This is a genomic window from Corynebacterium riegelii, from assembly GCF_001263755.1.
Classification (GTDB): Bacteria; Actinomycetota; Actinomycetes; order Mycobacteriales; family Mycobacteriaceae; genus Corynebacterium; species Corynebacterium riegelii.
Genome location: NZ_CP012342.1, coordinates 2,317,731 through 2,375,401 on the forward strand (window position 1 = coordinate 2,317,731; position 57,671 = coordinate 2,375,401).

General features: G+C 60.6%; 43 protein-coding genes (2 of these 43 cut by a window edge). 25 read left to right on the forward strand and 18 right to left on the reverse strand.

What is annotated here, in order from left to right; translation table 11 throughout:
- From AK829_RS12335 to AK829_RS11075, 9 genes are all read right to left on the reverse strand, one after another.
- Positions 1 to 530, reverse strand: partial view of a PIN domain-containing protein gene (locus AK829_RS12335; protein ID WP_083439847.1) — the 5' portion only. It extends 145 nt beyond the left edge of the window; only the first 530 of its 675 coding nucleotides appear in the window; it begins with the start codon at positions 528 to 530; its stop codon lies beyond the left edge, outside the window.
- Positions 436 to 663 carry a hypothetical protein gene (locus AK829_RS12720; protein ID WP_141738130.1) on the reverse strand — a complete coding sequence of 76 codons (228 nt, stop codon included), beginning with the start codon at positions 661 to 663 and terminating at the stop codon, positions 436 to 438. The genes AK829_RS12335 and AK829_RS12720 overlap by 95 nt, the downstream gene beginning before the upstream one ends.
- Before the next feature lie 143 nt (positions 664 to 806).
- Entirely contained in the window at positions 807 to 2,090 is a 1,284-nt protein-coding gene (locus AK829_RS11045; RefSeq protein WP_052205892.1) for a pyridoxal phosphate-dependent aminotransferase, read from the reverse strand.
- A 9-nt stretch (positions 2,091 to 2,099) separates the two neighbouring features.
- The gene (locus AK829_RS11050; RefSeq protein ID WP_052205895.1) at positions 2,100 to 2,753 is read right to left on the reverse strand and encodes a DUF1707 SHOCT-like domain-containing protein; all 654 of its coding nucleotides are present in this window, start codon (positions 2,751 to 2,753) and stop codon (positions 2,100 to 2,102) included.
- Positions 2,754 to 2,785: 32 nt separating this feature from the next.
- On the reverse strand, positions 2,786 to 3,712 hold the full coding sequence (locus AK829_RS11055) for a substrate-binding domain-containing protein (RefSeq protein ID WP_198147769.1): 927 nt from the start codon (positions 3,710 to 3,712) through the stop codon (positions 2,786 to 2,788).
- On the reverse strand, positions 3,705 to 4,019 hold the full coding sequence (locus AK829_RS12725; protein ID WP_052205901.1) for a hypothetical protein: 315 nt from the start codon (positions 4,017 to 4,019) through the stop codon (positions 3,705 to 3,707). Before AK829_RS12725 ends, AK829_RS11055 begins: the two co-directional genes overlap by 8 nt.
- Positions 4,020 to 4,053: 34 nt before the next feature.
- Positions 4,054 to 5,301: a Na/Pi symporter gene (locus tag AK829_RS11065; protein WP_083278938.1), complete on the reverse strand. Its 1,248-nt coding sequence runs from the start codon at positions 5,299 to 5,301 to the stop codon at positions 4,054 to 4,056.
- A 162-nt stretch (positions 5,302 to 5,463) separates the two neighbouring features.
- Positions 5,464 to 7,296 (reverse strand): ABC transporter ATP-binding protein, encoded by a 1,833-nt coding sequence (locus AK829_RS11070; RefSeq protein ID WP_052205904.1) that lies wholly within the window; start codon positions 7,294 to 7,296, stop codon positions 5,464 to 5,466.
- Positions 7,293 to 8,960, reverse strand: a complete 1,668-nt coding sequence (locus AK829_RS11075; protein ID WP_052205906.1) for an ABC transporter ATP-binding protein — start codon at positions 8,958 to 8,960, stop codon at positions 7,293 to 7,295. The genes AK829_RS11070 and AK829_RS11075 overlap by 4 nt, the downstream gene beginning before the upstream one ends.
- A 659-nt stretch (positions 8,961 to 9,619) precedes the next feature.
- On the opposite strand from AK829_RS11075, the gene AK829_RS11080 reads away from it, so the two are divergent.
- The gene (locus AK829_RS11080; protein WP_052205908.1) at positions 9,620 to 10,702 is read left to right on the forward strand and encodes a Fic family protein; all 1,083 of its coding nucleotides are present in this window, start codon (positions 9,620 to 9,622) and stop codon (positions 10,700 to 10,702) included.
- 59 nt (positions 10,703 to 10,761) lie between these two features.
- Here AK829_RS11080 and AK829_RS11085 read toward each other — a convergent pair whose 3' ends face one another.
- Positions 10,762 to 12,126 (reverse strand): FAD-dependent oxidoreductase, encoded by a 1,365-nt coding sequence (locus AK829_RS11085; protein WP_052205910.1) that lies wholly within the window; start codon positions 12,124 to 12,126, stop codon positions 10,762 to 10,764.
- Positions 12,127 to 12,385: 259 nt separating this feature from the next.
- Here AK829_RS11085 and AK829_RS11090 point away from each other — a divergent pair, with 259 nt between their 5' ends.
- From AK829_RS11090 to AK829_RS11165, 16 genes are all read left to right on the forward strand, one after another.
- Complete coding sequence (locus AK829_RS11090) at positions 12,386 to 14,062, forward strand: nitrite/sulfite reductase (protein ID WP_052205912.1); 1,677 nt, start codon at positions 12,386 to 12,388, stop codon at positions 14,060 to 14,062.
- Positions 14,062 to 14,343: a hypothetical protein gene (locus AK829_RS11095; protein ID WP_052205914.1), complete on the forward strand. Its 282-nt coding sequence runs from the start codon at positions 14,062 to 14,064 to the stop codon at positions 14,341 to 14,343. The genes AK829_RS11090 and AK829_RS11095 overlap by 1 nt, the downstream gene beginning before the upstream one ends.
- Complete coding sequence (locus tag AK829_RS11100; RefSeq protein WP_408606261.1) at positions 14,336 to 15,115, forward strand: phosphoadenylyl-sulfate reductase; 780 nt, start codon at positions 14,336 to 14,338, stop codon at positions 15,113 to 15,115. Before AK829_RS11095 ends, AK829_RS11100 begins: the two co-directional genes overlap by 8 nt.
- 15 nt (positions 15,116 to 15,130) lie before the next feature.
- The gene (gene cysD / locus AK829_RS11105) at positions 15,131 to 16,039 is read left to right on the forward strand and encodes a sulfate adenylyltransferase subunit CysD (protein WP_052205918.1); all 909 of its coding nucleotides are present in this window, start codon (positions 15,131 to 15,133) and stop codon (positions 16,037 to 16,039) included.
- On the forward strand, positions 16,039 to 17,322 hold the full coding sequence (locus AK829_RS11110) for a sulfate adenylyltransferase subunit 1 (protein ID WP_052205920.1): 1,284 nt from the start codon (positions 16,039 to 16,041) through the stop codon (positions 17,320 to 17,322). Before cysD ends, AK829_RS11110 begins: the two co-directional genes overlap by 1 nt.
- A 13-nt stretch (positions 17,323 to 17,335) precedes the next feature.
- Complete coding sequence (locus AK829_RS11115; protein WP_052205921.1) at positions 17,336 to 18,040, forward strand: sirohydrochlorin chelatase; 705 nt, start codon at positions 17,336 to 17,338, stop codon at positions 18,038 to 18,040.
- Positions 18,033 to 18,977 (forward strand): sulfite exporter TauE/SafE family protein, encoded by a 945-nt coding sequence (locus AK829_RS11120; RefSeq protein ID WP_052205923.1) that lies wholly within the window; start codon positions 18,033 to 18,035, stop codon positions 18,975 to 18,977. The genes AK829_RS11115 and AK829_RS11120 overlap by 8 nt, the downstream gene beginning before the upstream one ends.
- Before the next feature lie 320 nt (positions 18,978 to 19,297).
- On the forward strand, positions 19,298 to 19,909 hold the full coding sequence (locus AK829_RS11125) for a hypothetical protein (RefSeq protein WP_052205925.1): 612 nt from the start codon (positions 19,298 to 19,300) through the stop codon (positions 19,907 to 19,909).
- 3 nt (positions 19,910 to 19,912) lie between these two features.
- Positions 19,913 to 22,612 (forward strand): vWA domain-containing protein, encoded by a 2,700-nt coding sequence (locus tag AK829_RS11130; protein WP_052205927.1) that lies wholly within the window; start codon positions 19,913 to 19,915, stop codon positions 22,610 to 22,612.
- 42 nt (positions 22,613 to 22,654) lie between these two features.
- On the forward strand, positions 22,655 to 26,341 hold the full coding sequence (locus tag AK829_RS11135) for a tubulin-like doman-containing protein (RefSeq protein WP_052205929.1): 3,687 nt from the start codon (positions 22,655 to 22,657) through the stop codon (positions 26,339 to 26,341).
- A gap of 28 nt (positions 26,342 to 26,369) precedes the next feature.
- Positions 26,370 to 29,063 (forward strand): hypothetical protein, encoded by a 2,694-nt coding sequence (locus tag AK829_RS11140; protein WP_052205931.1) that lies wholly within the window; start codon positions 26,370 to 26,372, stop codon positions 29,061 to 29,063.
- A gap of 3 nt (positions 29,064 to 29,066) precedes the next feature.
- Complete coding sequence (locus tag AK829_RS11145) at positions 29,067 to 31,304, forward strand: hypothetical protein (protein WP_052205933.1); 2,238 nt, start codon at positions 29,067 to 29,069, stop codon at positions 31,302 to 31,304.
- A complete protein-coding gene (locus AK829_RS11150; protein WP_052205935.1) occupies positions 31,304 to 32,284 on the forward strand; it encodes a GAP1-N2 domain-containing protein in 981 nt (326 codons plus the stop codon). Before AK829_RS11145 ends, AK829_RS11150 begins: the two co-directional genes overlap by 1 nt.
- A gap of 15 nt (positions 32,285 to 32,299) precedes the next feature.
- Entirely contained in the window at positions 32,300 to 33,262 is a 963-nt protein-coding gene (locus AK829_RS11155; RefSeq protein ID WP_052205938.1) for a hypothetical protein, read from the forward strand.
- The gene (locus tag AK829_RS11160) at positions 33,259 to 34,359 is read left to right on the forward strand and encodes a TRAFAC clade GTPase domain-containing protein (RefSeq protein WP_052205940.1); all 1,101 of its coding nucleotides are present in this window, start codon (positions 33,259 to 33,261) and stop codon (positions 34,357 to 34,359) included. Before AK829_RS11155 ends, AK829_RS11160 begins: the two co-directional genes overlap by 4 nt.
- A gap of 18 nt (positions 34,360 to 34,377) precedes the next feature.
- The gene (locus tag AK829_RS11165; protein ID WP_052205942.1) at positions 34,378 to 34,692 is read left to right on the forward strand and encodes a hypothetical protein; all 315 of its coding nucleotides are present in this window, start codon (positions 34,378 to 34,380) and stop codon (positions 34,690 to 34,692) included.
- 15 nt (positions 34,693 to 34,707) lie between these two features.
- Here AK829_RS11165 and AK829_RS11170 read toward each other — a convergent pair whose 3' ends face one another.
- The 7 genes from AK829_RS11170 to AK829_RS11200 form a co-directional block, all read right to left on the reverse strand.
- The gene (locus AK829_RS11170) at positions 34,708 to 35,487 is read right to left on the reverse strand and encodes a hypothetical protein (RefSeq protein ID WP_052205945.1); all 780 of its coding nucleotides are present in this window, start codon (positions 35,485 to 35,487) and stop codon (positions 34,708 to 34,710) included.
- 16 nt (positions 35,488 to 35,503) lie between these two features.
- Positions 35,504 to 37,417 carry a hypothetical protein gene (locus AK829_RS11175; protein ID WP_052205947.1) on the reverse strand — a complete coding sequence of 638 codons (1,914 nt, stop codon included), beginning with the start codon at positions 37,415 to 37,417 and terminating at the stop codon, positions 35,504 to 35,506.
- 13 nt (positions 37,418 to 37,430) lie between these two features.
- Positions 37,431 to 39,032, reverse strand: coding sequence for an Hsp70 family protein (locus AK829_RS11180; protein ID WP_052205949.1), 1,602 nt, complete (start codon positions 39,030 to 39,032; stop codon positions 37,431 to 37,433).
- A gap of 13 nt (positions 39,033 to 39,045) precedes the next feature.
- Positions 39,046 to 39,732: a nucleotide exchange factor GrpE gene (gene grpE, locus AK829_RS11185; RefSeq protein ID WP_052205951.1), complete on the reverse strand. Its 687-nt coding sequence runs from the start codon at positions 39,730 to 39,732 to the stop codon at positions 39,046 to 39,048.
- Positions 39,729 to 41,735, reverse strand: coding sequence for a hypothetical protein (locus AK829_RS11190; RefSeq protein WP_052205953.1), 2,007 nt, complete (start codon positions 41,733 to 41,735; stop codon positions 39,729 to 39,731). The genes grpE (AK829_RS11185) and AK829_RS11190 overlap by 4 nt, the downstream gene beginning before the upstream one ends.
- Before the next feature lie 111 nt (positions 41,736 to 41,846).
- On the reverse strand, positions 41,847 to 42,383 hold the full coding sequence (locus AK829_RS11195; RefSeq protein WP_052205955.1) for a type 1 glutamine amidotransferase domain-containing protein: 537 nt from the start codon (positions 42,381 to 42,383) through the stop codon (positions 41,847 to 41,849).
- A 53-nt stretch (positions 42,384 to 42,436) separates the two neighbouring features.
- On the reverse strand, positions 42,437 to 43,801 hold the full coding sequence (locus AK829_RS11200) for an AI-2E family transporter (RefSeq protein ID WP_083439932.1): 1,365 nt from the start codon (positions 43,799 to 43,801) through the stop codon (positions 42,437 to 42,439).
- A 90-nt stretch (positions 43,802 to 43,891) separates the two neighbouring features.
- On the opposite strand from AK829_RS11200, the gene AK829_RS11205 reads away from it, so the two are divergent.
- Positions 43,892 to 45,229, forward strand: a complete 1,338-nt coding sequence (locus AK829_RS11205; RefSeq protein ID WP_052205958.1) for a thioredoxin domain-containing protein — start codon at positions 43,892 to 43,894, stop codon at positions 45,227 to 45,229.
- 330 nt (positions 45,230 to 45,559) lie between these two features.
- Here AK829_RS11205 and AK829_RS11210 read toward each other — a convergent pair whose 3' ends face one another.
- Positions 45,560 to 47,038, reverse strand: a complete 1,479-nt coding sequence (locus tag AK829_RS11210; protein ID WP_157045359.1) for an HNH endonuclease signature motif containing protein — start codon at positions 47,036 to 47,038, stop codon at positions 45,560 to 45,562.
- A 361-nt stretch (positions 47,039 to 47,399) separates the two neighbouring features.
- On the opposite strand from AK829_RS11210, the gene exaC reads away from it, so the two are divergent.
- The 7 genes from exaC to AK829_RS11245 form a co-directional block, all read left to right on the forward strand.
- Positions 47,400 to 48,920 carry an acetaldehyde dehydrogenase ExaC gene (exaC, locus tag AK829_RS11215; protein ID WP_052205963.1) on the forward strand — a complete coding sequence of 507 codons (1,521 nt, stop codon included), beginning with the start codon at positions 47,400 to 47,402 and terminating at the stop codon, positions 48,918 to 48,920.
- Positions 48,921 to 49,064: 144 nt separating this feature from the next.
- Entirely contained in the window at positions 49,065 to 49,862 is a 798-nt protein-coding gene (locus tag AK829_RS11220) for a hypothetical protein (RefSeq protein WP_052205965.1), read from the forward strand.
- Between the two features lie 201 nt (positions 49,863 to 50,063).
- Positions 50,064 to 51,911 carry a molecular chaperone DnaK gene (gene dnaK, locus AK829_RS11225; RefSeq protein ID WP_052205967.1) on the forward strand — a complete coding sequence of 616 codons (1,848 nt, stop codon included), beginning with the start codon at positions 50,064 to 50,066 and terminating at the stop codon, positions 51,909 to 51,911.
- 45 nt (positions 51,912 to 51,956) lie between these two features.
- Entirely contained in the window at positions 51,957 to 52,598 is a 642-nt protein-coding gene (grpE, locus tag AK829_RS11230; RefSeq protein WP_052205969.1) for a nucleotide exchange factor GrpE, read from the forward strand.
- Between the two features lie 106 nt (positions 52,599 to 52,704).
- A complete protein-coding gene (gene dnaJ / locus AK829_RS11235) occupies positions 52,705 to 53,904 on the forward strand; it encodes a molecular chaperone DnaJ (RefSeq protein WP_052205971.1) in 1,200 nt (399 codons plus the stop codon).
- A 31-nt stretch (positions 53,905 to 53,935) separates the two neighbouring features.
- Complete coding sequence (locus tag AK829_RS11240) at positions 53,936 to 54,301, forward strand: heat shock protein transcriptional repressor HspR (protein WP_052205973.1); 366 nt, start codon at positions 53,936 to 53,938, stop codon at positions 54,299 to 54,301.
- Positions 54,302 to 54,681: 380 nt separating this feature from the next.
- Positions 54,682 to 57,671, forward strand: the 5' portion of a protein-coding gene (locus AK829_RS11245) for a Rib/alpha-like domain-containing protein (RefSeq protein WP_052205975.1). 235 nt of this gene lie beyond the right edge of the window; the window shows 2,990 of its 3,225 coding nt (coding positions 1–2,990); its start codon is at positions 54,682 to 54,684; its stop codon lies beyond the right edge, outside the window.

Consider the following 57,671-nt stretch of genomic DNA (forward strand, 5'->3'; position numbering starts at 1 on the left):
AATTGCATAACGAGCATAGAGATGAGCGCGGCACTGTCTACAAGCAGGATTCCTTGCTTTCGCATCCAATCCGCAGGGAAGTCCTTTAGGTTGTCAGTGACAATTATGTTGGCGTTAACACACAGCGCAGCTTGCAAAACATGACGATCTTTTGGATGTACCGAGACTGTTTCAGGAAGCTTGATATCAAACCGCGCGTCTTGAACAAGAGCTTCAGGGAGGAAGTCATTCATCAGTGCTTCAAGCCGACGTGTATCTTGAGTAGTCGCATTAATACGCTTACGTAGATTGCGCGACATTTCATCCAAAACCATTTGGCTCCAGTGAACTTGAATCGCTCCGAAGTGGGCGCTATATAGCACGTAATCCCTAAGAACCCGTGAAAATAGAACGTTTGCATCGGCGAAAACGATCGCAAAAGAGGGCCAATCTCTCCTACTCGGTGAAGCCGATTTCATTAGAAAAGTTAGCCAATTTTCGGGCGGCAGAATCTCGACGATCAAACTCTCGATCGGCACTTTCCAAGACATTCAGGATGGTCGCGGCCTGATCTTGGGAAAGTATGACTGATGACGATGATGCCATTGCTGCCTCGTTCATTGCGCGGCGAAGAGCGTTCGCGTTTCTACGGAACGTCTCTCTGGGTACTGGCACCGAAATCATGAGTGCAGCATACACCGGCAGGGCGGAAGCGGGAAGGCCAAACCAGCCCGGCCAGATGCTTGAAGACCCCAATCAGGCTGGACCCCCGACTGGAAGGCCGCCTCGCCGGACACGTTCCGGCCGGTGTAGGGGCTGGTAGGCGCCTAGTGCTGGTGGTAGTCCGCCAAGAAGTTGCCCAGGCGCTCGATGGCGTTTTCCAGCTGGGATGCCCACGGCAGGGTGACCACGCGGAAGTGGTCCGGGGTGGGGTAGTTAAACCCGGTGCCCTGGACCATGAGGATCTTCTCGGACTTGAGCAGATCCAGCATGAAACGTTCATCGTCGTGGATGTTGTACATCTCCGCGTCGATCTTGGGGAAGCAGTACAGCGCACCTTTCGGCTCCACCACGGAGATGCCGGGGATTTCGCGCAGCTTCTTCACCGCAACGTCGCGCTGCTCGTGCAAACGCCCACCATCTGCAGTCAGCTCATAGATGGACTGGCGGCCACCAAGCGCCACCTGGATCGCGTGCTGGCCTGGCACGTTCGCACACAGACGGGTGCCGGAAAGCAGGTCAAGGCCCTCGATGAAGCCCGCTGCTCGACGACGCGGACCCGTAATAATCATCCAACCCGAACGGTAGCCACACACGCGGTACGCCTTGGATAGGCCGTTGAACGTCACGCACACCAGGTCGGGGGCGACTTCGGCCATGGAGATGTGCTTCGCACCGTCATAAAGCACGCGGTCATAAATCTCATCCGCAAGCACCATCAGCTCATGCTCACGAGCAATGTTGGCAATGCCTTCAAGAATCTCACGCGAGTACACCGCACCCGTCGGGTTATTCGGGTTGATCACCACAATCGCCTTGGTGCGCGGGGTGATCTTTGAACGGATGTCCTCCAGCGACGGGTTCCAGTTGTCCTCCTCATCGCACAGGTAGTGGACCACCTTGCCGCCGGCCAGCGTCGAAGCCGCAGTCCAAAGGGGGTAGTCGGGGGCGGGGATGAGGATCTCGTCACCGTCGTTAAGAAGTGCCTGAGTGACCATGCTGATCAGCTCACTGACGCCATTGCCCAGGTAGACATCATCAACGTCAAAATCCGGGAAGTCCTCAATCGTCTCGTAACGGGTCACCACGGCGCGACGTGCGCTGATGATGCCTTTAGACGTGGTGTAGCCCTGCGACGTTGGCAGATTGGCAATCATGTCACGCATGATCACGTCCGGCGCCTCAAAACCGAAGATCGCCGGGTTGCCGGTATTCAGCTTCAAGATGGTGTGGCCGTCACGCTCCATCTGCTCCGCAGTCGCCGTCACCGGGCCGCGGATGTCATAGAACACGTTCTTGAGCTTCTCCGCCTGATCAAAATGGCGGTGCTTTTTCAACTGCTTCTTCACCTTCTTTTTACCGCTCTTCTTACCGCTGCCGTTTTTCGCCATGTGGCAATACTAGTTCCGCGGCTTGAAACGATTCATCGTTTGCTGCGCCATATTCAACGCATCCCCCGTCAACCGGTCAATCTGCGCCTTACGCTCCAGCTTGCGCTGCGCCAACTCATAGGCCTGGGACTGCTCAAGCTCCAACTGGCGCGCACGCACCACCTGGCGGCGCTGCTTCTCCAGCTCACGGATGGTGGGCTGGTACCAATTGTCCGGACCAACCTTCATCACGTACAGCAACACAAACAGCGTTGGAATGACCAAGAGCAGCAGGCTAGACAACATGGGCCCCGCTAAGGCGCTCGCGGCAAAACTGGCACCGACCGTGCCCAACGTGCCCAGCCAGAACACGCCCGCGCGGGTCCTTTGACCTTGCCTACGCGCAAGCACAATCTCGCGCGCCGAGTACAGCTTGTCCGCACCCTGGCCACCAAACTCCACAGGTTGCAAGGCGTTTGCGGGCTGTGCGTTCAACGGGGCAGACGGCAGGTCCGCCAAGATCGGGCGCAGATCATTGTTCGTCTGCGCGCTGGCAACCTGGTTGCAGCGCTGGTCGAACTCGTCCATGGTCAACCGGCCCTCGCCAAGCGCGCGGCCAAGGGTGTCCATGGCGTGCATACGCTCAGCGTCGCCGATCCTCATATTGCCGTAGGGAGTGCTCACAATTCCTTTATCCTAGCGGCCCAGCAGGTGCCTTACTGCCAGCGCTGGTCAGCACCAGTGACGCGGTCCGCGTAACGCTGTTGGGACGCGGCATACTCCTCTTCCGGCAGCTGGTAAAAGTACACGCGCGGCAACACAGCCTCGACCTTGTCTAGGTACGTGGTCACAAACGCGTCGACCTCATCGCGCTGAGCGGCGTCCTCGCTGACGTAGATGAACAGCGGACGTGCCAGCGGGTAGTTGCCGCTACGCGCTTCGTCTAACGACGGCGCAACGCCGTCCACCAGCACATTATCGATGTGGGTGCGCGTGTGATCCTCCGTAGCCAAGTAATTGCCAATGCCCATGAAGCTCAACGCATTGACGTCTTCAGCAACCCAACCCGAGAGCTCCTGGATGTCATCGGTGGCCTGGTAATTATCACGAATCTCATCGTTGCCAAGCACCAGCTGCTGGAAAATGCCCAAGGTGCCGGATCCTTCCGGACGCCCATACAACGCGATTTCCTCATCCGGCCAGGACGGATCGATGTCAGACCACTTGGTTACATCCGAATCCTTCGCCCAGATGTCATGCAGCTGCTCAAGGGTAAGGTCCTGCGCCCAATCGTTGTCGCGGTGTTTGACCAGCGTGATGGCGTCCAGCGCAATCGGCAGCTCAACAAAGTTCACACCGTTGTCAGCGCACAGCTGCTGCATGTCCGCCGGGACAGGCACGGAGGAGTCATTGATGTCAGCATCGCCAGCGCAGAACGTGGCGAAACCGTCGGTGGAACCAACCGCGTCAATCTCCACATCAAAGCCGTAACGGTTGGCCATGTACGCACTGATCGGTGCAACGGTAGAGGAACCAGTGATGCGGATTGGCTCACCGCCTGCGGCGTCTGTCCCGCCGGAAGCACAGCCCACGGTCAGTGCGGCAACGGCAGCCAGTGCGGTAAGCACGAGTGGTTTACGCATCCTTCTTGCCCTTCCCCATCTCATCACGGAACTCACGCAACAGCTTGAACAGGTTGCTCCACGAGCCCTTCGAGTTAGCCCAGTACTCCGGGAAGTGCTCGAGCTCCTCTTCCTGCTCCGGGGTAACGTTCGGGTTGATCTTGCGACCGTGACGCTCCTCAAGCTCGGAGCGAAGCTCCTCAGCGGTTTCTTCAAGCTCCTGCAGCAGGGCGTGCAGGGCCTCATCCGGCGCCGCGTTGCGGATCAGGTTATCCGCCAACGGCGACAGGTCTGGGGTTTCGTTGTCCTCTGGGTTGCTGATGTTCATGAGTTAGGTCCTTTGAAGTCTTTAGGTGAAGTCTTTAAGTCAGCGCGTTAGAGATCACAACAGCAAGAATCGGAAGGATGAAGAAAATACCGCCAATCCAAGCCACGACGTAGAGCTTGTTCTTGGTAGCCAGCTCCGCCAACCAGTCAGAACACAGCGGCGGCAGTTTACGCATGAACGGGATGCCCAAGATCAGGATCGCCGCAAAGGTGTTGAACAAGGTGTGGACCAAGGCGCCGGCCATCGCGGCTTCCGCCTCAGCACCAGACGCGGAGAACGCCGCGATCAAGCCTGTCACCGTGGTGCCGATGTTGGCGCCCACCACAAACGGGAACAGCGTACGAACCTCAAACTTGCCGGACGCTGCCAGCGGCACCGTCAGCGCCGTGGTGGTCGAGGAGGACTGCACCAAGGTGGTGATCGTTGCGCCGGAAAGCACACCGACGAACGCGTTCTTACCCAGCGCGGCGTACAGGATCTCCTGTGCCTTGCCAACCAGCAGGGCAGTCAGGATGTTGCCGATGAACTGGATGGAGAACAGGATCAGCACAATACCCACGACGGCAAGGGCGACGCCTCCCCACACGTCTCCAAGCGGGGCGGCCAACGTGCCGGCCAGGCCAACGAGGGGTTCCGTGATCAGGTCAATGAAATCACCGATCGCCTCAAAGATGCCGGAGACAACACCATCACCCTGGCCAGATAGCGACGGCGAGATCGCGGTTGCCGTCTTGCCCAGGAAGCCGGTGAAGATCTCCAGCGGGAAGAAGATCAAAATAGCGATCAGGTTAAAGAAGTCATGCACCGTGGCCATGGAGAAACCACGCTGGAACTGCTTCTTGTTGCCAGCCAGGCCAAGCGCGACCAGGGTGGAGGTCACCGAGGTACCCACGTTGGCACCGAACAGCATCGGGATCGCAATATTCAGCGGCAGGCCACCCGCGATCATGCCCACCACAATGGAAGTGGTGGTGGATGAAGACTGAATAATCGCCGTGGCAACAATGCCAATGGCAAGGCCAACGAACGGGTTCTCCGCAAAGGAGAACAGTTCCTGGGCGCGGTCACCGGCGATGCCCTTAAAGCCATCGCCAATCATGCCCACGCCGTTGAGCAGAATCCACACACCCAACAGCACGGCAACCCAGTTAGCTACCTGCTTTGCCGTGCCCGTAAACGGGAGGAAACCGAGGGGATCCTTGTGCTCGGCGTCATCCTCAACTGCGCGGACGTTGTCCGGGGAGGGGGATTGGCGCCTCATGTTCGCTTCCTTGATGCTCATGCCTACTGCTTCTCGCTGCTCTCGACCGTGTTGAAACGGGTTCAAACGGGTTCAAACCATCTACCGCATAATTCCGCTGGACACGGTACATGGTGCGAGCGAACGGCAGGTGAGATCAAAGTGAACTTTAGGCAAACAATGTAAAGCCGAGCCGGAACCGGGTTACATCGCCTTGTTCATCTCGTAGTACGCACCGCGTTTGCGCAGGAGATCGGCGTGCGAGCCCTGCTCCACAATCTTTCCATCGCGCATGACAATGATCACATCCGCATCCCTAATCGTGGACAGGCGGTGCGCGATGACAAAACTGGTGCGGTTAGAGCGCAACGCGTTCATCGCGTGCTGCACCAAAACCTCGGTGCGGGTGTCTACGGAAGAGGTCGCCTCGTCCAGAATCAACAGCGTCGGCTGGGACAAGAACGCACGCGCAATGGTGATCAGCTGGCGCTCACCCGCAGAGATCGAGCCGCCGTCCTGGTCCACCACCGTGTCATACCCATCCGGCAGGGAGTGCACGAAACGGTCCACGTACGTTGCCTTCGCCGCCGCGATGACCTCCTCATCAGTGGCATCCAGGCGGCTGTAACGGATGTTTTCCATGATCGTGCCCTTAAACAGCACCGCGTCCTGCAACACCATGCCGATGTGGCCGCGCAACTCTTCGCGGGAGAGATCGTTGACGTTGACGCCGTCAAGCAAAATAGCACCCTCGTCCACGTCGTAGAAGCGCATGATCAGATTCACCAGCGTGGTCTTGCCCGCGCCGGTCGGGCCGACAATCGCAGCGGTCTGGCCGGGCTCAACGCGCAGGTTCAAGTCCTGGATCAACGGCTCTGAGTCATAGGAGAAGGAGACGTTTCTAAACTCCACCAGCCCGGTCGGGCTGTCCAGGTGCTCGGTGGCTGCGTCATCAGGCTCTTCTTCAGCATCCAACAGCTCAAAGACGCGCTCCGCGGAAGCAACACCGGACTGCAGCATCTGCATCATGCCCGCAAGCTCGCCCAAAGGTTGGTTGAATTGGCGGGAGTATTGGATGAACGCTGTGGCGTCGCCAAGCGAAATGCGCCCGGAAGCAACCTTCACCCCGCCCAACACCGCAATGGCCACGTACGACAGGTAGGAGACGAACTGCATGATCGGGTGCATCGAGTTCGCCAAAAACTGCGCCTTCTGTGCGGCGCCTGCGAGCTCCTCGTTGCGCTTGGCAAACTCCTCGCGCAGCTGGTCCGTGCGGCCGAAAATCAACGCCACATCGTGCCCGGAGAAAGACTCCTCCACGTGCCCGTTCACATCACCCGTGGCCTTCCACTGTGTGGTGAACTGCTTCTGCGAGCGCGTGCCCACAACCGCCATGATCAGGCCCGTTAGCGGCAGCGACAGCAGTGCTACAAGCGCGAGCTGCCAGGAAATCGCGAACATCATCACCAGGATGCCCACCACCGTCAAAAGCGCGTTGAACAGGGAAGACAAGGACTGTTGCAGCGCTTGCTGCACGTTGTCCACGTCATTGGTGGTGCGCGACATCACGTCGCCACGCTGGCGCGTGTCAAAGTAGCGCAACGGCAAGCGGTTGATCTTCGCCTCCACCCGCTCACGCAGGTCAAACACCGCCCGCATGGTCAGCCGGTTCAGGATCGCACCCTGGGCCCACATGAGTATGGACGCCCCCACGTACAATCCCAGCACGATCAAAATCAGCGTGCGCAGACGATCAAAATCAACCCCGTGCGACATCGCACCCGTGAAAATCACATCCACGGCCTGGCCCATCACCCGCGGGGCGTACACCCCCAACAACACTGACGCAGCGTTCATCACAAACACCGCAATAAGGGCCGCCTTGAACGGCGCAAGCAGGCCTAAGAGACGCTTCGCCGAGGGCCAGAAATGCTTCGCCTTGCGCGGCGCCTTGTTGGAGAAGTCATCGCCGGCCATCTTCTCTTCGTACTCGGCGAGCTGGTCGTCCGTCATGTGTTCAGTGGTTTGATCACTCATGCGTTGACCTCCGCCTGGCTGCGCTCAATCTCGCGATACGTCTCGCTCGATGCCAAGAGCTCCTCATGCGTACCGCGCGCAACAATGCGCCCGGCCTCCATCACCAAAATCTGATCGGCGTGCTTGATGCTGGCCACCTTCTGCGCCACAACAATCACCGTCTTATCAGCAACAATGTTGCTAAGCGACGCGTTGAGGTTCGCCTCCGTCTTGGCGTCGAGGGCGCTAAAAGAGTCATCAAAAATCAGCACGTCCGCATCCGCCACCAACATCCGCGCAATGCACAAACGCTGCCGTTGACCACCGGAAACGTTGGTGCCGCCCTGGGAGATCGGCATATCCAGATCCTCCACAAACGTCGCCTGCGCCACGCGAAGCGCCTCCCACAGCTCTGCATCAGTCGCATCCGGGTTAGCCATGCGCAGGTTCGTTGCCACAGTCCCCGAGAACAACCAGGGTTTTTGCGGGGTGGCGGCCACGGTGGCGTCGATAAGCAAAAGCCCCGAAGTAGGCGAGTACAACCCCGGAATCAACCCAACAAGCGTGGATTTACCCGCACCCGTCGAGCCGATGATCGCGGTAGTCGTGCCGGCGGTCGCCGTAAAAGTTATGCCCTCCAGCACCGGCAGCTCCGCACCCGGGTAGGTATACGACACATCTCGGAATTCGACAGAGCCCTTCTTGCTTGCCGACGCCTGCGTCACCCCCTCCCTCACCTCATAGCCCAGAACCTCACGTACACGTGTCGCACAGACGAGAGCGCGCGGCAACATCATGAGCATGAACACGCCCATCATCACTGCCATGAGAATCTGCATCAAATACTGCATGAATGCAGTCAACGCACCGACTTCAACCAGACCGCTGTCCACCCGGTGACCACCGAACCAGAGTACGGCCGCGGTAGCCAGGTTCAGGATCAGCATGATCACCGGGAACATGGTGACAAAAACGCGGCCAATGTTCAGGCTCAGCTTGGTGATGTCCTGGTTCGCCTCAGTAAAACGCTTCGTCTCGTGCTCTTCGCGGCCGAACGCGCGGACTACCCGGATGCCCGCGATCTGCTCACGGAGCAGGCCGTTGATGTTGTCCAGCTTCGCCTGCATCTGCTTGAACATGGGCATGAGCACCGCCGCGATGATGGCAACGACCACGGTCAGCGTAAGCACCGCCGTGACCACGAGCCAGGACATGCCGGCGTCTTGGCGCAGCGCCATGAAGATGCCGCCAACCGCCATAATCGGCGCCGCCACCATGAAGTTCATAAACAGCAGGAACGTCATCTGCACCTGCTGCACGTCATTGGTTGCGCGCGTGACCAGCGTCGGCGTGCCAAAGTGCGACATGTCCTCCGCGTTGAAGCCGCTGACCTTGGAAAACACCGCGCTGCGGATGTCGCGGCCCGTCTGCATGGCTACTTTCGACGCAAACCACACCGCCCCAATCGCTGTCAGAACTTGCGCGAACGCCACCAGCAGCATCGTTCGGCCGGTGCGCCAGATGTACGGCACGTCGCCGGTGGCCACGCCGCGGTCAATGACGTTGGCGTTGAGGTCTGGCAACGACAGTGTTGCCAACGTTGTCAGCAGCTGCAGCGCTACCACCAGGGCGATCGCCCACGCGTAGCGCTTGCCAAACCTGCTGGTCAGGCGTATCAAATCCACCGCGGCCTCGATTCTGTTGGTGGTTGTTGGTTTTCTAGAGTTTCAGCCTTTTGAACCTACCGGTTATTCCTGGGACGCCGAAACGGTCGGTGATTTGCCCCTCTGGCGCGGGCCCGGTTCCGGCCTCAGCGGTCGGCCTTGGCGACTCCCTGACAAATCGTGCAGCGCGCCCTTAGCGCCAGGGCAAAGCCGCAGGTCGCTGATTTCGCACCGTCGGATTTGTCAGGATCGGCGGTCGCCCGCTGACAAATCGTGCAGCGGGGGCCTTAGTGCTTCGGCGAACGTGCAGGTCGCCGATTTTGCCTCGTCGGATTTGTCAGCGCAGAAAGCCACTAAGTGCGCGCGCCCCGACACCCTGCTATCGCGGAGGCTCTGTCTTTTAGTGAATAGATGCTCGGTCAGAGGCTCGGGTTTTGGAAAGTCAACGCTCTGACCGAGCATCTACTCACAAAAATGCCGAGGCTGCCCTAAAGGGGTATCCGCACCCCGGTTCACAGGAACGCTGGACAACCTTCAAAACAATACGGTTATGTCGAAAACGGGCCGCAATTTCGACACGTCCCCGTCGGTATGTCGAGCGGTTCGACATGTCGGAGGCGTTATGTCGAAAAAGGGGCGAAAATTCGACACGTCATGAGGAATCCGCATACGCTGCTGTCATGGCGTCCTTTGATCCGAACGTGCCCTACAACCAGTTGCCGCCGCCCCCTCCAGCGGGTGAGGCGGAGACTGCACGGGTGCTCAAAGCGGTTATTGCTGCCTCCAGGGAACTGGCGGCGCTTAACACTGCGTGTGAGCTGATTCCAAACCCGGACATTATTACGGCGACGATCCCGTTGCGGGAAGCGCAGGCTTCGACGGAAATCGAGAACATTGTCACGACGAACGATGAACTCTTCCGCGCAGAGTGGGGCGTGGATCCAACGCCAAGTCCAGCGACGAAGGAGGCGCTGCGTTACACGGTTGCGCTACGACATGGTGCAAGTCGGATTGATGATCAGCCGGTTTCGGAGAAGCTGGCGATGGAGATTTGCTCGCAACTGCAAGGCCAACCAGCGGCTATTCGCTCAACGCCGGGTACGTACATTGGTGACCCGTTCACACAGCGCCGACGCTATACACCGCCGGAGGGCAAAGACGCTATTGAGCGCCATTTGAGCGCCTGGGAGCGCTACATTTACTCGCCACACGGATTGGATCCGTTGGTGCTGATGGCGTTGACCCATTACCAGTTTGAGGCGATCCACCCGTTCTATGACGGCAACGGCAGGACCGGCAGGATTCTCAATATTCTGCTTTTGCTGCAGACGGGCGTGTTGACGCTTCCGGTGCTCTACATGTCCGGCTACATCGTGGATAACAAGGAGCGCTACTACGAGCTGCTTGCGGCTGTTACCGAGAATGACGCCTGGGAAGATTGGATCGTCTTCATGGTTACGGCGGTGGAGCATTCGGCGGCCGCTGCCAGGGCGTTGATTAATGATTTGCGGGAGGAACAGCAGCGAACGGAGCAGGTGATTCGCGACGCCGGCGTGTCACCCGCACACGAACTGAGTGAGTTGCTGTTTCAAAAGCCCTACATTCGGATTGCGGACGTGGTTGATGCTGGGTTGGCCCATCGCCAGACAGCATCGACATGGTTGAGCAAACTCGCCCAGGTTGGGGTACTAGAGGAGTTGGACGCGGGCCGGACCAAGATCTTCTTGCATCGTCGCGCAGTGGCGATCTTGACCCGGCGCTAGCGATAGGCGCTAGCCTCTAAAGGCCAACCTCAGACCAACCCCAGACCCCCGAGCGCCGGTTATTCGCCGGCGCGGGAGTGGCCGAGCATCTCTTCCCACTCCACGATCTTCTTGCGCTCGCGCGGGAAGGTGGTGTCGGCGGCACCGAGGGCACGCTCGGCCTCGTCAAGCTTGTACCAGCCTTCCCAGGTGGCGTAGTCCACGCCGCGGGAACGCAGGAGGTCGAGGATGGCGTCGGCGCTATCGTTGGTCGGGGTGGCAAGGTTGCCAGCTACACCGTCGGCGACCAGCATGTCGGTGGTTTCCTTGGCGTCGGACTTGGTGTTGCCAATCAGGCCGACAGGCCCGCGCTTGATCCAGCCGGTGGTGTAGAGCTTCGGCACGATCTCGCCGTCGGCTTCGGTGAGGACGTGGCCGCCGTCGTTAGGAATGACGTGGCGCTCAAGGTCGAACGGGACACCCTCAACTGGCTCGGAGCGGTAGCCAACGGCGTGGTAGACCTGCTGCACTGGCCAGTCGGTGAACTTGCCGGTGCCGGTGATGCCGCCCTGGCCGTCGAGTTCCTGGCGTTCGGTGCGGATGCCGGTGATCACGCCGGCGTCGTCAAGAAGAACCTCAACCGGCTCCTCGAAGAAGTGGATGTGGATCTTATGCGGGCTGTCGTCCGGCTCGCGCATGGCGTAGGACTCCAGGACGGAGCAGACCAGGTCGACGGACTTGTCGGCGCGGCGGACTTCCTCAGAGAGCTGGTCGTAGTCAATATCCTCCGGGTCCACCAGCACCTGGATGGTCGGGGACTCATCCAGCTCGCGCAGCTCCTTCGGCGTGAACTTTGCCTGGGCGGGGCCGCGGCGGCCGAACATGTGGACCGTCTTCGCCTTGTTCTGCTTGAGGGACTCGTAGACGTTGTCCGGGATCTCCGTAACCGCCAGCTCATCGGCGGTCTTGGCCAGCACGCGGGAGATGTCCAGCGCCACGTTGCCAACGCCGATAACGGCAACTTCCTCGGCGCTTAAGTCCCAGGAGCGCTCGAAGCGCGGGTTGCCGTCGTAGAAGCCAACGAACTCGCCGGCGCCGATGGACTTGTCGCCGCCCGGGATGAGCAGCTCGCGGTCGCGCACGGCACCCGTGGAGAACACCACTGCGTGGTAGTAGTCGGTCAGTTCTTCGACGGTGATGTCGCGGCCCACGGTGACGTTGGCGATGAGGCGCAGGTTGTCTTTGTCCAGCACGTTGTGCAGGGACTTCACAATGCCTTTGATGCGCGGGTGGTCGGGTGCCACGCCGTAGCGGATGAGGCCGAATGGCGCTGGCATCTGCTCGAAGAGGTCGACGTGAATGTCCAGCTCTTTGTTGTTGATCAACAGGTCGGATGCGTAGATGCCGGCTGGTCCGGCGCCGACTACGGCCACGCGCAGGGTCATGAGTTGTGTCCTTTCGTTACATGTATCCTTGCCAATATAGCCGATAGACAAATCGGTCTGCTAATCGGCGCAATTTTGACACTCCACCACTCAACCATCTCGCACGGCGCTATCAAAGAATAACATTCACTATTAAAGCCCCACCTAAACCCACTTTCTCAGCAACGATATTGCAATAGACATACCGGTACGGTTAGCTATCGAAACAACGCAAATAAACCGCATTTAGTAAACCGATCGGTCTAGTTAGGAAGTGGCCATGAGCGCACCAGCAGTCACCAAGCCAGCTACGAAAGCCCGCACCCCAAAACCGGAGGGCCAGTGGCTTATCGACGGCCACACGCCCCTCAACACCGACGAAGCCATCAAGCAGGCGTCTGAAATCTGGGACGTTAAGCAGCGCGTGATTGACACCTACGCCAAGGGCGGATTCGACTCCATTGACCGTGAGGATCTCTACCCGCGCTTCAAGTGGCTGGGCTTGTACACGCAGCGCAAGCAGAACCTGGGCGGAGAGTTCACCGGCGAGGACAACCAGGTGCTGGAAGACAAGTTTTTCATGATGCGCATTCGCTTCGACGGCGGCATCTGCTCCACCGCGCAAGCCCGCGCGGTAGGGGAGCTCTCGCGCGATTACGCCCGCTCCACGGTGGACCTGACGGATAGGCAGAACATCCAGTTCCACTGGGTGCGGATTGAGGACGTCCCGGCGATCTGGGAGAAGCTCGAAGCCAACGGCCTGAACACGTGGGATGCCTGCGGGGATGTACCGCGTGTGGTGTTGGGCTCGCCAGTAGCCGGCATTGCCAAGGACGAGATTATTGATGCCACCCCGGCCATCCAGAAGATCCAGCAGATCTATACAGACCCGGAGTTTCAGAACCTGCCGCGCAAGTTCAAGTCCGCGATCTCCGGCAACGCGCGCCAGGACGTGGTGCACGAGATCAACGATCTCGCGTTTATCGGCGTCGAGCACCCGGAACTCGGCCCCGGCTTCGAGTGCTACGTCGGCGGTGGCTTGTCCACCAATCCGATGCTGGCGCAGTCCCTTGGCGCGTTTATCACCCTTGAGCAGGTGCCGGAGGTATGGGCGAACGTGGTGCGCATCTTCCGTGATTACGGCTACCGCCGCCTGCGCAACCGCGCGCGCCTGAAGTTCTTAGTGCAGAAGTGGGGCGTGGAGAAGTTCCGCCAGGTCCTCGAAGAGGATTACTTGGGCTATACGCTTGCGGACGGCCCACACGCGCCCAACAACCTCGTTGACCGTGACCACATCGGCGTCCACGAACAAAAGGACGGCAACGTCTACATCGGCGTGAAGCCAACGCTTGGCCACATGTCCGGTGAACAGCTCATTGCCGTGGCCGACACGGCTGAAAAATACGGCGTGACCCAGTTGCGATTTACTCCGTTTAAGGAGCTGTTGTTGTTGGGTGTGGATCGCGGGGACGTCGACAAGCTAAAGCTCGAATTGGAAGCGTTGGGGCTTTCCAGTGAACCGAGCGAGTTTAGACGCGGCCTGATTTCATGTACTGGCCTGGAGTTTTGCAAGCTGGCGCACGTGACCACGAAGTCCCGGGCGATTGAGCTGGCCGATGAGCTGGAGGAGCGCTTCGGGGATTTGGATTCTCCGATCAGCATTTCGCTCAACGGCTGCCCGAACGCGTGCGCGCGCCACCAGGTCTCCGACATTGGTCTTAAAGGCCAGATGGTGGACAACGGCCACGGCGAGAAGGTCGAGGGCTTCCAGGTACACCTGGGCGGCACGATCGGTGAGGGCGCGAACTTTGGCCGCAAGCTGCGCGGACACAAGGTGCTTTCCAGCGAGCTGACGGACTACGTCACCCGCGTTGTGGGCAACTACCTAGACAAGCGTGAGCCTGCTGAGACGTTCCGCACCTGGGTGCAGCGCGCTGATGAGGAGGATCTGAAGTAATGCGCCGCGCGCCAAACCCCAACCGAAACTTCCCCACGTACTGCCCGTACTGCGGCGGCGAGGAGCTGGAGCCGAACGAGGAGACGGATTTCGCCTGGAAGTGTAACGAGTGCCTGCGCGTGTTTGAAGTGAAGTTCCACGGCCAAGACGCGCCCGATACGCCGCCTGCGCCTGCGCGCTCTACCCCCGAGGCCTTGCAGGAATCACTAGTCAGGCGTGGTCACACTGCGGTGCTGGCCGGGAGCGGGAATACTGACGGGGATGGAAAACGAGATGAATAATATGCTGCACCTGAATACGGCCAGCTTCCGCGATCCGGAAGTCAGCCCCGAAGGCCCGAAAACAACCGAGCCGCTGGACCCGGACATTGCTAAGCGCAACGCCGAGCTGGTTGAGCGTTTTGGCACGCTGCTTTTTAGCGCCTCCGCGCAAGAAATCCTCGCCTGGGCCCACGAACACGCGCCGGGCCCGCTGGCGGTGACGCTGTCGATGGAAAACACGGTGCTGGCGGAGCTTGCGAAGCGCTACCTGCCGGGCGCGGACTTCCTGTTCTTGGACACGGAGTACCACTTCCCGGAAACGCTTGAGGTGGCCGATGCGGTGGAGCACAGCTACCCGCAGCACCGCCTGGTGCGCGCGAAAGCGCAGCTAAGCCGCGCGGAGCAGGACGAGGTGTACGGCCCGAACCTGTACCTGCGCAACCCGGGCGCGTGCTGCCGGATGCGCAAGGTGGAGCCGCTTGCGGTGCACATGAGCCCGTACGTGGGTTGGATTACGGGCTTGAGGCGTGCGGACGGTCCGACGCGGGCCGAAGCCCCCGCCCTAAGCCTGGATGCTACGGGCAGGTTGAAGATTTCCCCGCTGGTGACGTGGACGCTGGAAGAAACCGAGGCGTTTGAGCAGGACAACGATCTGATTATTCACCCGCTGACGCGCCAGGGGTATCCGTCGATTGGCTGTGCCACCTGCACGATGCCGGTAGCTGAGGGTGAGGATCCGCGTGCTGGCCGCTGGGCGTTTGCCGCGAAGACTGAGTGCGGTTTGCACGAGTAAGTAAGGAGCAACACGATGACTGAACGTTCACCGCTTTCACCGCACCTGCGGGACTTGGAAAATGAGTCCATCCACATCATCCGTGAGGTGGCTGGCCAGTTTGACAAGATCGGCCTGCTGTTTTCCGGTGGCAAGGATTCCTGCGTGGTGCTGCACTTGTGCATGCTTGCGTTCGCGCCGGCGAAGATGCCGATTGAGCTTTTGCATGTGGATACGGGCCACAACTTCCCGGAGGTCATTGAGTTCCGTGACCGCCTGGTGGAGGAGACCGGCGCGCGCCTTCGCGTGGCGCACGTGCAGGACTGGATCGATCGGGGTGATCTGACGGAGCGCCCGGACGGTACGCGCAACCCCTTGCAGACGGTGCCGTTGGTAGAGACCATCGCTGAGGTTGGCTATGACGCGGTGCTCGGTGGTGCCCGTCGCGACGAGGAGCGTGCCCGCGCGAAGGAGCGCGTGTTTTCTGTGCGCGATTCTTTCGGCGGCTGGGATCCGCGCCGCCAGCGCCCGGAGCTGTGGGACTTGTACAACGGCGGCAAGCTGCCGGGCGAAAACATCCGCGTGTTCCCCATTTCCAACTGGACGGAAGCGGACGTGTGGGAGTACATCGGTGCGCGCGGCATTGAGCTGCCCAGCATCTACTTCGCGCATGACCGCGAGGTGTTCAACCGCGACGGCATGTGGCTGACCGCCGGCGACTGGGGTGGGCCGAAGGAAGGCGAGCAGCTTGAAACCCGCCGCGTGCGCTACCGCACCGTGGGCGATATGAGCTGCACGGGTGCCGTTGATTCGGATGCGGCAACCATTGACCAGGTGCTCGTAGAGATTGCCAATTCCACCCTGACCGAGCGCGGCGCAACCCGCGCGGATGACCGCTTGAGCGAGTCCGCAATGGAGGACCGCAAGAAGGAGGGCTACTTCTGATGACTGCCACCACTCATGCACGCGAGGCGTTAGCCAACCGCGCGACGCTGCGCCTGTGCACCGCCGGCTCTGTTGATGACGGCAAGTCCACCTTCGTCGGCCGCCTCTTGCACGACACGAAGTCCGTGCTTGCAGACCAGCTGGCTTCGGTTGAGCGCACCTCCGCCGACCGCGGCTTCGAGGGCCTCGACCTGTCGCTTCTCGTAGACGGCCTGCGCGCCGAGCGCGAGCAGGGCATCACTATCGACGTTGCCTACCGCTACTTCGCCACCGACAAACGCACCTTCATCCTGGCGGATACCCCAGGGCACGTGCAGTACACGCGCAATACGGTGACGGGCATGTCCACGTCCCAGGTTGTGGTGCTGCTTGTAGATGCCCGCAACGGTGTTGTCGAACAAACCGTGCGCCACCTGAACGTGGCAAGCCTGCTTGGTGTCAAAACGGTGATCCTGGCCGTGAACAAGATCGACCTGGTGGACTACTCCCAAGACGTGTTCAACCAGATCAAGGCCACCTTCGACGCAAAGACGGCGGAGCTGGGCATCGAAGACCCGCACGTGGTGCCGATCAGTGCGCTCAAGGGCGACAACGTTGCGCAGCGTTCCGTGGAAACGCCGTGGTACACCGGCCCGACCGTGCTTGAGCTTCTGGAATCCATCCCGGTGACCCACGGGCGTGCCGATGACCTGGATTTCCGCTTCCCCATCCAGTACGTGCTGCGCGAGCACGCCAGCGACTACCGCGCCTACGCCGGCCGCGTCACCGCAGGTTCCATCAGCGTGGGCGACGAGGTGCTCGCCCCGCACGGGCGCACCACCACGGTCGCAGGCATTGACACCGCTGACGGCGAAGTGGCCACCGCCAACACCGGCGACTCGATTGCACTGCGGCTTAGCGACGAGATCGATCTCACCCGCGGCGACCTGCTGACCTCGCAAGCTCGGCCAGCAGAAACGAGGGAGTTTGCCGCCACCATCGTCGCGCTTACGGAGAAGGACCTGCGCGCCGGGCAGGCAGTGAAGCTGCGCTACGGCACAGCGCTTGTGCGTGCGCGTATTGCCAGCGTGGAGCGCATTCTGGACATTGACAGTGCTGACAAGGACACGCTTGATCCGGAAAGCGTGCGGCTTAATGACATTGCACATGTGACCGTCCAGACCGCCGATGAACTTCCCGTGGAGCCGTACGCGGCGCGCGGCGCGGTGGGAAACTTCCTGCTGGTAGACCAGGCAAGCGGCAATACGCTGGCAGCCGGCCTGGTGGGTCGTCGCCTGCGTTAGGACAGATACGGCCATGACCGCTCTGATCACCCTCGCCCACGGTTCGCGCCACCCGCGCGCGGCCGTCGGCGTTGAGGCACTCACCCGCGCCGCAGCTCGGCGCCTCGGGGTGCGCGGGCAGGCCGCCTACTTGGAGTTCGATGAGCCCTTGCTTATCGACGCCACACGCCACACCCCCGAACCCACCATCATCGTGCCCCTGCTGTTCACCGATGCGTTCCACGCGCGCTATGACGTGCCGCAGCATGTGGCCGAAGCGCGCGAGGTGCAGGCGCGTGAATGTGCTGGCTCGCAGGCGTCGTTGACGCTGGCCAAAGGCCTTGGCATCGACCAGGACTTGGTGGACGTGCTAGCGGCGCGCGTGCTGCAAGATGCGCCCGTTGGCGCCCACGTGGTCCTGTATCCGGTTGGCACGTCGGATCCGGTGGCGGCGGGGCGGTATGGGGAGGTTGCGTTGGGCGTCGGCAAGCAAACTGCTCGGGCGGTCAGTGTGGTGGCCGCAACGCGCGGGGGAGTAGAGGAACTGCGGGCGCTGGAGCGGACGCACGGCGCGCTGCATGTGCTGCCGATGTTTGTCACGCACGGGCTGCTGCTAGACCGTGCGCGTGCGGCGCTACCTGGGGCGAGTTTCTCGGAGCCTTTGGGCCTTGATCTGGCCGCGATTGTGGCGAAGCGTTTTAGCCAAGCACTGCACTCATTGGAGGTGACCCATGCGTAGTACAACAACCCTGCTGTTTATCGCAGTGGCCGGATTTACAGCGCAGCTTGTAGACGGCGGCTTGGGCATGGGCTTCGGCGCCACCTCCACCACGATTTTGATCATGCTCGCCGGGCTGACACCGGCGGCGGCATCAGCGGTGGTGCACACCGCGGAGCTGGGCACGACCCTGGTTTCGGGTGTGGCGCACTGGCGCTTCGGCAACGTGGATTGGCGCACGGTTGCCGCAATCGGCATCCCGGGCGCGGTCGGCTCCTTTACGGGCGCGGTGCTGCTGTCCTCTTTATCTATGGAGCACGCTCGCCCGGTGATGTCGCTAGTCCTGGCGGCAATCGGTGTCAACCTGATGCTGCGTTTCGCCCGCGGGCTGACGCGGCGCAAGCTGTCACCGAAACCGCACTCCAAGGGATTCCTCGGCGCGCTGGGCCTGGCCGGCGGGTTTATCGACGCCACCGGTGGCGGCGGCTGGGGACCCGTCACCACCTCCACCTTGCTATCTGCGGGACGCAGTGAACCGCGAAGAATCGTGGGCACCGTCAACACCGCCGAATTCCTGGTCACCGCGGCTGCCACCGCAGGCTTTGTGGTGGGCATGTGGAACCAACTGGTGGCCAACCTGGCGGCGGTGGTGGCGCTGCTGGTCGGCGGCGTGATTGCCGCACCGATCGCCGCGTGGCTGGTTACTCGCATCAACCCGATCATCCTCGGCGGGTTTGTAGGCACGCTCATTACAGTGCTGAACCTGCCGGTAGTCCTTGCCGCTGTGGGACTTGACCAGCACCTGTGGGTCGTGCGTGTTCTGCTGCTGTGCCTTGGCGCGGTGCTGTGTTGGCGAGGCGCCGTCAAAGCGCGGGCGAACTCGAAGGCGGCCTCTGTCGCCGAGGGCGCGACGCCGCTGGTGGTGGACCCGCCGCAGCGCGTGGCCGTGGTGGAGTAGGTGGTGCGCGGCGTGGCGGCGTGGCGGGGTCGGTTGCGCGGCGGGGTCGGTTGCGCCCCCTCCCGACGCGTTTGCAGCTACCTACACCAGGCTACCAAGCGAAAAAACGGCAGGTAGCTGCATGTAGGTAGCTGCATTTGGCTTGGGCACACTTCCCGCATCGGCACGCACGCCGAATTCGTACAAACGTGCAGGACTCCGCGACAGTGTGGGTGGCCTTTGCTAACATTTTTCTTCGTCACGGCAACTTCCGGAAGTGCATAATTACGCATGGTCGCAGGGGGTTGCCAGCTTGTTTCCAACCGATTGGAGTCAAACCCATGTCAACGCCGAATAATGGCTGGGGAACCGGAGGAGGTTGGGGTGCGCCTCAGCCGGGGTCCAGCCCTTCGTCGCAGCCTGCAGCCCCAGGTGGCGGGTGGGGCTCGGCCCCGTCTGGTGGCGGCTGGGGGAGCCCGTCACCACAACAGGCGCAGCCGTCCCAGCCGCAGCAGCCCTCGTGGGGTCAGGACACGACCCAGTCGCTGGGGCGCGATTCGTCCTTCGGTAACTCTTTCGGCGGCAGCGCAGAGCCGGAGTACGGCGACCAGTCGGATGAGTTCACCACCACATCCGCACCGCACCTGATGCTGGTGCCAAGTTTGGCGCTGGCGGTTATCTCGCTGGTGATGTTGGCGATTGCGGGCTTCGGTCCGTTGCGAAGCATCGATGCCCAGTGGGGCGTGCTCAGCGGCGTTGCCTGGGCGCTGTCCGGCATCGTCGGTGTCTCCGCGTTGGGCCTGTACTTTTCCAAGAACACGCAGGCGCGCGCTGAAGGCTTGTACGAAATCGTTGGTTGGAAGCAGGCACTGTTTTACGTCACGGTGGCTGCGTTGGTTATCGCCGTGGTGCTGTCCAGCATCATGTTCGCGTTTTGGTTCGGGAGGCAGTAGTTCATGGGTGTAAACGTTTCCCGCATTGCACGTCGTGGTTTGGCCGCGGCGGCGGCCGCATCGCTTGCGGCGCTCACCGGCATGGGCGTTGGCCTAAGCCAACCTGCAGCGCCGAATGAGGCGTTGCCGCAGCTTGGCGCTTGTATGGCTGAGCGTGGTGCGCTTGATGTGGTCATCTTGATGGATGAGACCGGCTCGTTGGTCGGTGAATTCAATGAGGCTACCGGTTCTATTGATACGTCGGTGCCGGGTACGGATGATGATCACAACCGCATTCCGGCGGCGCAGAGTTTTGTGGATGAGCTGGTGGCTCGCCAAGCAGACACGGGCGCGGATGTGCGCGTGCGTGTGGCTGGTTTCGGTCAGGAGTACCACTCGGGTGCAACTGACTCAGCGAATTACGGTCCGTGGCAGGAGCTCAATGAGTCGAGCGCTGACAAGGTCAAGGGCGAGATTGCGCAGTTCCAGGATCGTTGGGAAGAGGTGTACACCAACTACGCCAACGCGCTTGAGGGTGCGTACAACGATTTCGCGCGTTCCGGTTCGGAGAACCCGTGCCGTCTGCTGGTCACGTTTACGGATGGTGAGTTGACTGCCCAGGAGGGTGAGGACGCTGCACGTGAGCGTATTTGCCGCGCGGGTGGCATTGCGGATCGTCTGCGTGCGGGCGGCATTACCAACGTGGGTATCGGTTTGTCCTCGCCGGATAAGCCGGCTGATTTCGGTTTGATGCGCGGCATCACTGATGGTTCCGGAGGTGAACCGTGTGGCCAGCCGCCATTCAACGGCGCATTCTTTGAGGCTTCCAACGTAGGTGGCCTGTTCGCGGCCTTCCAGCGCGCGCTGTCTTCCGGCCGTGATGCGGTGCATGAGGGTCCGGCGGCGCAGACGTTTGAGTTCACGCTGGATCAGTCGATTGACGCTGTGCGGTTCAACGCGATCGCGGAGGAGAATCTTGGGCAGGGCGCGCACTTGGTGCTGACTGCGCCGGATGGTTCCACGGTTGATTTGGCGCAGTCCGGCCGCGGTGAGGCTGCCGGTGCTGCGGTTGAGTGGACCACGGCTACCGAGCCGACGCAGCGCGTCAGCGGCCGCATGCGCCTGAGCCCGGGTGCTGACTGGTCTGGTACCTGGAAGCTCGGCTTTGTTGATTTTGATCCGGAACAGGCCGAAGGTCGCGTGATTTCCCAGGTGGAGATCCAACCTGACCTGCAGGTTCGTTTCCGCTCCGATGAGGTGTCCGAGGGGCCCCTTTCGCTTTTCGACGATCAAACGATCCACGCCGAACTCATCAACGGCTCCGGCGACGTCCATCCGTTGGCTGGCGAAGCCAAGACCACCATCGTGTTTGAGGCCGATGGCCGCGAGCCGGTCGTGTTGGTAGAAAACGCCGACATTGCGGGCGGGTCGATTGAGATCCCGGCGTCCAAGATTGAGGGCGCACCGGTCTCTGGCCGTCTGGAAGCACGCACCGTGGTGTCCACCTCCGGCGAGCCGAAGACCACGTTCAGCCCGTTCATCAACCAGCAGGCGGTGACGGTCTCCCCGCAGAACCTGCCGCAGGTGGCGGGTCCGGTGCAGTTCGCGTCTGAATCCGTGACCGGCCAGGGTGAGATCGCTGTCAAGGGCCCGGGCAAGGTGTGGATTGAGCCGGGTACGCAGATCCGCGCAAACGCTCTGCCGGATGGTGTGGATGCAGTGAATGTGGCTTCGCAGTATGACTCCGAAGACAACGCCCTTGAGGTGGTCGCTGGTGAAACGGCAACCCTGCCGGTGACGTTTACGGTTGCTGAACCCACCGAGGGCATTATCAATGGCAACGTGGACGTCAGCGTTGCAGACCTCAACGGTGAGGTCGACGCGGCACATGTTCCGGTTTCGGTCAACGGTTCCTACACGGTGCCGCTGAACACGGCGAAGTTCACCGGCGCGCTGATCGGTGCCCTGCTTGCGGCGCTGTTGATCCCGCTTTTGGTGTTCTACCTGATCCGTTTTGTCACCTCGCGCATTCCTACGCGCCGCCAGCTTGGATCCCAGCTTTTCCCAATTGAGCTGGAGGGCACCAACGCGCAGTTTGTCAACGGTCGCCCGGAGCTGTCTTCCCAGGAAGCACTGATGAACCCGGCGCAGCTGACCTCTACCACGTTTAGCGCGTCTGGCTACAACGGCAAGGTTCGTGGGTTCCACCCCAACCCGTTTACGGATGCGCCGGTGTTGGTGGAGCAGGTGCCGTCGATTAGCAGTGAGGGCGAGCAGGTCAAGGGTGCTGCGAAGCTGCCGCTGGCGCTGCCGAACACGTGGTTTGTTGCGGCAAGCAACCGTGGCCCGAACTCCTACGACGTGGTTGCGCTTCTGAACCCGGGCACCCCGGAGGCGCAGCTGAAGCAGATGGCCACGGAGATCTCCACCAACGCGCCGCAACTGGTGCGTGAGCTGCATGACCTTCGTGCAGCGGAGGCTGACCCGTTTGATGATCTCGGCGGAGGCAACGGCGGCGACAGCAACGGCGGCCCTGGTGGCCCGACAAACCCTGGTGGCACGACGCCTCCGCCGCCACCGCCAGGCTTCGGCCAGGGTGCACAGCCAGGTCCGCAAGCAGGCCAAACCCCGGGTGGTTTCGCCTCTGGTGGTTTCGGCTCTGGCCCGGGACCTCAGACGCCGCCGCCACCGCCGCCGTCGCAAGGCGGATTCGGCTCCAACTAACTTCATAACTTCACGGCACGCAAAGGAACGTAAGGAACAGCAATGTACAAGGTTTTCGTAGTCGGTTGCGGCGGCAGTGGCGCCAAGACGATGTCCTACATGATGGATGAGCTCAAGGCGACACTGGAGAAGCAGGCGCCGCAGTGGTGGGCGAAGAACAAGCGCTTGCCGGATGCGTGGAAGTTCGTCTCCATCGACGCGCCGCTGGTGCCTGAGGTTGTGGAAAACTCCAAGCTGCCGAGCGTGACCGAGGCTGGCGGCGACTACGTGGCCTGTGGTTCCAATGCGGGTCTGCCAAGTGTGCGCCAGAACATTGCTGCGTCTGCCTCCAGCGAGGCCAAGCTGGGCACCCTGGCCAACTGGGCGCTGAAGGACCACACGCTGGATAACCTCAACGTTGCTCGTGGTGCCGGCCAGTACCGTGGCGTGGGCCGCATCTTGATCCTGAACCGCCTGAAGGAAGTGAACGCGCAGCTCAACCGTTCCTGGGCTGAGGTCATTAGTGCTGAGACCGACGCTGACCTTGCAGCAATCGCTGCTGAGACCGGCCAGAGCAAGGAGACGGACGGCCCGATCGTCTTCATCATCTCTTCCATGGCGGGTGGCTCGGGCGCCTCCATGGCTGTGGACGTGTGCCGCCTGGTCAGCGCGCTGCCGGGTATTGATAACGGCGGTGTTGGTTTGTACATGGTGACCCCGGACGTGTTCACCGGCGGTGCGGACGCACCGATGGACAAGATGGCTGGCACGAACCCGAACGCCCTGGCAATGTTCGCTGAGCTGGCCGCAGGCCAGGCCGGTGCTGGTTCCCAGACGGACGCAGCAACCTACCAGGCGCTTGGCCTGAACATTCCGGTGAACTCCCTGCCGGTTGGCCGTATCTTCCCGGTTGGCCGCACGGTTGGTACGGATGACCGCATCACGGAGATTGGCAACGGCACTCCGTCTGACATCTACCGTTCGCTGGGCCTGGGTCTGGCCTCCCTGTTTACGGACCACCAGGCAATGGCCAACTACGTGGCCCACATCATGAACAACCCGCAGTCCAAGCGCAGTCCGATGTACGGCTGGGGTGCGGTGGAGTACCCGTTCGTGCCGTGGAGTACGTTCGGCTACGGCCGCGTGGCAATGGGCCGTGAGCGCTACGCCGAGTATTCCGCGCAGCGCCTGGCGCGCTGGGCGGTAGACCACATTACGTCCGGCCACTTTGACCGCCAGGAGATTGGCAAGGACGAAGCGCAGCAGCTGCGTGACCGTGTGGAGAGCAACTGGGCTGGCTTCCGCGACAATATGGGCACCGTGTTGCCGCTGACAAGCGATCCGATGGAGTGGATTGGCCGCAACTTCGGCGGCGTGATCAATGATTGGGTTGCTGGCAAGGTCAGCGCGATTGCCCAGTCCATCCCGAATGCCAACAAGCAGAAGGGCAACGAGTGGCTGGCGGTTGTAGAGCGCGAGCTTGGCAACGCCTCCCAACGCATCAATGCAGAATTCACGCGTGACCAGCGCTCTGAGCGCCCGTTCTACGGCGCGCTTGTGGAGTGGGCTGGTCCGGAGGCGCTGCAGCGTCGTCTGCTGGACCAGTTGCGCCATGAGGTGGGCAAGCACGGTGCTGCCTACGCGCAGGAGCTGCTGCACCGCCTGCAGGGTGAGCTGAAGAACACCACCGTGCCCAAGCTTGAGCAGTACCAGGTACAGCCGTGGATTACGTTGGACGGCCGTCTGCGTGACCGCATCTCTGGTCTGGGCCGCATCCCGGACAGCACCGAGTACCTGCAGCTGATCCGTACCGCTATTGATCCTGCGCTTCGGCAGTTCGCTGTGGCGTTCATTGCAAGCCAGATTGCTGAGCTGCTGCGTTCCTTTGACAATGACTTCATCAAGGCGCTGGACGCAGAGATCACCCGTCAGCGCGATGAGCTGCGTTCCCAGCGCATGGTTACCTCTGACCCGGAGATGGGCATTTCTCGCTTGGAGACGATCTACCCGTCCCTGTGGCCTGCTGAAGGTGACGGTGCTGTGGATTCCCGCTTCGGCGCGCCTGCGACGGAGGCGTCTATTACGCCGATTGATGAGTTCAAGGATCGCTTCGAGGAGCACATCCAGAACGCTCGCCCGAACGGTGGGGATGACACTGTCTCCTTTGACACGGGGCTTGGCCAGGCTGGTCGCGCCGTTGTGTCTGGAGACTGGCACCAGGGTGCGGATCCGGACCCGGCGCCGCGCGACCTGCTGTCTGTTCGCGACGGCATGTGGTGGATCCCGCAGCAGCACACGGTGAACCCGCACACGGGTGAGCGCGTGGATTATCGCAAGCCGCGCTTTGACTTCAAGATTGGCTCCAAGGAAGTGCTGGAGCGTTCCCGCAAGTTCATCAACCGCACCGGCACCTCGTTCGCAACGTTCGTATCTGAGTCTTTGGCGGATTACGTGGATGCGGATGGCCACCCAGCACACGAGCGCGCACGTCGTGAGGACCTGCTTGAGCAGAAGTTCTCACTGGCCCTTGAGCTTGCGCTCCCGTTGGCTCAGGTGGATAAGGCAGTGCTGCAGGAGCTCCTGGGCACCTCTGTTGCTTATGACTTCGTGTTCACCACGATTCCGTTTAAGAACCACCCGTTGGAGCGTCGTATGAAGGACGCGCTGACGGCGTTCAAGGGTGGTGCGGCAAACATTGACAGCCACAAGTCTTTGGGTGATGCGTTTGGTAACAACGGCGGCCTGCGTGAAATCAGCATCACCGGGTCCTTTGAAAAGTACCCGCCGGTGGTCTTCAGCTCTGTGTTGCCGCGTGCCGCTGCGCAGTGGGATGCGTACTCCACCCCGACGGATCGTGATGAGTTCTGGCGCATGCGCCGTGCACGTCCACTGTCGGCAGCGCTGCCGATGAGTGACATCGAGCGTGGTGCGATGATCCGCGGTTACTTCGTGGGCAAACTGACCGGCCGCATCTACCACTCGGAGGAGGTACGCGCGACGGCGGACAATGATCCGATCCAGATTTATGACGTGCGTACAAACAGCCAGACCCGCGATAAGTGGCTGACCATTGCCACGCCGCTTCTAACCCCGCCGCACGCGCTGGGGCACCGCCGCAACTACCTGCCGGCAATTCTGGAAAACGCCACCATGGCCTGGGCAAAGATTGCGCAGCCGCCAGTGATGGGTTCTATCCAGCCGTACCTGGCGTTGCGTGCGCTGTGGGATGAAGGTGACATGCCTACGCAGTGGCGTCCGCAAGCAGGCCTGTATGGGGATAACCAGATTGTGAACCATACCAGCGGCCAGGATGTGCTGCGCCACTGGCTGTGGAGCGGCCAGCGCCCGAATGGTGAGTTCCTGATGGTGGAGGGCACAGGCCCGAACGTCACCCCGGAGCAGCGCCTGGCTGCTGCGAAGGAGTGGCTGCAGAAGGAACGCGAGCTGGCTGTGGCGTACAGCCCGGCAAAGGCTGGCTCGGGCGATGGCTTCTTGGGCGGTCAGACCGAGAACCCCTACGGCGACATCCGTGACATGCAGATTGCGTACGCACTGCCGCTGTTTGCGGATCTCGCGCCGGATTACATTGCGGCTATTGATGATCTGTTGGTGTCGCTGGACTGGGCGTTTAGCTCCGGTGACCCGCGTGCAAGCCAGCAGTTCCAGCCGCAGCCGACGCAGCCTACGCCGCCGACTGGCCAGGCGTTTGACGGTGGCGGCGCAATGCCGCAGATGCCGGGTCTGGACTAAGCACTAGGCAGGAGAACGAGCAAAAATCATGGCAAAAGCAATCAGTACCTTCCTGCACAAGGGGCCGTTTTCCAGGCGGCTTCGCCAGTGCATTGCTGACCTGGCCGCGCTCGGCCTGGTGGGTGAGAGCATCTGGATCGACGCAGAGGATCCCACAACCGGCGTGCTCATCGGTAACGCTGATGAGGGCAAGCCGTTCTACGGAAGCCTCTCGCAGCTGTTGAACAAGGTCGGCGGCGTGCCGGTGCACGTGGTCACCCTCAACGTGTTGGGCCAGGACCAGGGTGTGGGCACGCTTGAGCAGCACCACATCTCTGACCTGCAGCAGCAGATCCGTAACACGGGCGTCAGCGAACTGCAGGGCGCGGATTCGGCGAATGTGATTGTTGCAGAGGTTGGCGCGCGCGTAAGCAAGCAACTGCCCACTATCGCTGGCTTCCGTAACCTCATGCTGGCTCCGGAGGAGTCTGAAAGCCCGGACATCCCGGCATCGGAGATTTTCAAGGCGGACAACAGTGCGCCGGAGGATTTCGCACTGTCGGCGGCCTGCAAGCTGGCTGGTCTGTGTGGGTTGTGGAAGGGCGCGACCTCTATCCCGGTGGCGGATCAGGCGGCTGGTGATGGGTTGCGTTTGGTGCGTACCTACTACCGCCGTGTAGACGCCCAGGAGATCCAGGCCCAGCTCAAGGACCAGATTTTCAACGTGGCGCAGCTGCCGCAGGTGCGTACCACGCCGGCAGGCCAGCCGCTGCATGTGACAACGCTGCCGAATCTGGCAGGGATGAACCAGCAGATTGCACAGCAGATCCTGCAAAACCACCGCGAGCAGATTGAGGCGCCGCGTACTGAGGCGTTGCGTGAGGCAACCGAGTACAAGAAGGCCACCGAGGTTGCCAAGGACGTGGGCAAGCTCTATCTGCGCAACCTGGTGCGTTGGCCTGTGATTGCGTTGCAGAACTTCACTGCAGACGTGCGCGACAAGGTGAACTCTGAGGCTCAGAAGCTGCTGGGTGCGGATTCCCGCGTGCGTGTTGGCGGCCCGGAGACCATGCCGGCCACCCCGCCTGTGGGCAAGGAGACAGTGCAGGGAGCTTCTGCTTTCCGGCGCGATCTGTACCGCCCCCTCTGGGACGAGTACATCGACACCTCTTTGGCGTTGGCTGATGCTGATCTGCGCAGCTTTAATGATGACGGCAAGCAGGTCCCGCCGTACCTGAAGGCGTCCAATCAGGCGTTGAACACGGCGCGTTCGGCCCAAGACATCATCCCGGGCCCGAGTGCTGCGTTTACGGCAAATGACCTGCCGGCTGGCTTGCGTGGTCAGGCAAGTGAGCTGCCGCTGCAGCCCTATGACATTAAGGGCATCCGCGGTTTTGAAGAGAAGCTGCGTACCTCCGAGTTCCGTGGCGCGCACGATGGCGTGCAGCGTTTCCAGGCGTGGAAGCGCAAGAACTCCCAGTCTTTAGCGTCGCGTGTAGGCGAGCAGCTGGTGATTACAGAAGACCAGCTGTGGAATGACTACGCGGTGGCACGTGATCGTTACTACGAGCTGGAGGGTCGCGAAAGCCGCATCACCAACACCAGCGGTGGTGCAAGCTGGTGGCGCTGGCTGGGATACGTGGTGTTCTGGTCTGGTGCGATCTTCGCGTTGGCTTGGGGTATTGGCAACTGGTGGCCTGATGCCGCCAACCCGATGGTGCCGCGCTGGTTGTTCGCACAGAACTTGAATGAGGCGCCGACCAAGGTCAAGGCCTGGATGTTTGGCCTCTGGTTTGTGCTGTGGCTGGTGTGCTGGCTTATCCAGGTGTGGCTGGAAACGCTGGCGATTTTCCGCACGGTGAACGCGCGTGCACAGATCCGCTCTGAGCGTGAGGCGGCGAAGACCAACATGGATGCCGCAGAGCGCGCATACGTGCAGATCCAGCACGGCTACCTGCAGTTCTTGTCTATCTCGAAGATCTACGGATCCCTGCTTGAGCGTCCGTTTGGCACCATTGCTTCGGTGAAGACGAAGTCGCCGGTGCCGATGAACCAGATGCCGGCGTCTGTACGCATCACTGAGGCCGTGCCGGATTCGGCGGCGATTGAGCGTTTTGTTGCTTCGGTGCGTGAAGAGTACTACCGCCAGGGCTGGCTGGAAGAGCGCGTGGATGCTGGTTTGAAGCGTGCGTTTGACATGGTCAACGCAAGCTACGGCGATCAGGGTGGTGACAGGCATTCCTTCCTCATGTCTCAGGGCGAGGATTCCCAGGAGCTTCTTGACTTGTTGGCGAAGGCCATGACGTCTCCGGAGTTTGTGGATGCAGACCGCACGGGTGAGAAGTGGGAGAAGGTTGTTCAGCGTCTTGAGCGCAACGACAACGGCGTGCGCGATGCGTTGCTGAGCAAGCAGCAGATGTACCGCGCTGGTTCCTTGGCCGCCGCGCGTGAGATGCCCGCACTGGCAAACGTGAAGGATGCTGGCACGTTCAACGGCACTTTTGTTACGTCCACGGGTTGGGCGGGCGGCAATGCGAATGTGATTGATACGTCGCAGACACAGCACAGTATCTCTCGCCAGACTGGTGATCAGGTCGGTGTGGCGGAGCTGCTGGTGCAGTTCGGTCACCCGGGGGATCGCTCCTCCTTCGTGTTTGCTGGTGATGAGGCAGACGCTATGCGTGGTAACGGCACGTCGGCGCCGTCGCCAAGCGATGGACTGAAACTTCCGGGATTGGATTAAGACATGAATGAAGAGTTGTTGGCGCTTAACGCCTGGCGTGAGCAGGCACTGAGCCGCGGCATTGATAAGCAGTTGCTGCCCTCGGCGTTTGAGCTGGGTATCTTCCTTCGCGCCAAGAATGATCCTGAAAAGTGGCAGGACAAGCCCACGCTTGCCATGTGGGGCGATTCCTTGACCAAGCTGTTGCAAGCGGTTGCCACCGGCAATTTTGTGAAGGGCACGCCGCTGCCGGACCTGTTTTTCAAGCAGGCGACACAGGCCCAACCAGCACAGCCTGCGCCGGAACCTGTACAGCCTGAACCGCAGCCGGAGCCCGCACAACCGAAGCCAGAACCGAAACCGCAACCGGCTCGCCAAGAGCAGTCGAAGCCCCTGAACCTGCGGGCTGAAGACTTCGCGGAGCGTGACGTGTGGACCCACTCGGAGCCACTGCGCGTGGAGGGCGGCGAGGTCATGGTTCGCGCGCGCGGCGATGAGGAAGGCACGCTCGAGGTCTCATGGGTGGCGCCGGAAAGCGGTGCGAAGGTTCGCATCTTCCGTCTCCTCAGCCGTGATTCGATCATGAATGACAATGAGCTGGAGCCGAACTTCGGTCTGCTGCGCACCATTACCGCTGGCCGTTTGTGGACGGATGAGGCCGACATGGACCGCGCGATCCGCTCGTATCACGTGTGGCTCAACGAGGGCGATAGTGAGATTGAGGCGCTTCGTGCAGAGCCAAAGCTGGTGGGTGTGGGCGTGTACGTCCAGCCGGTGCATGACCTGCATGTGACGTTTGAAGACGGCCGCATTTACGGCAGCTACGCCGAAATCGACGGCACGGAAAGCGTGGAGATCTTCCTGCTGGATAACGTGCACGGGCGCGTGCAGCAGTTTGAGAATGAGAACAACCTGCGCGGCTTCCAACTGACGCCGAAGTCCACTGGCCGTGCGTACGTGTTCCAGGCGCGCAGAAAAGTTGGCGTGCACATGTCTGCCTATTCGGATGAGCAGGCAGTGGACGTGCCGGCGGAGCTGACACAGATCACGCCACAGATTTCGCTCGACGGGGACCGTTTCACGCTGTCCTGGGATCGCCCAGGCGCTGGTGAGGTGCGCATTTACCGTTCTGCTGAGCCGGTGGCCGATGGTGCGGCGGGCCAGCTTGTGGATGCTGACAACCTCGGCGAGTACGGATTGCAGGTCGGGGACTGGTCTAACAGGCTGGAACCGCGCGACGCTACGGAGTTTGCCACGGACTGGAAGAGCGACGCCTATTCCATGTACATCACGGCGGTAAACGTGGTGGAAAACCAGGCGATGATTGGCACCACGGCATCGTGGGTACGCTGCGGTGAGGCGCATGACGTACGGATCTTTGAGCGTGTGGACGAGCAGTTGATCACGTTTGCCTGGCCGGAGCATGCAGCCGGCGTGGAGTTTTTCACCGCGGATATCTACAACACGGACAACCTGGATTTCAGTGACCCGGACGCTATCCAGAACAACCCTTCTGTGCAGCACTTGGGGCGTATCAGTGAGAACCAGTACCGCCGCCGCGGCGGGTACCAGGTGAACCTGCAGGTTCCGTCGTTGCTGATTTTGATGCCGTACCGTTCGCACCAAGGCAAGACTGTGCCGGGTAAGCCGACGGTGTTGAACTACCCGGGCCTGCTCAAGATGAGCTATGAGATTGTCAACGAGGCTCCGGCGGGCGCACCTGCGCAACTGTCGGTGCGTATTCACGCAAATAACCGGGCGGATACCTTTGGGCAGAGCTTCGTGCTCATGGCGCAGGAAGGCACGCTGCCGATTGACCCGACGCGTGAAGAGTTGCAGTTGAATGTGTGGCGTAGGGCGGCATCGTTTGGGGCGCCTTCGGCGGAGCGTCAATACGCAGAGAAGATCTTTGATATCCGCGAACCGTTCACGCGCGACCGCCTGAGTGGCCAGGAGATGCCGGGTGAGTCTTTCGCTATTGACATGAACCAGCTGTACGGGCGCCGCAACATCTTCTTGCGCCTGTTCCTCTACACCCCATCTGGTGGCTACCAGCGGGTCTATGAGCAGCAGTCTGTGGGTCAGGGCGAGCACCCGCAACCGGTGCCGGTGCTCTTGGACCCGCCGCTAAACCAGCTGTACTACAGCGAGGAGCCTCCGGCACAGCAATATCAGCAGCAATACCAGCAGTCAGAACCACAACCGGAGACGGAACAGAAGGAATCCGGTGGACGTTTCAGCCTGTTTAGGAGGAAGCGCTAATGGTGGAACAGCAAACACAACAGCGCACCCGCTGGTCGCAGCTCACGTACGCATCCTTCGGCCCGGGCATGGGTGATGGCTGGGGTTTCGGCCCAAGCCGCAACGTGCACCCTAAGGATGAGGAGTTTGTGAACCACTTCGTACGCGGCTCCCTTAAGGCCGTGCAGGAGGTCAGTGACTTCCTCACCAGTGACGAGGTGGAGCAGCTGCCGATTCGTATGGAGTACATCCCGTGGTACGAGCGCGCCGTGTTTTTGCACACGCGTCCGGCCGGGAAGGATTCCTCCGGACGCCAGGGCAACACGTTTACCCACATCTACGTGGACCATGCCGCACAGGTGGATAACTCGACGTTGATCTACCCGATCCAGGCGTATCATTCGCCGGATTTCCGGATGCCGTTTCTGTCCAAACGCGTTGACGGTGTGGAGCTGAGCGAGGATAACAACGGCCCGGACGCCGGCCCGCACTTTGACATTGACTTGGCGTGGGAGATCATCCGCTCCATGTTCATGGGCATTGACCGCACCAATGTGGTGTGGAAGGTGCTCGACGCGCTGGAAGCGGGCGAGAAGCTACCGGTGTTGGTGGTGAACAACTCCATGGACGCGCAGACGTGGCTGACAGTGATCAGCTCGTTGATGTCCAGGAAAGAGGCGCGTGAGCTGTTCCGGTTCTCCACGTTTGAGCGCGCCGCTACGCTGCAAGTGGATCGCTACAGCCAGTTCCGCGGGCGCGCCGTTGTGGCAATCCCGGTGGAGGATGCGGAGGCTGCAGCGCGTATGGATGGCGTAGAGGTGATCAATACGAAGGATGCTGGTGAGGGCTATGAGGTGGGTGGCGTGTGGGCGTCGATAAGCAAAAAGGCCCTTGAGCACTACCCGAGCCACGGTGAGCTCATCGCGGCGCTGGATGCGCAACCCCCACTCAACCCCGACAGGCCGCGGCTGGGCGACGCTATGCGGCAGCTGAATCTTTAACCCGAAGGACGAAACATGGAACACCTACAGCAAGGCGCGGAAGCGTTCGTGCACGGCAACGGCTTCAGCGCGCAGATTAAAGTACACATCACCCCACCTGCGGATTTTTCCTACGAGATTGAGGGCGTGGAGCAGCACGTTATGCGTGCACAGACGGTCTACGCGCGTGGGTTTAATGGCCCGGGGCAGCTGACTATCCGACCGTCTGCAACCGCGCAGTTTGTCGCGGAGGCGCAGGCGCACATCGTGGTCGAGCTCAAGCCGGAGACCGGCCATGCGGAGACGGTGGAGCTGCAGCGATTCAAAATCTCAGGTCTCAGCGAATTCACGCCGCTGCACTTCACCCCGCAACCCGGCGGCCTGTTGCTGAAGTCGGGCCAGGTGGAGCAGCTCGCATCCGAGCAAAGCCGCGTGTACAGCGAAATTATCCGTGAGATCACCCCCGAAGAGGAGCTTTCGCTTGACGACGCTTCAGGCGCTACCAACGAACCCCGCTCCGTGTTGGTGTACGTGGATCAGTCTTCATCGATGGAAAACGCGAGCCGCCCAGAGCAGATCCGTGCGGTAGCGAAGTTCCTCGCGGAATTTTTGAGCAAGCTGGAAATCGAGCTGTCCGTGGCTGGGTCTTCGCTGGCGCAGCAGCCGAAGCGCGTGAGCTCCTCCTCGGCAGCGCAGGAGGCCATCCTTGCGCTGACGCCGCGTTCTGAGGTGGGCTGGCCGCGCTCCCTCAACGCGGCGCTGAAGGATTATGACCGCGTGGTGGTGATCTCTGACGATATCCCAGCAGAGGTGGAAAACCCGCGCGTGACCTTGGTCAACCTGGATCATTTGCCGCAGCGTTTCGACGGCATCGAGGTCGGCCCCAGAATCGTCGAGGCCGTAGAAAACGACAACCACACCTACCTGCGCAACCTCTCTGAGTACCTGCGCGACAGGCTCTACCTCGCTGGTGTTGATGCTTCGGGGGCTGCGCGATGACCCAGGCTTTCACCATCCCCACCCGCTGCCCGTACTGTTTTGAGTACCTTGACCCGGCGACGTTGCAGCACACCACGCCTGAAGGGCAGTCTCGGAACTGCGCCCGCAAGGAGCTGCCGTACGGCTGGCAGGGCGCAGGTGTGATCACCGTTGCCATGGCGGGTGCGCGTGCCTCCGGCAAGAGCGTATACCTAGCGGTGATGATTGAGCTGCTGAGCCAGTTCACCAATGAGGTCAAGGGAAACTGGCGCCCGGCTACCTCGGATACGGAAGCGATCTATGAGGAGCACTTCCGCACCCGACTGTTTGAAGAAGGCAAGGCGCTCGAGTCCACTCGCCGTATTGGGGATAACGCCACGTACACGCGTGAGCCGTTGATCTTTTCCATGGATCGCCCGCTGCTTATGGGGCAGCGAAGCCAGCAGGAGATCTTCTTGGTTTTCCGCGACATTGCTGGTGAGGATCTGCAGGACAATGACATCGCTGCTGTGAAGGATGAGCTTGCTTTCTTGAGCAACGCGGATCTGGTGGTGTTTCTCTTCGACCCGCTGGCGGATGAGGATATTCGCTTGGCGCTGGCAGGTTTGCCGGGCATGACCCAGCCGGAGGACGGCGCACGTACGGACCCGGCGATGGTGCTTCGCAACGTGCTTGCGATCATTGAAGCTAATCGACGCCCCGAGCAAGCACCCCCACGCATCGCCGTCACCATGTCCAAGTTCGACGTGTTGCAGAAACTCGCCGAGACCCAGGGCGAACCCCGCAATATGGACGTGATCATGCGTAACCGTGGTGCCGCGTTCAACCGTGAAGGCGCTGGCGTGAACCGCCCATGGGACCAAAACGACAACGACCTGTTGCACCAAGAGATCCGCAGCATGCTGGTCACCTTGGACGCCCGTGGTCTGTTTAACCAGCTGGAAAGCTGGCTGCGCCAGGGCAACCCGGAGGACTTCTACCGTTGCTTTGCGGTGTCTGCCTTGGGCTTCCAAACCCGCGACGATGAAGTAGATTCCAGCGGCATCGCCCCATTCCGTTGCCTCGACCCGATTCGCTCCCTGCTTGCCGCGTACGGCATTGACGTTCCCCGCGTGTAAGGCACGAAAGGACCAACCATGACTAACAACCCAGCCAACGGCTACCCGGCGTCCGGCTACCCAGCCCCTGGATTCCAAGGCGGCCCTGCCACCATGACTTCGCAGCAGCTTGCGCAGGAAGACCAGGTACACAACGAGAAGCAAGCCCAAGGCGAGCGCAAGCGTGCCGCAATGTGGGTGAAGGCAACCTCCGCGCTGGCGGTGATTGCCGCGATTGTGTACGCGGCGATCAAGCTGTGGACGTTTGTGCCGTGGGTTGTAGACGGCATCAACGAGGTCGGCTCCTTGGGTGACCAGACAGCCACCCCGGTAGTGACTGAGCCCACCCAGTAGCTCTAGCCAATAACGCTAGAACCAGTTCCAGTACAGGTACGTCCCCAGCAGCTGGGCAAGCCCCGGCACTGGGGTGGAAAAGTCCGGCTCCGCGTAGGAGCGCTGGCTAAGTTGGTGGATCTGGATGTCAGCCACGTCCGCGACGAGTTCTTCGGGGACGTTCATGCCGGCGACGTAGGTGGAGCCGCGGGTGTCTGTACGCACAGCAACGCTCAGCGGCACAATGCTGTCAGGCAACTGGTGGTAATACGTCAACACGCGCAGGTCATCGTGCCATTCGGCGGTGATCGTTTTGCCTGCTGCAGCGCCGAGGTTGCCTTGGTTGGCGCAGGACTGGATCATCGTGATCATTTCTTGGTCGTAGTCTTGGGCGGCATTTCTGGCGTCGTTTACCTCGATGGTGATGTACGGCTTGAGGTCTTCGGGTGCTTCAGGAGCGACGACAAAATCCTGCGGTAGGTCCGTAAACGCGACGGTGGACCTGGCGGTGGTGTCAGCCGCAGTAAAGAAGTAGGGCGCGTTGCTCAAGCACTGGGTGTCATAAATATCGCTGGGGATGCGCGCCTCAAAGTCAACGTAGCCACCGGCATCGCCGTGGCGCATGGTGTGGCGCACCGAGTCGTATGCGTACTCGCCGGTGAGATCCTTCGAGGTAAGCAACGCCGCGTCTAAGGAGGCGTGCTCGCCCGTGCCTTGTTTCCACGGCAACTCCCACGCGGGTGCCATCTGGATGATCAGGACTACAGCCACAACCAGCGCAATCACCGCTTGGACAAGTTTTGCAACAAATGACATGTCTACACCCCTGCTCCTAGCCCTGCTTGGTCATTCCCAGCTTGATCATTTCGTTGCGGTCTTCCGTGCTCATCTGCAGACGCACCGTACCGTCTGTGTCCACCGCAGCGTAGCCATCCACCATGCCATCAATCCCGCGCGACTGAGGAACCATGCGCCGCCCGCCCACGTACAAGCCGGCGTGTGGCGCCTCAAGCCCGTCTGATTGCAAAATGGCCAGGGCCGCGTTGCGCACGCCTTCCCACTTGCGAGCCAACGCCAAACGCTGCCTATTAAAGCCCATGGTCGCCGCGGCAAAGTAGATGACTATGAGGTCGATCGCGGTGAAGAAGTAGCCGTCTGCAAGCGTGGAGAACAGCCCACCGGTCAGCGCTAACATGCCGAGGAACCAGCTGCGTTTGCGAAGCGCACCAATCAGCCAGGCCAGTCCGACACCCACAATCAGCCCGGGGATGAGGCGGTATTCCGGGTAGATCGGCCACGGCCAGTGAATCGCCATGTACTGGTCCAACAACACCGACGGGATGATCAGCACCAGCGCAAGCCCAAGCGTGCTTTGCATCGACGGCGGCAGGAAACCCAGCGGGCGCTTGAGCCCAATATCGCCCAGCGGCGGCATTTGTTTGTCAATCAGCGGCTCGATGCGCTCCGGGACACGCCCCATGCGCGCAATCTCATCATCCAGCGGCGCTAGCCGCGGGTCATCGTGTGCGAACTTGCGCACGGTGACAATCTCGGATTTGGCGCGCTCAACGTCACCCTCACGCAGCGCCGCGCGCGTACTGTCCACCGCCTGCGAAACCAGGTTCACTCGCGCCTGCAGATCGGTCAGAATGTCCGCACCAATGCCGGATTTCGGGGTGCCATGCCCGGACCGTTTGAGCTCTTCAAGCTTATCGACGGCCTCCGTCAACCTCCCCTTCTCCATCAATCCTTGGAGCACCGTGAAGTACATCCGGTCGTAGGCTTCAGCGTCTTCGCGAGGATCTGGTTCAGGCACTGCTTCCGGCTCTGGCGCTGGGCGCGTCTCGCCGGTGAACAACGCGATGTCATCGGCCGCCAGGCCGAAGGACGCAAAGCGTGCGGCAACGTCCTGGGGGAGTGCGAACCGGGTGCGAATCGTGTTCCAAATGTCCAGGTGGAAGGCGATGATCGCGTTGTGCAGCTTGGCGTCATCCGTTGCGTGCGTGCGCAGCTTTGATGCCGCGGTCTTCTCCCGTTGTGTGCCGGCGCTGCGCGTGAAGAAATCAATCGCCGCGTCAAGGACTAAAGCCGTAACCTGGCGCTTCGCCTGGATAAAGTACGGCGGGGTCAGGCTGTACTCGCTGGTAGGCGCACCATCCGCGTAGTTTTCCGGCCACACTGCCTGCATGATGCCAAAGGGGAACACGCTTTCAATTTCCGACTGCAGCGGCGCCGGCAACGGGTCTATCACCCGCACGCCCTGGCCGCCAAGCTCGTGGATAATCTGGCCCATGGCGGACACCGGAAGCCCGGCCGCCTCACGCATCGCATTGACGTGCTCCGATGTAGCGAACCTCAGCGAGCCAAACACGTGCGCAAGCTTCCCACTGAACTCGCTGACCTGCTGCCCAAGCGCGGCGTTGCGCAGCTGCTCAAGTTGCGCCCACGTCTCCGCGTCGCTCAAATCCACAGCAGGGGAGCCCGCAGCCAACTGACGCAGGCCCGCAACTACCAGACTTGCGGGCTCACGGAACTTGCTGCTTGGCGACGTCGCATGCCTCCCCAACTCCTCCACCACCTCCGCATACCGCGAAGACACATCAGCGTCCCCAGAACCAGCACCATCCAGCTGGAAGAGACGCGCAGGCTCCAACGCAGCAACGTCCTCCAGCGTTTTCGCTGTGGCCCACTGGGCGGGGTAGGGGGTTTCGTTGAGGTATTTCTTCAACGCGACGTCGTCAAGCATGAGCCCTTTGCTCCTACTCCGAGCGGATCATCCCGGTGACCATGTTCTTGTACTGGTCCACGCGCTCGTCCGAAAGGGCCGAGATCTGCGCAGTCAGCTCAACGCTTTGGCCAGTGGTCGGCTCGCTGCCCTCAAGGGACACGATGCCGTCATTGGTCACCTTCATAATCATGTAGACTGGCGAGCCCTTCGGCAGGTTCGGCAGGTTCTGCAGCACCGCACCGTTCTCACCCGAGATCAGCTTGTTGGCGTCCATGTCCTGGGACACCACCTCGCCCGCCTGCTCATAAATGTCGAAACGGATGCGGGTGGTGTTGTCGTTGGACGCAAAACCCTGCGCCGTAGCCTCGGCGGGAAGTTCCGCGCCGGCCTCAAGCACGTGCATGACGTACGGCACTTCGCGCTCCGGATCCCAGAACTTCACACCCACTGCCTTCGGCAGGACGTTCTTGATCTCCATGCTGCGCGCACCCGTTGGCGTTGCCACCGTGATCATGGAACCGCCGGTTTGGGTGGAAGTGTCGTTCGGGTTGACGTTGATGTCACCACCAGCCGCATCCACCAGGCCCTGCGCGTAGATCGCAGCGCCCTTCGCCACAGCCAGGTCGAACTCGGTCGGGGTCAGCTCCCAGCCGAAGCGGGACTCCAGCGCCTCCGACACCATCGGCATACGCGAGGAACCACCAACCAGCAGGTAGCGGTCAATCTGCAGGTTCGGGCGCTTCTTCTTCGCGGATTCAATGGCGCGCTCCACCACGCGCAGCGTCTGATCCACCAGGTACTGCGTTGCAGACTCAAAATCTTCGCGCGTGATCTCCACGTTGGCCTTCACGCGGTTTTGGTAGTTGCACAGAATCTTCGCGGACTTACGGCGCGTCAGGGCAATCTTCGCCTGCTCAACGCCGCTCTTCAGGTTCTGGACAAAGTCCTCGTCATACGTTGGGTCCTCTTCCAAACCACTGGTGACAACGAAGTTCATCACGGCCAGGTTGTAGAGCTCCTCGTCCCAGTCCGCGCCGCCGAGCTGGCGGTCACCGTCAACGGCAAGGACCTCAATGCCGTCCTCATTCATCTCCATGATGGTGGTATCGAAGGTGCCGCCACCCAGGTCATAGACCAAAAGCGTCTGGTTGTCGCCGTGGCGGGTACCCGAAGACAGCGCCGCAGCAACCGGCTCGGTGATGATGTCCAACACGTTCAGGCCCGCGATCTCACCGGCCTGTTTGGTGGCGGTGCGCGCCTCCACACCGAAGTACGCCGGCACCGTAATCACCACACCGTCCGCCTTCTCACCCGTGAAGTCCTCCGCGGTCTCCACCAGGTAGGACAGGATCAGCGCGGAGATGGATTCCGGTGAGTGCACCACGTCATGGATCTTCACGTCATAGTTGTCACCCATCTGACGCTTGATCAGCTGCACGGTCTCGTCCGGGCGCAGCTCAATCTCGTTTTTCGCCTCACGGCCGACAACAAAATTCGATGCGTCATCAAACAGCACCACGGACGGGGTGGTCTGGTCGCCCTCGAAGTTCTGGATGACCTGCGGGGTTCCCAACTCATCAATATGCGCAATCGCAGAGTAGGTCGTACCCAGGTCGATGCCGTAAACCTTCACTTCGTCTCAGTCCTTACTTGTCTGTTTGGGGGCTTTCGCTTGCCGACGCCACATAGCGGTACACCGCCACCTGCGCCGGAATCGCCGTATTCTGTGCACCAGGGTGACCAAACCCAGGCGCAAGCACGGAATGAATCGTGTCATTCAGACTAGCGTCTGACGTTTCCACCCGACGGACCGTCTTGTGCAGCTTCCGATCAAACGCATCACCAGGCTTCGCCTTGACGTCCGCAAACCCCAGCACACGCAGCAAATCCTGCAGCTGCTGCTCGAAGTACTCGTACATGTCGCGCGTCTGCTGCTGCGCCTGCTGCGGCGTCAGGTCGCTCAAGTCCTGCTTCAAACCGTCCTCGGTGTGCTTGAGCAGATCCACAACCACCTTCGCGGCGGGCGCGAGCGTTTTGGAAATGATGTCCATGCGCGCGGTCTCGAGGGCGCGGATGGCGGTGTCGCGTGGATCGTCGTCAAGCAGGGGCTCTGTGGTGCCCTCATCCAGCTTTGCGGTGACATACTCGCTGAGCTGGCGGAACTCCGTGAGCATCGAGGTTTCCAGGGTGCGCATGTTCGCGCGCATGTTGTCTACCTGGTTGTTCAGCTTGTCCAGCAGCGTGCGCGCGGACACCTCATCCGGCAGCTGTTGCTGCGGCCTGGGTGGGGGTGTGTTTACGTGCAGATCGCCGTCGCGGAAACCTCGTGTCACTGCTCCAACTCCTTCTGAGCGATCCAGGTGTTACGGCCAGCGAACTGGCCGCCGTGCGCCATCTGCGCAAGCGTGAGTGGGGAGATCTCACTGCTGGTCACGCCGTTATCCGTAACCAGGTAGAGGCCCTCGCCGGTACCCCGACGTGTCGGTTTCAGCGGCGGCACAATGCGCTCAGATCCCAAGTACAGCCCGGCGACGGGCGCGCCCATGCCTGTGCGCTTCAGCTCCAGATCCGCCGCCTGAATCAGCTTGTTAAAGGCGTCAGCTGCCTTTTGTTTCTTGCGGTTTTCAAAAATTGTGCGCGAGGCAAACTGGGTTGCGCCCACCGCGATCGCACCGAACAGGCCCGAGGTAAACAGCGCCAAGACCGCCGGGCCAAGCAACACAGCCCAGCCGACGCAGCCATCTGCGTCAACGTATTCCTCCAGGAACACGGCGGCGATGGCCAGCACCACAATGCCAATGATGGCCGTTGCCGGGTTCGGGTCCCACGCCGCGATATCTAGGAGTGCCGCGGGAATGCCCAGCACCAGCGGGGTGATCCACGGGTTAGAGAACTTCGGCGGCAAGAAACCCAACGCCTTGTTCTGGCCTTCATCTGCAACCGGCTGGAAGTGGGTGCTTAACACCTGGTCAACAAAAACCGGGTCGTGCTCCATCTCAGCAACCTGAGTTGCAAGCTCACCAACCGCACGCGAGTCCACGCAGTACTCAGCGATGGCGTCCAATTCCGTACGAGCCGCAATCGGATTACGAGCCTGAATCGCCTGCTCCAGCGAGGACGTATCCCGATCCAACTGCCTTGCCCTGGAGTTAATGCTTTCAACAATGTCCGCACCCACCGAGGAGCGCGGCTTCTCACCAGAGGCAAGCATCTGATCAAGCTGGTACTTCGCCTGCGCCAGACGTCCGTCATCCATCACGCGCTGCAGGGAGCCGAACGCTTCCTTGTCCAGCTCGCGCGCACGTTCTTCAGAGACCTCCGGGTCAGCCCACTCCGCAGTCAGCTTGCTCACGCCGCCAAACGCGGCCTCCAGCTTGTCCACCTCGGCGCTGTCCACGCCCAGGCCGCGAAGGGTTTCGGCAGCTTGGGAAACGGTAGCGCCACGATCCTGCTCATCTTCAAACACCTGCAGGTAGTAGCTGGCAAGCCAGTTGCGCAGCTGCTCATCGCTCTTAATCTGGGAGGTCAGGCGGGAAGCCAGTAGTTTCTGCTGGCCGTACTTCTGCGGGTTACGGGTGAAGTACTCAAGTGCCGCGTCCAAATCCGCCTTGGTCACAGGACCAGAGGTACCGGACACCTTCTGCTCCAGCAGTGAGATGGTTGCGTCTGCGTCCTCATCAAACGCACGCGGGTGGATTGCATGCGCAAAGCCCTGCGGGAACGTGCGGGCAATCTGGCTAAACAGCATCGCCGGGATATCGTCCACCACCGTGATGGAACGATTCGCCATCAAGGGCTTGAGCAGGCCAAGCGCGGTGTTCTCCGGCAGGCCGCGGTAACGAATCGGGCGTGCTGCCTCTTTACGGCTAATCAGTGGGAAGTCGCTGAAACGCTCCTCCAGCTCATCAGCCGCGGCATATGTGCCCGTGTTGATGTTTTCCAACCAAGCCGTGTGCGCAAGCTTGTACAGCTCCGGGTTATCAAGCGTCCACGCAGAGTTCGCCTGCGCCAGAGCCTTCAGTCCTGCCGTGACTTTCTGCGCCGCAGCACGCTGGCGCCCCGTGCCAGAAGCCAAGCGGTCCAGCTCCGCCTGCACTTCCTGGCCGCGGTCAGCCACGAGCTCCTCGTTGTCACCCTGCGGGTCTACCTGCAGCAGCCCGAACAGGTTTACAGCAGGAAGCGCTCCGGTGGCCGCGCTTTCTGCAGCAGTACCGGTTTTACCCTGCACGGCGCTTGCGAGTGAGTCCCAGTCAGCAGCAGAGGTCCCGCCCAAATAGGCGTTGAGAGCGGTTTTGTTGAACTCTGCTGGACGTTCCTCGAACTCAGATGTTGTCATCGCGCGAATCTCCTCGAGTGACACGGCTTAAAACTTAGGCACAAAAACACATGCAGTATATACGCCGTGCACACACCCCCGCCGGGGAGCTTCGCGCGCTACGTGGGCTGCCTACTTGGCAAACTCCTCAACCAGCGCCGCGTTAAACGCCGGCAGGTCGTCCGGCGTACGCGAGGAGATCACACCGGAGTCAACCACAACCTCCTCATCAACCCAGTCCGCGCCAGCGTTGATCAGGTCGGTCTTCACGTTCTTGACGGACGTCAGCTTCACGCCACGGATCACGTCCGCGTCCGTAAGAATCCAGCCACCGTGGCAGATCACGCCGATCGGCTTGCCTGCGTCCTTAAACGCCTTGACCAGGGCAACCGCATCCTCGTCCACACGGATGTGGTCCGCGTTGATGGTGCCGCCGGGCAGGATGAGGGCGTCGAAGTCGTTCACGTCAGCGCTACTAGTCAAAAGCTCCACCGCAACCTTGGTGCCCTTCTTGCCTTCGATCTCACCGGACTCCGTGGACACCACGCGCGTGGTGGCGCCGGCGGCCTCGACGGCCTCCTTCGGGCTAGTCAGCTCCGAATCCTCGAAGCCGTCGGTGGAAAGAATTGCAATCGTCTTATTGTTCAAAGTGTTGTTTACATCAGCCATGCGGCCCACCGTACGTATCTTGTTTAGATCGTGCAGCGGACCTGGCTAGACGGCTAATCCTCCGGCAGGTCCTGATCCAACGGCACCTTGGTGGAACCCAGGCCTTCCTTTACCGGCACCTTCGGGTTGTCGGCGTGTGCTTTGTCGCGCTTGGCCATGCGCATCATGTGGTCGCGGATGGCCAGGAAGGACTCCTTGGAATCCAGGGTTTGTGTCTGCTGCGTTGCCATGGAGATCTCGTCCGCGGTGATCTCGCCGGCGCGCAGGGACACCATCTCCGCCCAGTAGCGGAACCACACTGCAATAACTGCCGCCACCGGCACTGCAAGGAAGGCGCCGATGATGCCGAAGCCGGTACCACCCAATGCCACCGCAAGCAGCACAATCGCCGCATGCAGGCCCATGGCGCGGGACTGCAGGATCGGCTGCAGTACGTTGCCCTCGATCTGCTGCACAGCAATGATCAGGATCAGCACGAACACAGCGTTGAGGAAACCGTTGGACACCAGCGCAACAATGACAGCCAGGGCGCCTGCCGTGAACGCACCGACGATGGGGATGAAGCCACCGAAGAACGTCAGCACGGCCAGCACCGGCCACAGCGGTACGCCGAGGATGATCAGGCCGATGCCGATGAAGATGGCATCCACCAGCGACACGATCGCCTGCGTGCGGATGAACCCGGAAAGGGTGTTCCAGGAACGCATGCACACCTCAGTTAGGTGCCAGCCTGCGCGCACACCGGTGTATTTGCGTAGCCAGGGGAGGAAGCGGTCGCCGTCCTTAAGGAAGAAGAAGGACAGGATGAGGGTCAGAGCGAGGGTGGTACCCACCGAAGCAATCGCACCGATGCCAGTAAACACGCCCGAGGCGATTGACGACGCCTGCCCCCGCACCATCCCAGCAACCTGATCCAGGGCCTCCTGAATCTTGTTCGGGTCGATCAACTCCGAATCAATGCGGCTGTCCACCCAATCCAGAATCTGGCGGACACCGGTCTGCGCCTGGTCATACAGCTGCTTGCCCTGCGTGCGGACGGTCGGCGCCATCGCCGAAAAAATACCGATGATCGCGCCGAAGAAGCCCACCAGTACCAGCAGCACTGACAGTGCCGACGGCACCTTGTGGTCCCTCAGCCACCGCACCGGTGGCCACAACACCGTGCAGAAAATCAGCGCCAGAAGGATTGGCAGCAGACCCATCCACACGAAGCTGAGCAGGTAGAACAGCAAACCCGTAGCAGCAACGACAATGATAAAGCGAAGCGCCCAAGCTGCTGCCGTACGACCATCGGAGGCAATCACTTGCCCACGATCAATCGGCTCGTCAGACATTTCCTGCGCGGCTTCCGCTGGGGTAGGCAGCGTTGCGAAAACGCCGGCATCTGGGTTCTTGTTTGGGTTTTTGCTCTCATCCATTTCGGTCACCCAAATCATTGTGCCAGATAGGTGTTGGCGTGCTACTTTCCATAAGGTTTTATATTGTTTCCCTATCTGAAGGATTCGCAGATGCGTCTTTCCCGTTTCACCGCTGCAACCGTCGCCGCAGCCACCGCCACCTCCCTCATCGTTGCCGCACCTGCAGCCAATGCTTGGGAAACTAAGTACGACCGCGCGGCGGACAAGTGCTCGATTTCGTTTTCTGACCGGGACATCACCCGCGTGAACCAGGCCTACAAGGCATTGTTCACCGAGATGGCCAACCAGACCGACAACGAGAAGCTCAAGGCCAGCTTCCAGAACGCAGCACAGCGCCCGTTCTTTACCGACGCCGACAAGACGCTGATCATGAGCCCCGACGAGGCGCTGGAAAAGGGTGGTCTGCTCTACGGCGTGGACATCGCCCAGATCGTCTTCCCGCAGGGTATCGAGGCCGCACTGAAGGACCTGGACCTTGAGAAGATCGCTGCCAACATTGACTTCGAAGCTGTGCTTGCAGACGTCGACTTTGAGGCCGTAGCCAACGCAGCCGACGTTAAGAAGGCCGTCGAGGACGCCGGCGGCGTGGACGTTCAGGCCGCACTGAAGACCCTGCCAATTGGTGAGGTTTTGGAAAATGTTGATTGGTCCAAGGTTGAAGCGGACTTTAACGATGCGCAGATGCGCGAGGATCTGAAGGCGAAGATTCCGAACCGGGGTTTCAGCGAGTATTTCGGTTTGATTGGTGATTTCATTGCTGACCCAATCAAGGCGGTACTAAAAGTCATGGGCTTCGAGGAGGCTGGTTTCAAGGGGATCCTGGAACTGGTTGCAAAGAACCTCGAGGTCAAGAACGTTGACAAGGCATTCTCCGAGGCGTTGGAGAAGGCGGACGTTGATACGCAGGCAGTATTGAAGGAGGCCCTGGAGGCTTCCGGCCTGGATATCAAGGCAGTGCTGAAGAACCTCATGAGCCAGCCTGCGGTGAAGGCTGAGCTGAAGAAGCAGACGGACAAGATCGACTTTGGCAAGGCGCTGAAGGACGCGTTGGAGAAGTCCGGCATCGAACTCAACGTGGAAACGATCCTTGGGTTCAAGACTTCCGAGGTGTCCCTCGCTGCACAGGACGCGTTTGACGCGGTTGGTCCGCAGGTGCTGGCACCGATCGTCACTATGAACGATGCATTCACCGCGTGCTCTGTTCACTCTGATCAGGTGAAGAAGAAGCCGTCTGGTTCCACCGTTGGTTCCTCGGGACGCAAGCAGGGCAGCTCGGAGGATCACGTGAAGGGGTCGGTTGCCTCCGGATCTTCGCTGGACATGACTGGGCTGACCGTGGTGGGCATCCTGGGCGTTATTGCGACGCTGCTTGCCACGGGTGTTGCTGGCTTTGCGGCTCGCCCGATCATTGAGAACTTCATGAAGTAGTTCGGATGGCCGGTGTTTCCGGTCGAACCAATGCGGTCTAGCAGGACAGGTCTAATAGTGCAGGTCTAATAGTGCACGAAGCCTGCTAGGCCACATTGTTTTTCGCCTAAAACGGAGCGTCTGAAATCTCGACCGCGCCCCTCCAAAAAATCGCCTGTTTTTTGTTCTTGAACCTGACTTGGGTCACCGTCGGTCGTTGAATCTCACCTCGACATTGTGGCCTCTGGGTTTTGGGCTTGTGGTTGGCGAAAGTTCGGCACTCTTTTGACGTCGAGACCTCCTTCGGAAAAACGGGCTGTTTTTTGTTTTTGAACCTGGCCACCTGTTCTCTTACTCGGGTCGGGTATCGACGAGTTCTTCTGGGTCGTAGTTTTCCGACCATCCGTAGGCATCTTCTGGATCGGGGAAGGGTGGTTCACAAAAATCGGGTTCTTTTGGCAACGGCTCCGGAAGCACTGCCTTGATTGGGAAGTGAAGGCTGTATTCTTCCTCTAGTGCTGCGATTTGGGCGTCGGCTTGTTCGAGGTTGTGGTGGTTATCAAAATCGTCCAGTATTTTGTGGCCTTTGGCGTAGAACTGCGCCACTTTATTGCGACGAGCACATACTTGCTCCAGGTTGCTCTTCCACCGTGGGGCAGCGGCATGCGTGTTGTAGCTGATCAGGCTGTCTGGGGTGCAGGTTTCATACGTGCCGTTGGTAAAAATCCACAAGATTTCACCCGTCTCCGGATCCGGGACGTAGAAACCACGTTTATCGGTTTTTAGGTTGTGGTGCTTTTGGCACAGTGGGAACAGGTTTCCTGGTGTGGTTTTGCCACCCTGGCCAAACGGAATCCGGTGATCCAACTGACACCTCAGTGACGGCACGCTACATCCCGGGAACACACAATGCGTGTGACGAGCACACACGACCCGTCGCATTGCTTCGGTTGGGGTGTAGCTATCCGTATGTGCTTGAAGTTCCGCCTCCATATCCACCGTGGTGATTTTCGCTGACGCCAGCAGGTCGTCTAATGCTGCGGTGGCTTCTGGGGTTAAGGCGCCTACACCTGGAACATAGGCTGGCCCACCAACCTCACGACCCTTCGGCACAAACACATGCAGCGTGGTCTTGGTTGGGGTGATCTCCCCGGAAAGTAGTTTCACCATCGCATCGGCCATGGAGGTTTTATGCTCCCGTGCAGTAGCCAACACGTGCTCGCGTACGACCTGTGCCGTCAACGGGTTGGTAGCCAACGTAACCAGTGTTTTGACCGTGCCGGACTGTGCAGACACCTCAAAGATCACCGCATCATCAGCCGCGTGTGCCTGTGTTTTGCGTTGCATGCGCCGCTTTGGTTGGTAGGCGCAGGTTGGGTCAATGCGTTTGATCATCTCCCGGATACGACGAGTAATCGTGGTGGTTTGTGGGGTGTGCTGCCCAGGCCGTGTTGGGGTAAACGTAGTAGTCAACATCTCATCAAAATCGGCATACGCCTCATCAGTGATGTCTGGGCCGAGTTCGGCAAGCACCGTATCGATGGCACGTAAATGCTGCAGATCCATCACACGCGTCTTGGCCTGCAATGAACGCAGCTTCGGTAAGTGCTGTAGACGTGCATGGGAAAAGATCGCTTGCTCAACTGAGCTTTTAGTCCAGCCGGTTGCTTCCCTCATTGACACCACAGTCACGTCGAAGTCATCAATATCAACACTTGCCCCGGGTGTGGCGAAGTGACCGAAGGCATTCCAGTAAATATCGCGAATGCCTTGACTAAACGTGCTCAGTGGATCTTCTGGTCGCTGTGTGCGGAAGTATGGTTCGCCCACGGTCTACCCCCAGTGTTGTGTTCCCTGTTTTCCCGTTGTTTTGTATCCCTAACTATACCCGCCTAACTGTTCTATGCGCAAGGGGTAAACCAGCATTTATTGCACTATGTCCGCATGCACATTCACAACACAGGCTGGCGGTTGCATTCAGTATATCGACCGATTCCACACGCCCTTTTCGTCGATAAGAAAATGTCAAACAACCGTTCGAATGGCGGTTCATGTTTCCGGCTTTGCTAGCAGGGGGTCCCCATGCGCAGGATCTTGGCAGGGAACAATAATGTGGCATACAGCTCACTATCGCTATAGTGTGGGCCACAACACGTTCGTGAGTTTCTGTGAGATGTAAAGGAGTCCTCCTGTGACCGTTTACCCCAACCCTGGAACCCCGGAATCGAATGTCAAGTTCCGCAAGCGCTATGAAAACTACATCGGCGGCGACTGGGTCGCTCCGGTCGCGGGGGAATACTTTGACAATGTCACCCCTGTGACTGGTGAAGTGTTTTGCCAGGTCGCACGCGGCCGCGAAGCGGACATCAACCTTGCTATTGACGCAGCGAAGAAGGCCGCGCCCAAATGGGGTGTGACCAGCGTGCAGGAGCGCTCGCTGGTGCTGCTGAGGATCGCTGACCGGATGGAGGAGCACCTCGAAGAGATTGCGGTGGCGGAGACCTGGGAGAACGGCAAGGCGGTTCGTGAAACCCTCGCCGCGGATATCCCGTTGGCCATCGACCACTTCCGCTACTACGCAGGTGCGCTCCGCGCGCAGGAAGGTCGACTGAGTCAGATTGATGACGACACGGTGGCGTACCACTTCCACGAGCCGCTTGGTGTGGTGGGCCAGATCATCCCGTGGAACTTCCCGCTGCTGATGGCCGCATGGAAGATCGCCCCGGCACTGGCGGCTGGCAACGCGATTGTGTTGAAGCCTGCAGAGCAAACGCCGGCGTCCATCCTGTACTTGATGGATCTTGTGGGAGACCTGATCCCGCCGGGCGTGTTGAACATTGTCAACGGTTACGGCGATGAGGCGGGCGCGGCACTGTCCGGCTCGGATCGGATTAACAAGATCGCGTTCACCGGCTCCACCGAGGTTGGCAAGATCATTAACAAGGCTGCGGCTGACAAGATTATCCCGGTCACGCTGGAGCTTGGTGGCAAGTCGCCTTCCCTGTACTTCGCGGACGTCATGGACCGCGATGATGACTTTAGGAACAAGGCCATCGAAGGTTTCGCCATGTTCGCACTCAACCAGGGTGAGGTGTGCACCTGCCCTTCGCGTGCGTTGGTGCATGAGTCCATTGCGGACGAGTTCCTGGAGCTGGGCGTTGAGCGCGTCAAGCGCATCAAGACCGGCAACCCGTTGGACACGGATGTGATGATGGGTGCACAGGCTTCCCAGGAGCAGATGGACAAGATTAAGTCCTACCTTGAGCTTGGCCCGAAGGAGGGTGCTGAGGTGCTCATTGGTGGTGGGGTGAACACGATCCCGGGCCTGGAGAACGGTCTGTACATTGAGCCGACAGTGTTTAAGGGCACCAATGACATGCGCGTGTTCCAGGAGGAGATCTTTGGCCCGGTGATGTCCGTGACCACCTTCAAGGATTATGACGATGCAATCCGCATTGCCAACGACACCGAGTATGGTCTTGGTGCAGGTGTGTGGACTCGCTCTGCAAATACGGCGTACCGTGCTGGTCGTGCGATCCAGGCTGGTCGTGTGTGGGTGAACCAGTACCACCAGTACCCCGCCCACGCGGCGTTTGGTGGCTACAAGAAGTCCGGCATTGGCCGCGAGACCCACCTGATGATGCTGGCGCACTACCAGCAGACCAAGAACTTGCTGGTTTCCTACTCTGAGAACGAGACCGGCCTGTTCTAATCGGCCTGTTCTAATCCGGTTGCTGTTGCGCTCACACCGAAATGGGCGCAACAAATTTACTTATGCAAAACCCTGTACTGGCTGGCCTGAACGTGTTAGTTTTCGGTGAAGTCTTGATTGTTTCCTAAACAAAAGGAACTGCTAATGCGTATCCCACGTTTCACTGCCACCGCCGTGGCAACAGCTACCGCTACCTCCCTGATCGTTGCCGCGCCGCAGGCGCAGGCGTACGAGACTACATACGACGCTGCCACCAAGCAGTGCACCATCACGTTTACGGACACAGATAAAGAGCGAGTGAACAATGCGTACTCCACGCTCTTTGCTCGCTTAGGTGAGCAGGTTCGTGACAGCTTCGAGGGCGAAAAGGCCAAGGAGCAAGCGCAAATCGTGTGGGAGTACGGCCAGCGCAAGGACGTGAAGAAGGCGAGCGACCTTCCGATTCCTCCGGATCTGAAGATCTCCAACGCGCAGACCGCCCTTGCCCTAGGCAACCAAAAAGATAAGTACTGGCGCATGATCGGCTTCATCAATGCGTCGAAGAAGGAAGTGATCGCCGAGCAGACCATCACGGTCAGCCAGAAAGAGGCGTATGACCAAGGCCCGCTGTATGGCGTGGACCTCGAGTCGGCGGCTGGTGGCACGATCGGCGGCATCCTCTTCGGTGGCAGCGTCGGTGATGTCCGTGAGCAGATTGTTAACTTGGCAAAGGAATACGCACCGGAGTTCGCTGGGCCGATTTTGTCCTACGGCAAGGCGTTGTCAACGTGTGCCGATGGCAAGTCTGGCAGCGGCACGGTGATGGCGGGAAGCTCGATGACAACGGGCCAGGTTATGGGGCTTGGCATCGCGGGTGTGGTGCTTGGACTCCTGGCGCTGTTCGGTTTGGGTGTTGCCGCGCGTCCGCTTATCGACGATGTGTTGGCGGGTTGGCAGCGTTAGGCGTCGGTAAGCAACCTGCTCTGACCTGCCGAAACAAGAAAAGTTGAGTCGAGTGGGAACAACTTTTGTGTATGTGCCGTTGTAAGGATTGAGCGCGACAGGCTCAACCTCAGTGAGGCTTCTGCTACAGTGGCGGCCGTGAAGTTGAGTCGAGGAGCTTCAACTTACTAACAAACCCACATACACAGGAGGAAAAATTTCATGGCACGTGCAGTAGGTATTGACCTTGGTACGACGAACTCGGTTGTCTCTGTCCTTGAGGGCGGCGAGCCGGTAGTTATTGCAAACGCGGAAGGGTCCCGCACGACCCCGTCGGTCGTTGCTTTTGCAAAGAACGGCGAGGTGCTGGTTGGCCAGTCCGCAAAGAACCAGGCGGTGACCAACGTTGACCGCACCATCCGCTCCGTCAAGCGCCACATGGGCGATGACTGGACCGTAGACATTGACGGCAAGAAGTACACCCCGCAGGAGATTTCCGCTCGTACGCTGCAGAAGCTGAAGAGGGACGCTGAGGCTTACCTGGGTGAGGAAGTCACCGACGCAGTGATTACCGTCCCGGCTTACTTCGAGGACGCTCAGCGCCAGGCCACCAAGGAGGCTGGCCAGATCGCAGGCCTGAACGTGCTGCGTATTGTGAACGAGCCGACCGCGGCTGCACTGGCTTACGGCCTTGAGAAGGCTGATAGTGAGCAGACCATCCTGGTCTTCGACCTGGGTGGCGGTACCTTCGACGTCTCCCTGCTGGAGATCGGCGACGGTGTTGTTGAGGTACTCGCAACCGCTGGTGACAACGAGCTGGGTGGTGACGACTGGGATAACCGCGTCGTTGAGTGGCTGGTAGACAAGTTCAAGTCCCAGAACGGCGTGGACCTGTCCAAGGACAAGATGGCTATGCAGCGTCTGCGTGAGGCTGCGGAGAAGGCCAAGATTGAGCTGTCGTCTGCACAGCAGGCATCCATCAACCTGCCGTACATCACGGTTGACGCTGAGAAGAACCCGCTGTTCCTGGACGAGACACTGACCCGTACGGAGTTCCAGAAGATCACCTCTGACCTGCTGGATCGCACGAAGGCGCCGTTCAACCAGGTGATTAAGGACGCAGGCCTGTCCCTCTCCGACATCGACCACGTTGTGCTGGTTGGTGGCTCCACCCGTATGCCGGCCGTGACCGAGCTGGTCAAGGAGATGACTGGCAAGGAGCCGAACAAGTCTGTGAACCCAGATGAGGTTGTGGCTCTGGGTGCTGCTCTGCAGGCTGGTGTGCTTCGTGGCGACGTGAAGGACGTGCTGCTTCTCGACGTCACCCCGCTGTCCCTGGGCATCGAAACCAAGGGCGGTGTGATGACCAAGCTGATCGAGCGCAACACCACCATCCCGACGAAGCGTTCTGAGACCTTCACCACGGCTGAGGACAACCAGCCGAGCGTGCAGATCCAGGTCTTCCAGGGTGAGCGCGAGATGGCTGCTGCCAACAAGCTGCTCGGCTCCTTCGAGCTGGCGGGTATCGCTCCGGCTCCGCGTGGTGTGCCGCAGATCGAGGTCACGTTTGACATCGACGCTAACGGCATCGTGTCCGTGTCCGCTAAGGACAAGGCCACCGGCAAGGAGAACACGATCAAGATCCAGGACGGCTCTGGCCTGTCCCAGGAGGAGATCGACCGCATGATCAAGGATGCGGAGACGCACGCTGATGAGGATAAGAAGCGTCGTGAAGAGCAGGAGACCCGCAACAACGCGGAGACCGCTGCTTACCAGACCCGCAAGTTCATGGATGAGAACACCGACAAGCTGCCGGAAGACATCCGTACCCGCGTGGCTGAGGCTGCAGACGCTGTGGATGAGGCGCTGAAGGGCGACGACCTGGATGCCATCAAGTCCGCAGTGGAGAAGCTCAACACTGAGTCCCAAGAGCTGGGCAAGGCACTCTACGAGGCTGAGGCAAACGCCGGCGCAACCGCTGGTGAGGCTGGCGCCAACGCTGATGACAACGTGGTTGACGCCGAGGTTGTTGAGGACGACGCAGACGCACCGACTGAGGACAACAAGTAGGGACGACAGGTAGGCACGACAGGTAAGTAAAGGACGCGAGAAGCTATGACTGAACCCAACGTGAATCCGCAGATGCCGGATGATCCGGGCGCGCCGGAGAACACGGACGAGCAGTTCGTGTCCCCGGACCAGGCGGAAGCCGAAGCGTTTGAAGCGGAACTCGCTGACGCAGCAGACGCTGACGCTGAGGTAGACGTCGACCCGGTTGACCCGGACGCTGACGGTGACGGCACGGTGAGCGACGTTGAGCTCCAGCTGGCTGAGCGCACCGAGTCCCTGCAGCGTGTGAGTGCGGAGTACGCAAACTACCGTCGTCGCACGGAACGCGAGCGCACCCAGATCGCGGAACTGACCAAGGCGAAGTTCGCCGAGAAGATGCTGCCGATCCTGGATGACCTGGACTTGGCAGAGCAGCACGGCGACATGGCCGAAGGCCCGCTCAAGGCATTTGGTGACAAGCTGCGTAGCACGCTTGAAGGCCAGAGCCTGAAGGCGTTCGGCGCTGAAGGCGAAGCGTTCGACCCGGAAGTACACGAGGCTGTTCAAGACCTTTCCGAAGGTGATGAGAAGGTCATCGCCTCGGTGCTGCGCAAGGGCTACACGCTCGGCGGCACGCTCGTACGCAACGCCATGGTGATCATCGGCGACCCGGCTGCACCGGCTGATCCGGTGGGGGCGTCGGAGTAGGTGGCGTAGGGCGTCGATAAGCATGATGGCCCCAAAGCCGGGAGCGAGCGGCGAACGCTTGCCCCGGCTTTTTTAAAACAGGAAAGAGAAAGAAAGGAGGAGGGCTATGGCAATGCAACAGGAATGGGCAAACAAGGATTACTACGGTGACCTGGGCGTGAGCTCCAGCGCGTCGGCGGCCGATATTAAGAAGGCATACCGCAAACTCGCGCGCGAGAACCACCCAGATTCCAACCCGGGCAACAAGGCGGCTGAGGAGAAATTCAAACGAGTCGCCGAGGCATATGACGTGGTTGGTGATGAAACCAAACGCAAAGAGTACGACCAGTTCAAATCAATGGTTGGCTCAGGCGGCTTCGGCCGGTTTGGAGGTGGTTCCGGGTTCCCGGGCGGGTTTCGCACGACGTCGACGTCAAACTTCGACGGCGCAGACTTCGACCTCGGAGACATCTTCGGCGGGGCTGGTGGACAAGCTGGAGACGGCGGCCTTGGTGATATCCTCGGTGGCTTCTTTAACCGCGGCGGCGGTGCTGGCAGGAGCGCTCGGCCGTCGCGGGGGGCCGACGTTGAAACGGAAATAACCATTGATTTCCGCGAGGCAGCCAAAGGCACAACCTTCCCGGTTGAGCTGACTGGCGACGCACCGTGTGCCACCTGCCACGGCTCCGGCTCCAAATCCGGCAAGACACACACCTGTGGCGTGTGCAACGGGTCCGGCTACGTGCGGGAAAACTCCGGCGCGTTCGGCATGGCACGCCCGTGTAGCAACTGCAACGGCACCGGCGAAGCTATCGAAGACCCGTGCACCACGTGTAACGGCACCGGCACCGTGCGCCGCACCCGTTCGATTACCGTGCGTATCCCCGCAGGTGTTGAGGACGGCCAGAAGGTACGCCTTGCCGGCCAAGGCGAAGCCGGCCCGAACGGCAAGCCCTCCGGCGACCTGTTTGTCACCGTGCACGTGCGCCCAGACAAGGTGTTCACCCGCAACGGCGACGACTTGGAGATAACCGTGCCGGTGTCCTTCACCGAGCTCACCCTTGGCGGGACCGTGGCGGTACCGACGCTGGACAAACCAGTGCGCGTGAAGATTCCCGCCGGCACCCCGAACGGCAGGACGCTGCGCGTGAAGGGCCGCGGCGTTGCTCGGAAATCCGGCGCTGGCGACCTGCTGGTGACCGTGGAAGTTGCGGTACCTCGCTCCGGCGATTTGGACGCCGGCGCCATGAGCGCACTTCGCACCTACGCCCAGGCTGAGAAAGACTCCGGCTTTGACCCGCGCGCCGGGTGGGCCGGGGCAGTCTAGGAGTTTCAGGAGTTTTAGGAGGTGAAGACACATGGCAAAGGAGCAGTTCTACGCAATTTCCGTCGCCGCTGAGCTGACCGGAATGCACGCCCAAACCCTGCGCACCTATGACCGCATGGGGTTGGTCACGCCCCAGCGCACCTCCGGTGGCGGCCGCAGGTACTCCGCGCGCGACATCGCTCTGTTGCGACGCGTGCAGTACCTCTCCCAGGAGGAGGGCGTGAACCTGGCCGGCATCAAGACGATCATTGAGCTGACCGAGCAGATCGAATCGTTGCAGGCCGAGCTTGAGCAGGAGCGTTCCGCGTCCAGGCGCTCCCGCGGCGAACTCGTCCACGTGCCGCGCTCCACAGCGATCGTGGCATGGGAGCCTTTTGCTTCACGACGCCGCCGCTAAAGAACACCAGCCGCTCAGTGGCTCCTGACGATGCAGTAATCCGCCGATTACTGCATTCCGGACCCTAAACGCCCAGGCGGCGGCACGTGCTCCCGGAATTGTTGCATCCCCGCGATGGCCCCGGCTGACAAATTCGACGGGCGGCCCTTAGTGCCTTCGGCAAACGCCCAGGTCGGCAAAATAGCGTCGTCAGCTTTGTCAGGGAGTCGCCCAGGCGTTTGCTCGGATGTTGGTTGGCGCCGTCCCTCCGGAAGCTACTAAGGTTAGCGTTGATTAGATAACTTTTAGTGTTCTTTCCGGTTTCTTTGGAGGTTCTTCCAGCCGTCTCTTAGTGGTCGGTGGGGAAGAGCCGGCGAAGGGCTGGGGCTTGAGGAGTGAAGATGGGGCGAGGCCAGCGTGGCTTCGGCGCAGCAGTGGTTGCTGCCGCGCTTGCGATAACGGGCGTGCAGGCGGTTGCTCCTTTACCTGGTCCTTTACCTGCTCCTTCACCGTTTCTCCCAGTAGCCAACGCTGAAACGGACACCAGCATCGCAGGCTTCGCGCAAAGCAACGAAATCCCTGAAGGCACCCAGGTTTATTTCCAGTGGATGGATAGGGACGGTGCGGTTTCACCCGTGTACCGCACTGAGATGAAGCGTGACGGGGATCAGACCCGTTTCGCCTTTGATACCAGCGGTGGGTTTGTGGACCGTGTGAATAAGAAACGTGTGTTTACCTCGAAAGAGGGCCAGCGTTTCAGGGTGTGGTTTGGGGAGTTAGAGGGGGAGCAAACAAACAACCGGCTCCTGCCGTACGCCGAGGGGGCTGACTTTGGTTTTGGTGAGTGGGTCCGTGTGGAGCCAGGCAAGGCCGGGCTAACGGCGGGATCCCATGTTGGGCCGCTGCACGCGCGCACGTATGAAGTCCCTGATGCGGGCTACATGGTAAAACCCCGTGATCAGTGGGTTGAGGACAACGCTGGTCCTCACATGGGACAGGCCCAAACCAACTGGTTGCACGGCACGGTGGCTTTTGGCACCGATGGTCGTGGCGGTACCGCGGCGCTGGATGACTACCGGGTGGTGGTCTCTGTGTTGGATCCTGCCTGGAAGGACAAGGTTGGAAATGATCCTGCGGCCACCAAGCGCATCCTGGAACAGAATCCAGAGGCAATCTTGACCACCGTATCGGCACCGATTGTCCAAGGCCGCTACACCGTGCGCCTGCCGCAGGACGCTCAAGACGCTGACGCAAACCTGCTCTATGCCTACGTTGAGGATCCGCATGGCAAGCAGGTGCCGGCGGTGGGGCAGTGGCAAACGCCGCAGTTTGAAACGGTGCAGGAAAACAGCGTTGATTTCGCCTTGCCGGTGGTGGTGGGTCTGCAGATTCGCGCCAAGGTTGCAGACCAAGAGCAGGGCTTCAACATGACTGACGCCCCGGCGCGCCCGGGGGATGCGGTGCAGTTGGAGGGCGTTGGCAGCCTTCCACACGAGGGTGTGCGGGAGATTTGGTACCTCAACGGTTTGCAGGTGTCGGGCAGTGCGCCGGTGCCGTCGTTGGATGCGTTTGGCAATGTTGCGTACAAGGTGCCGGAGAACGTGAACCGTGGTGATGTGTTCACGGCGGTGTTGATCACGAAGATCACTGGGCGTGAGGTTGCGGCAACGTCCATCATTATTGAGACGGAGGAGCAGCCGCTGCCCGTTCCCGGTGGTCCTGATGCGCCCTATGAGCCGCCGGCCGCACCGGATGGTCCGTACACAGATGCGTTTGAAACCTCGTTTAAGCCGGCGTACGTGCGCCCAGGTCAGACGGCGGTTTCGGTGCCGCCGTTTGCAACGATGACAAGAAACGGTGAGCGTTTCAGCAACCAGCCGCTGCCGGAGGGTACGACGTTGTTGACGTCCACGCCCGGCGCGGAGATCACCACGGACGCAGGCGGTAATGAGGTGGTGCGGTTTACGCCGCAGTCCTGGGCGAGGGTAGGCGAGACCATCAACGTTGAGGTGTTGGTGACGTATCCGGATAAGACCACCTCAACCGCTATTGCGCCGTTTACGGTGATCGCACGCCCGCTGAATGAGACCGCGTTTGTGGATTATGAGCAGGGTAGGAAGGCTCGCCCGGGCCAGACGGTGTCGGTGCGCCGCATCGGCGAGCGCTTCAACCCGCGCGATCAGATTGTGCAGTTTCTGCCGGATAAGGAGCACAACACGCTCAACGGTTGGCGGGTGGTGGTTGATGAGTTCACGGGTGACCTGCGCGCCACAGCACCACAGGATCCGGAGCCTCTTCGCTTTGGTACGCTTGCGTTTTTCAACGACGGCTCCCACCGCAAGATCGAAACCGTGATTGGTGTTGCTGATCCGGTGACGGATAGTGAGCGCTACCAGCCAACGTACGAGCGCACCATCGTTGAACCCGGCGCGTTGACCTGCAGTGCCGCACCGAAGGACCTGCCCAAGGACGCCTCGGTGACGGTGACTAGCAATGGCGGCGTGCAAACGGTCACGCTTGGCAACGACAACACGGTGTGCGTAACGGTGCCTAAGGATGCGGCGCCGGCAACGGTTTACACCGTGGCGCTGCAGGTGAACTACGCCGATGCCTCTGCAGAGGCGCTGAGCGCCGAGTTTGAGGTGGAGTCCATGGCACGTACGTTGCGGGATCTCACCGTGGAGCTCGACCCGGTGCATGAGGGCTCGGTGGAGCCGGTGTTGCCGAAGGCGTTTGAAGAGCTTCCGAAGGAAACAACCTTCGGCGTCGGCGCCGAGTTCACAGATGAGCACTGGGACGTCGAGGTCAACAAGGACTCCGGCGCGTTGCGCGTGCAGCCCAGGCCCGAGGTTGTGCCGAACACCAAGGTGCGCATCCCGGTGGTGGTGTCCTTGCCGGATACCTCCCAGGCGGTGGTTGCGGTTGAGGCGACAGCCACAGCAAGCCAGCGCAGCAAGTACAACCCGTCCTACACACCAGCCACGGTCAACGCCGGCGCACGCGTGCGCATGCCGTTGGACTCCCAGGTTCCGGCAACGTTTTCGCTGGTTGAGGGGGTAGATGGTGTATCCCTAAGCATAGATAGCAACGGCACACTCACCGCCCACGCGGACCCGACCGCACTGCCCGGCCCTCGCAGCATCAAGGTCGCAGTGAGCTACAACGACGGCAGCCGCGAAACCATCACCGCACTACTCACCGTCAAGACATCGCAAGGCAATGAGCATTTGCGTGACGACGAAACGCTTAACCCCCTCACCCTCACCCACCCAGCCGGCGCCAAAGCTGTCGGGGCGATCAAGCGTCCCGCGGGAGCCGAGATCACCACGTTTGATCTACAGAGCACCGAATGGGGCGCGCGGATGACGTCGGCGGGCGTGTTCACGGCAAC

What these genes read in the sequence shown, in the direction of transcription:
- AK829_RS12720 (WP_141738130.1), bottom strand. Translation starts at nt 663, where the DNA reads ATGATTTCGGTGCCAGTACCCAGAGAGACGTTCCGTAGAAACGCGAAC.
- AK829_RS11045 (WP_052205892.1), bottom strand. Translation starts at nt 2,090, where the DNA reads ATGGCGAAAAACGGCAGCGGTAAGAAGAGCGGTAAAAAGAAGGTGAAG.
- AK829_RS11055 (WP_198147769.1), bottom strand. Translation starts at nt 3,712, where the DNA reads ATGCGTAAACCACTCGTGCTTACCGCACTGGCTGCCGTTGCCGCACTG.
- AK829_RS12725 (WP_052205901.1), bottom strand. Translation starts at nt 4,019, where the DNA reads ATGAACATCAGCAACCCAGAGGACAACGAAACCCCAGACCTGTCGCCG.
- AK829_RS11065 (WP_083278938.1), bottom strand. Translation starts at nt 5,301, where the DNA reads ATGAGCATCAAGGAAGCGAACATGAGGCGCCAATCCCCCTCCCCGGAC.
- AK829_RS11070 (WP_052205904.1), bottom strand. Translation starts at nt 7,296, where the DNA reads ATGAGTGATCAAACCACTGAACACATGACGGACGACCAGCTCGCCGAG.
- AK829_RS11080 (WP_052205908.1), top strand. Translation starts at nt 9,620, where the DNA reads ATGGCGTCCTTTGATCCGAACGTGCCCTACAACCAGTTGCCGCCGCCC.
- AK829_RS11085 (WP_052205910.1), bottom strand. Translation starts at nt 12,126, where the DNA reads ATGACCCTGCGCGTGGCCGTAGTCGGCGCCGGACCAGCCGGCATCTAC.
- AK829_RS11090 (WP_052205912.1), top strand. Translation starts at nt 12,386, where the DNA reads ATGAGCGCACCAGCAGTCACCAAGCCAGCTACGAAAGCCCGCACCCCA.
- AK829_RS11095 (WP_052205914.1), top strand. Translation starts at nt 14,062, where the DNA reads ATGCGCCGCGCGCCAAACCCCAACCGAAACTTCCCCACGTACTGCCCG.
- AK829_RS11100 (WP_408606261.1), top strand. Translation starts at nt 14,336, where the DNA reads ATGAATAATATGCTGCACCTGAATACGGCCAGCTTCCGCGATCCGGAA.
- cysD (WP_052205918.1), top strand. Translation starts at nt 15,131, where the DNA reads ATGACTGAACGTTCACCGCTTTCACCGCACCTGCGGGACTTGGAAAAT.
- AK829_RS11110 (WP_052205920.1), top strand. Translation starts at nt 16,039, where the DNA reads ATGACTGCCACCACTCATGCACGCGAGGCGTTAGCCAACCGCGCGACG.
- AK829_RS11115 (WP_052205921.1), top strand. Translation starts at nt 17,336, where the DNA reads ATGACCGCTCTGATCACCCTCGCCCACGGTTCGCGCCACCCGCGCGCG.
- AK829_RS11120 (WP_052205923.1), top strand. Translation starts at nt 18,033, where the DNA reads ATGCGTAGTACAACAACCCTGCTGTTTATCGCAGTGGCCGGATTTACA.
- AK829_RS11125 (WP_052205925.1), top strand. Translation starts at nt 19,298, where the DNA reads ATGTCAACGCCGAATAATGGCTGGGGAACCGGAGGAGGTTGGGGTGCG.
- AK829_RS11130 (WP_052205927.1), top strand. Translation starts at nt 19,913, where the DNA reads ATGGGTGTAAACGTTTCCCGCATTGCACGTCGTGGTTTGGCCGCGGCG.
- AK829_RS11135 (WP_052205929.1), top strand. Translation starts at nt 22,655, where the DNA reads ATGTACAAGGTTTTCGTAGTCGGTTGCGGCGGCAGTGGCGCCAAGACG.
- AK829_RS11140 (WP_052205931.1), top strand. Translation starts at nt 26,370, where the DNA reads ATGGCAAAAGCAATCAGTACCTTCCTGCACAAGGGGCCGTTTTCCAGG.
- AK829_RS11145 (WP_052205933.1), top strand. Translation starts at nt 29,067, where the DNA reads ATGAATGAAGAGTTGTTGGCGCTTAACGCCTGGCGTGAGCAGGCACTG.
- AK829_RS11150 (WP_052205935.1), top strand. Translation starts at nt 31,304, where the DNA reads ATGGTGGAACAGCAAACACAACAGCGCACCCGCTGGTCGCAGCTCACG.
- AK829_RS11155 (WP_052205938.1), top strand. Translation starts at nt 32,300, where the DNA reads ATGGAACACCTACAGCAAGGCGCGGAAGCGTTCGTGCACGGCAACGGC.
- AK829_RS11160 (WP_052205940.1), top strand. Translation starts at nt 33,259, where the DNA reads ATGACCCAGGCTTTCACCATCCCCACCCGCTGCCCGTACTGTTTTGAG.
- AK829_RS11165 (WP_052205942.1), top strand. Translation starts at nt 34,378, where the DNA reads ATGACTAACAACCCAGCCAACGGCTACCCGGCGTCCGGCTACCCAGCC.
- AK829_RS11170 (WP_052205945.1), bottom strand. Translation starts at nt 35,487, where the DNA reads ATGTCATTTGTTGCAAAACTTGTCCAAGCGGTGATTGCGCTGGTTGTG.
- AK829_RS11175 (WP_052205947.1), bottom strand. Translation starts at nt 37,417, where the DNA reads ATGCTTGACGACGTCGCGTTGAAGAAATACCTCAACGAAACCCCCTAC.
- AK829_RS11190 (WP_052205953.1), bottom strand. Translation starts at nt 41,735, where the DNA reads ATGACAACATCTGAGTTCGAGGAACGTCCAGCAGAGTTCAACAAAACC.
- AK829_RS11195 (WP_052205955.1), bottom strand. Translation starts at nt 42,383, where the DNA reads ATGGCTGATGTAAACAACACTTTGAACAATAAGACGATTGCAATTCTT.
- AK829_RS11200 (WP_083439932.1), bottom strand. Translation starts at nt 43,801, where the DNA reads ATGGATGAGAGCAAAAACCCAAACAAGAACCCAGATGCCGGCGTTTTC.
- AK829_RS11205 (WP_052205958.1), top strand. Translation starts at nt 43,892, where the DNA reads ATGCGTCTTTCCCGTTTCACCGCTGCAACCGTCGCCGCAGCCACCGCC.
- AK829_RS11220 (WP_052205965.1), top strand. Translation starts at nt 49,065, where the DNA reads ATGCGTATCCCACGTTTCACTGCCACCGCCGTGGCAACAGCTACCGCT.
- dnaK (WP_052205967.1), top strand. Translation starts at nt 50,064, where the DNA reads ATGGCACGTGCAGTAGGTATTGACCTTGGTACGACGAACTCGGTTGTC.
- grpE (WP_052205969.1), top strand. Translation starts at nt 51,957, where the DNA reads ATGACTGAACCCAACGTGAATCCGCAGATGCCGGATGATCCGGGCGCG.
- dnaJ (WP_052205971.1), top strand. Translation starts at nt 52,705, where the DNA reads ATGGCAATGCAACAGGAATGGGCAAACAAGGATTACTACGGTGACCTG.
- AK829_RS11240 (WP_052205973.1), top strand. Translation starts at nt 53,936, where the DNA reads ATGGCAAAGGAGCAGTTCTACGCAATTTCCGTCGCCGCTGAGCTGACC.